56 protein-coding genes and 1 pseudogene (2 of these 57 cut by a window edge) are annotated in these 56854 nt (G+C 71.5%); 18 read left to right on the forward strand and 39 right to left on the reverse strand.

Going from position 1 to position 56854, the window contains the following annotated elements; translation table 11 throughout:
• Nucleotides 1-902: the 5' portion of a phosphoglucomutase (alpha-D-glucose-1,6-bisphosphate-dependent) gene (gene pgm / locus VMI11_09430; protein HTY72629.1), read on the reverse strand. Its footprint begins 721 nt before the window's first position; only the first 902 of its 1623 coding nucleotides appear in the window; its start codon is at nucleotides 900-902; its stop codon lies off the left edge, out of view.
• A 60-nt stretch (nucleotides 903-962) separates the two neighbouring features.
• Nucleotides 963-1649 carry a DUF4389 domain-containing protein gene (locus tag VMI11_09435; protein HTY72630.1) on the reverse strand — a complete coding sequence of 229 codons (687 nt, stop codon included), beginning with the start codon at nucleotides 1647-1649 and terminating at the stop codon, nucleotides 963-965.
• A 259-nt stretch (nucleotides 1650-1908) separates the two neighbouring features.
• Here VMI11_09435 and VMI11_09440 point away from each other — a divergent pair, with 259 nt between their 5' ends.
• Nucleotides 1909-3105 (forward strand): type III PLP-dependent enzyme, encoded by a 1197-nt coding sequence (locus VMI11_09440; GenBank protein HTY72631.1) that lies wholly within the window; start codon nucleotides 1909-1911, stop codon nucleotides 3103-3105.
• Nucleotides 3105-3728: a Crp/Fnr family transcriptional regulator gene (locus VMI11_09445; protein HTY72632.1), complete on the forward strand. Its 624-nt coding sequence runs from the start codon at nucleotides 3105-3107 to the stop codon at nucleotides 3726-3728. Before VMI11_09440 ends, VMI11_09445 begins: the two co-directional genes overlap by 1 nt.
• Here VMI11_09445 and VMI11_09450 read toward each other — a convergent pair.
• The 13 genes and pseudogenes from VMI11_09450 to VMI11_09510 form a co-directional block, all read right to left on the reverse strand.
• Complete coding sequence (locus VMI11_09450) at nucleotides 3710-4354, reverse strand: methyltransferase domain-containing protein (protein ID HTY72633.1); 645 nt, start codon at nucleotides 4352-4354, stop codon at nucleotides 3710-3712. The genes VMI11_09445 and VMI11_09450 overlap by 19 nt on opposite strands.
• 5 nt (nucleotides 4355-4359) lie before the next feature.
• Nucleotides 4360-7056, reverse strand: a complete 2697-nt coding sequence (mgtA, locus tag VMI11_09455) for a magnesium-translocating P-type ATPase (GenBank protein HTY72634.1) — start codon at nucleotides 7054-7056, stop codon at nucleotides 4360-4362.
• A 73-nt stretch (nucleotides 7057-7129) separates the two neighbouring features.
• Nucleotides 7130-7420, reverse strand: coding sequence for a DUF2218 domain-containing protein (locus VMI11_09460; GenBank protein HTY72635.1), 291 nt, complete (start codon nucleotides 7418-7420; stop codon nucleotides 7130-7132).
• 23 nt (nucleotides 7421-7443) lie between these two features.
• Nucleotides 7444-8529, reverse strand: coding sequence for a methionine synthase (locus VMI11_09465; protein ID HTY72636.1), 1086 nt, complete (start codon nucleotides 8527-8529; stop codon nucleotides 7444-7446).
• Between the two features lie 76 nt (nucleotides 8530-8605).
• Nucleotides 8606-9052 (reverse strand): heme-binding protein, encoded by a 447-nt coding sequence (locus VMI11_09470; protein ID HTY72637.1) that lies wholly within the window; start codon nucleotides 9050-9052, stop codon nucleotides 8606-8608.
• Nucleotides 9049-9849, reverse strand: a complete 801-nt coding sequence (locus VMI11_09475) for an alpha/beta hydrolase (protein ID HTY72638.1) — start codon at nucleotides 9847-9849, stop codon at nucleotides 9049-9051. Before VMI11_09475 ends, VMI11_09470 begins: the two co-directional genes overlap by 4 nt.
• Before the next feature lie 94 nt (nucleotides 9850-9943).
• Nucleotides 9944-10306, reverse strand: a pseudogene (locus tag VMI11_09480) (VOC family protein).
• Nucleotides 10303-11088: a fumarylacetoacetate hydrolase family protein gene (locus VMI11_09485; GenBank protein ID HTY72639.1), complete on the reverse strand. Its 786-nt coding sequence runs from the start codon at nucleotides 11086-11088 to the stop codon at nucleotides 10303-10305. Before VMI11_09485 ends, VMI11_09480 begins: the two are co-directional and overlap by 4 nt.
• Complete coding sequence (locus tag VMI11_09490; protein ID HTY72640.1) at nucleotides 11085-12563, reverse strand: NAD-dependent succinate-semialdehyde dehydrogenase; 1479 nt, start codon at nucleotides 12561-12563, stop codon at nucleotides 11085-11087. Before VMI11_09490 ends, VMI11_09485 begins: the two co-directional genes overlap by 4 nt.
• Nucleotides 12560-13471, reverse strand: a complete 912-nt coding sequence (locus VMI11_09495) for a VOC family protein (GenBank protein HTY72641.1) — start codon at nucleotides 13469-13471, stop codon at nucleotides 12560-12562. Before VMI11_09495 ends, VMI11_09490 begins: the two co-directional genes overlap by 4 nt.
• Before the next feature lie 112 nt (nucleotides 13472-13583).
• A complete protein-coding gene (locus VMI11_09500) occupies nucleotides 13584-14516 on the reverse strand; it encodes a LysR family transcriptional regulator (GenBank protein HTY72642.1) in 933 nt (310 codons plus the stop codon).
• Between the two features lie 91 nt (nucleotides 14517-14607).
• Entirely contained in the window at nucleotides 14608-16218 is a 1611-nt protein-coding gene (locus tag VMI11_09505; protein ID HTY72643.1) for a sugar ABC transporter ATP-binding protein, read from the reverse strand.
• Nucleotides 16219-16249: 31 nt separating this feature from the next.
• Nucleotides 16250-17221 (reverse strand): substrate-binding domain-containing protein, encoded by a 972-nt coding sequence (locus tag VMI11_09510; protein HTY72644.1) that lies wholly within the window; start codon nucleotides 17219-17221, stop codon nucleotides 16250-16252.
• On the opposite strand from VMI11_09510, the gene VMI11_09515 reads away from it, so the two are divergent.
• Nucleotides 17184-17543 carry a hypothetical protein gene (locus tag VMI11_09515; protein ID HTY72645.1) on the forward strand — a complete coding sequence of 120 codons (360 nt, stop codon included), beginning with the start codon at nucleotides 17184-17186 and terminating at the stop codon, nucleotides 17541-17543. The genes VMI11_09510 and VMI11_09515 overlap by 38 nt on opposite strands.
• Nucleotides 17544-17588: 45 nt before the next feature.
• Here the strand turns inward: VMI11_09515 and VMI11_09520 are convergent, their stop codons facing one another.
• Entirely contained in the window at nucleotides 17589-18587 is a 999-nt protein-coding gene (locus VMI11_09520) for an ABC transporter permease (GenBank protein ID HTY72646.1), read from the reverse strand.
• 35 nt (nucleotides 18588-18622) lie between these two features.
• Nucleotides 18623-19210 carry a carboxymuconolactone decarboxylase family protein gene (locus VMI11_09525; protein HTY72647.1) on the reverse strand — a complete coding sequence of 196 codons (588 nt, stop codon included), beginning with the start codon at nucleotides 19208-19210 and terminating at the stop codon, nucleotides 18623-18625.
• Between the two features lie 174 nt (nucleotides 19211-19384).
• On the opposite strand from VMI11_09525, the gene VMI11_09530 reads away from it, so the two are divergent.
• Entirely contained in the window at nucleotides 19385-19798 is a 414-nt protein-coding gene (locus VMI11_09530) for a cupin domain-containing protein (protein HTY72648.1), read from the forward strand.
• 44 nt (nucleotides 19799-19842) lie between these two features.
• Here the strand turns inward: VMI11_09530 and VMI11_09535 are convergent, their stop codons facing one another.
• From VMI11_09535 to VMI11_09555, 5 genes are read right to left on the reverse strand one after another with little or no spacing between them, the layout of a single operon-like run.
• A complete protein-coding gene (locus VMI11_09535; GenBank protein ID HTY72649.1) occupies nucleotides 19843-20895 on the reverse strand; it encodes an Ldh family oxidoreductase in 1053 nt (350 codons plus the stop codon).
• 19 nt (nucleotides 20896-20914) lie between these two features.
• Nucleotides 20915-22615 (reverse strand): thiamine pyrophosphate-dependent enzyme, encoded by a 1701-nt coding sequence (locus VMI11_09540; protein HTY72650.1) that lies wholly within the window; start codon nucleotides 22613-22615, stop codon nucleotides 20915-20917.
• A gap of 4 nt (nucleotides 22616-22619) precedes the next feature.
• Nucleotides 22620-23486, reverse strand: coding sequence for an amidohydrolase family protein (locus tag VMI11_09545; protein ID HTY72651.1), 867 nt, complete (start codon nucleotides 23484-23486; stop codon nucleotides 22620-22622).
• Between the two features lie 3 nt (nucleotides 23487-23489).
• Nucleotides 23490-24701 (reverse strand): L-2-hydroxyglutarate oxidase, encoded by a 1212-nt coding sequence (gene lhgO / locus VMI11_09550; protein ID HTY72652.1) that lies wholly within the window; start codon nucleotides 24699-24701, stop codon nucleotides 23490-23492.
• Nucleotides 24698-26170 carry an aldehyde dehydrogenase family protein gene (locus VMI11_09555; protein HTY72653.1) on the reverse strand — a complete coding sequence of 491 codons (1473 nt, stop codon included), beginning with the start codon at nucleotides 26168-26170 and terminating at the stop codon, nucleotides 24698-24700. Before VMI11_09555 ends, lhgO begins: the two co-directional genes overlap by 4 nt.
• A 203-nt stretch (nucleotides 26171-26373) precedes the next feature.
• Here VMI11_09555 and VMI11_09560 point away from each other — a divergent pair, with 203 nt between their 5' ends.
• From VMI11_09560 to VMI11_09570, 3 genes are all read left to right on the forward strand, one after another.
• Entirely contained in the window at nucleotides 26374-26682 is a 309-nt protein-coding gene (locus VMI11_09560) for a putative quinol monooxygenase (GenBank protein HTY72654.1), read from the forward strand.
• A gap of 107 nt (nucleotides 26683-26789) precedes the next feature.
• Nucleotides 26790-27887 (forward strand): cobalamin-independent methionine synthase II family protein, encoded by a 1098-nt coding sequence (locus VMI11_09565; protein ID HTY72655.1) that lies wholly within the window; start codon nucleotides 26790-26792, stop codon nucleotides 27885-27887.
• A 63-nt stretch (nucleotides 27888-27950) separates the two neighbouring features.
• Nucleotides 27951-28913, forward strand: coding sequence for a LysR family transcriptional regulator (locus VMI11_09570; GenBank protein HTY72656.1), 963 nt, complete (start codon nucleotides 27951-27953; stop codon nucleotides 28911-28913).
• On the opposite strand, the gene VMI11_09575 is transcribed toward VMI11_09570, so the two are convergent.
• From VMI11_09575 to VMI11_09605, 7 genes are read right to left on the reverse strand one after another with little or no spacing between them, the layout of a single operon-like run.
• Nucleotides 28897-30120 (reverse strand): VWA domain-containing protein, encoded by a 1224-nt coding sequence (locus VMI11_09575; protein ID HTY72657.1) that lies wholly within the window; start codon nucleotides 30118-30120, stop codon nucleotides 28897-28899. The genes VMI11_09570 and VMI11_09575 overlap by 17 nt on opposite strands.
• A complete protein-coding gene (locus VMI11_09580) occupies nucleotides 30117-31013 on the reverse strand; it encodes a MoxR family ATPase (GenBank protein HTY72658.1) in 897 nt (298 codons plus the stop codon). Before VMI11_09580 ends, VMI11_09575 begins: the two co-directional genes overlap by 4 nt.
• A 13-nt stretch (nucleotides 31014-31026) precedes the next feature.
• The gene (locus VMI11_09585) at nucleotides 31027-31611 is read right to left on the reverse strand and encodes a nucleotidyltransferase family protein (protein HTY72659.1); all 585 of its coding nucleotides are present in this window, start codon (nucleotides 31609-31611) and stop codon (nucleotides 31027-31029) included.
• 2 nt (nucleotides 31612-31613) lie between these two features.
• Nucleotides 31614-32522, reverse strand: a complete 909-nt coding sequence (locus VMI11_09590; GenBank protein HTY72660.1) for an XdhC family protein — start codon at nucleotides 32520-32522, stop codon at nucleotides 31614-31616.
• A complete protein-coding gene (locus VMI11_09595; protein HTY72661.1) occupies nucleotides 32519-34909 on the reverse strand; it encodes an aerobic carbon-monoxide dehydrogenase large subunit in 2391 nt (796 codons plus the stop codon). Before VMI11_09595 ends, VMI11_09590 begins: the two co-directional genes overlap by 4 nt.
• A complete protein-coding gene (locus tag VMI11_09600; GenBank protein HTY72662.1) occupies nucleotides 34906-35397 on the reverse strand; it encodes a (2Fe-2S)-binding protein in 492 nt (163 codons plus the stop codon). The genes VMI11_09595 and VMI11_09600 overlap by 4 nt, the downstream gene beginning before the upstream one ends.
• Nucleotides 35398-35399: 2 nt before the next feature.
• The gene (locus VMI11_09605) at nucleotides 35400-36278 is read right to left on the reverse strand and encodes a xanthine dehydrogenase family protein subunit M (protein HTY72663.1); all 879 of its coding nucleotides are present in this window, start codon (nucleotides 36276-36278) and stop codon (nucleotides 35400-35402) included.
• Nucleotides 36279-36485: 207 nt separating this feature from the next.
• Between VMI11_09605 and VMI11_09610 the strand changes: the two genes are divergently transcribed.
• The 6 genes from VMI11_09610 (at nucleotide 36486) to VMI11_09635 (ending at nucleotide 42669) form a co-directional block, all read left to right on the forward strand.
• Nucleotides 36486-37058, forward strand: coding sequence for a cytochrome c oxidase assembly protein (locus VMI11_09610; GenBank protein ID HTY72664.1), 573 nt, complete (start codon nucleotides 36486-36488; stop codon nucleotides 37056-37058).
• Nucleotides 37055-38068: a GTP 3',8-cyclase MoaA gene (gene moaA, locus VMI11_09615; GenBank protein ID HTY72665.1), complete on the forward strand. Its 1014-nt coding sequence runs from the start codon at nucleotides 37055-37057 to the stop codon at nucleotides 38066-38068. Before VMI11_09610 ends, moaA begins: the two co-directional genes overlap by 4 nt.
• 139 nt (nucleotides 38069-38207) lie before the next feature.
• Complete coding sequence (locus tag VMI11_09620) at nucleotides 38208-38786, forward strand: 2-oxoacid:acceptor oxidoreductase family protein (GenBank protein HTY72666.1); 579 nt, start codon at nucleotides 38208-38210, stop codon at nucleotides 38784-38786.
• A complete protein-coding gene (gene porA / locus VMI11_09625) occupies nucleotides 38779-40029 on the forward strand; it encodes a pyruvate ferredoxin oxidoreductase (GenBank protein HTY72667.1) in 1251 nt (416 codons plus the stop codon). Before VMI11_09620 ends, porA begins: the two co-directional genes overlap by 8 nt.
• 10 nt (nucleotides 40030-40039) lie before the next feature.
• Nucleotides 40040-41044 (forward strand): thiamine pyrophosphate-dependent enzyme, encoded by a 1005-nt coding sequence (locus tag VMI11_09630; GenBank protein HTY72668.1) that lies wholly within the window; start codon nucleotides 40040-40042, stop codon nucleotides 41042-41044.
• Nucleotides 41044-42669 (forward strand): NAD(P)-binding protein, encoded by a 1626-nt coding sequence (locus tag VMI11_09635; protein HTY72669.1) that lies wholly within the window; start codon nucleotides 41044-41046, stop codon nucleotides 42667-42669. Before VMI11_09630 ends, VMI11_09635 begins: the two co-directional genes overlap by 1 nt.
• Before the next feature lie 18 nt (nucleotides 42670-42687).
• Here VMI11_09635 and VMI11_09640 read toward each other — a convergent pair whose 3' ends face one another.
• On the reverse strand, nucleotides 42688-44043 hold the full coding sequence (locus tag VMI11_09640; protein ID HTY72670.1) for an amidase family protein: 1356 nt from the start codon (nucleotides 44041-44043) through the stop codon (nucleotides 42688-42690).
• 102 nt (nucleotides 44044-44145) lie between these two features.
• On the opposite strand from VMI11_09640, the gene VMI11_09645 reads away from it, so the two are divergent.
• The 4 genes from VMI11_09645 to VMI11_09660 are packed head-to-tail and all read left to right on the forward strand — an operon-like array spanning nucleotide 44146 to nucleotide 47751.
• On the forward strand, nucleotides 44146-45168 hold the full coding sequence (locus VMI11_09645; GenBank protein ID HTY72671.1) for a phosphotransferase family protein: 1023 nt from the start codon (nucleotides 44146-44148) through the stop codon (nucleotides 45166-45168).
• Nucleotides 45169-45182: 14 nt separating this feature from the next.
• Nucleotides 45183-46409, forward strand: coding sequence for an acyl-CoA dehydrogenase family protein (locus VMI11_09650; protein ID HTY72672.1), 1227 nt, complete (start codon nucleotides 45183-45185; stop codon nucleotides 46407-46409).
• Nucleotides 46406-46993 (forward strand): TetR/AcrR family transcriptional regulator, encoded by a 588-nt coding sequence (locus VMI11_09655; protein ID HTY72673.1) that lies wholly within the window; start codon nucleotides 46406-46408, stop codon nucleotides 46991-46993. The genes VMI11_09650 and VMI11_09655 overlap by 4 nt, the downstream gene beginning before the upstream one ends.
• The gene (locus tag VMI11_09660; GenBank protein ID HTY72674.1) at nucleotides 46990-47751 is read left to right on the forward strand and encodes an SDR family oxidoreductase; all 762 of its coding nucleotides are present in this window, start codon (nucleotides 46990-46992) and stop codon (nucleotides 47749-47751) included. Before VMI11_09655 ends, VMI11_09660 begins: the two co-directional genes overlap by 4 nt.
• Before the next feature lie 100 nt (nucleotides 47752-47851).
• Here VMI11_09660 and VMI11_09665 read toward each other — a convergent pair whose 3' ends face one another.
• Nucleotides 47852-48262: a hypothetical protein gene (locus VMI11_09665; protein ID HTY72675.1), complete on the reverse strand. Its 411-nt coding sequence runs from the start codon at nucleotides 48260-48262 to the stop codon at nucleotides 47852-47854.
• A 62-nt stretch (nucleotides 48263-48324) separates the two neighbouring features.
• The gene (locus VMI11_09670; protein HTY72676.1) at nucleotides 48325-48609 is read right to left on the reverse strand and encodes a hypothetical protein; all 285 of its coding nucleotides are present in this window, start codon (nucleotides 48607-48609) and stop codon (nucleotides 48325-48327) included.
• A gap of 71 nt (nucleotides 48610-48680) precedes the next feature.
• Between VMI11_09670 and VMI11_09675 the strand changes: the two genes are divergently transcribed.
• Nucleotides 48681-49337, forward strand: a complete 657-nt coding sequence (locus VMI11_09675) for a TetR/AcrR family transcriptional regulator (GenBank protein HTY72677.1) — start codon at nucleotides 48681-48683, stop codon at nucleotides 49335-49337.
• Here the strand turns inward: VMI11_09675 and VMI11_09680 are convergent.
• The 7 genes from VMI11_09680 to VMI11_09710 form a co-directional block, all read right to left on the reverse strand.
• On the reverse strand, nucleotides 49282-50343 hold the full coding sequence (locus VMI11_09680) for a hydrogenase maturation protease (protein HTY72678.1): 1062 nt from the start codon (nucleotides 50341-50343) through the stop codon (nucleotides 49282-49284). The two genes, VMI11_09675 and VMI11_09680, sit on opposite strands and share 56 nt — an antisense overlap.
• Entirely contained in the window at nucleotides 50340-51650 is a 1311-nt protein-coding gene (locus VMI11_09685) for a Ni/Fe hydrogenase subunit alpha (protein HTY72679.1), read from the reverse strand. The genes VMI11_09680 and VMI11_09685 overlap by 4 nt, the downstream gene beginning before the upstream one ends.
• Nucleotides 51634-52428, reverse strand: coding sequence for an oxidoreductase (locus tag VMI11_09690; protein HTY72680.1), 795 nt, complete (start codon nucleotides 52426-52428; stop codon nucleotides 51634-51636). The genes VMI11_09685 and VMI11_09690 overlap by 17 nt, the downstream gene beginning before the upstream one ends.
• Nucleotides 52428-53273, reverse strand: coding sequence for an FAD/NAD(P)-binding protein (locus tag VMI11_09695; GenBank protein HTY72681.1), 846 nt, complete (start codon nucleotides 53271-53273; stop codon nucleotides 52428-52430). The genes VMI11_09690 and VMI11_09695 overlap by 1 nt, the downstream gene beginning before the upstream one ends.
• Complete coding sequence (locus tag VMI11_09700) at nucleotides 53263-53730, reverse strand: cyclic nucleotide-binding domain-containing protein (protein ID HTY72682.1); 468 nt, start codon at nucleotides 53728-53730, stop codon at nucleotides 53263-53265. Before VMI11_09700 ends, VMI11_09695 begins: the two co-directional genes overlap by 11 nt.
• Before the next feature lie 2 nt (nucleotides 53731-53732).
• Nucleotides 53733-54836, reverse strand: a complete 1104-nt coding sequence (locus VMI11_09705; GenBank protein ID HTY72683.1) for a 4Fe-4S dicluster domain-containing protein — start codon at nucleotides 54834-54836, stop codon at nucleotides 53733-53735.
• Between the two features lie 177 nt (nucleotides 54837-55013).
• Nucleotides 55014-56854 carry the end of a putative inorganic carbon transporter subunit DabA gene (locus VMI11_09710; protein HTY72684.1) on the reverse strand. 2107 nt of this gene lie beyond the right edge of the window, so the window shows 1841 of its 3948 coding nt (coding positions 2108-3948); its start codon lies off the right edge, out of view; the stop codon is at nucleotides 55014-55016.

Raw genomic sequence — 56854 nt, forward strand, 5'->3', positions numbered from 1 at the left:
GCGTCGGTGTCGTTGCCCGTCGCGATGTCGTAGTCGGCCTGCTTGGCGATCAGGCTCGCCATGGCCGACGGCGACGAGCAGTCCATCCGGATCTTGCCGTCCCAGTCGAGGGTCATGAAGCGGAAGGTGGGGTCCACCTCCGGGTTGACGACGGTGAGGTCGAGGTCGTAACGCTCGCCGATCGCCCCCCAGTACGCGACGCTCGCGCCACCGAGGGGGTCGGCTCCGATGCGTACGCCCGCCTCGCGGATCGCGTCCAGGTCGACGACGGCGCCCAGCGAGCCGACGTAGGCGTCGAGGAAGTCGTAGGTCTTGGGCGCGACGCGGGCGAGGGAGACCCGGCGGACCCCGTGGAGCCCGGCACGCAGCAGAGAGTTGGCGCGGTCCTGGATCCACCCGGTGATCTCCGTGCCCGCCGGGCCGCCGTCCGGTGGGTTGTACTTGAACCCGCCGTCGGGCGGGGGATTGTGCGACGGCGTCACGCACACGCCGTCCGCCCGAGCACCCGCGGCGTTGGCCTCGAGGATCGCCCGGGACACCGACGGGGTCGGCGTGTAGCCGCCTCGGGCGTCGACGAGGACCTCGACGTCGTTGGCGAGGAACACCTCCTGGGCACTCACCGTCGCCGGCTCGGACAAGGCGTGGGTGTCCGCGCCCAGGAACAGTGGCCCGGTGATGCCCTGCGTCGCGCGGTAGTCGCAGATGGCCTGGCTCGTCGCGAGGATGTGGTCCTCGTTGAAACTCGCGGTGAAAGCGGAGCCGCGGTGCCCGGAGGTGCCGAAGGCGACCCGTTGCCCCGGGTCGTCCGGGTCAGGGTGGACGGTGAAGTAGGCGGTGACCAGCTTCGCGACGTCGACCAGGTCGGCCGCCGTCGCAGGATGCCCGGCGCGGGGGTGGCTCATGAGGCCGATCCTGGCACTGTCCGGCCCGAGCGGCATCGCCCTCGAGGCAGGCCGCTCGCATCAGCCGAGGGGTGGCTCGTGCCCGCCCGTGTCCAGCCGGAACGGCGGGTAGGTGTCGGTCATCAGAGCGGCGTACGCCGCCACGCGCAGGACCCAGCGGTCCAGGCCGATGATCAGGTCGAACAGCGAGCTCGGGTAGCGGCCGGTCACCGCCAGCACGACGGCCGCGACCACGGCGAGCAACCCGACCAGGCCACCCCCGAGGCTGACCCAGCTGTGCTGGAGCGCCAGCCAGGACCCGCCGACGAAGATCCCCACGATGATGTAGTGGGGCAGCCCGATGAGCCACTTGACGAGGACCAGGCCATGGGAGAGCCGCTCTGGGTACTCCACGTCGAGGCGCGCCGGGTAGTCGGGCACCTCGCCGAGGGAGAACGGCGGGTAGCGGTCGGTCCCGAAACCGCCCTCCGAGTAGTAGGCCACCCGCCAGGTCCAGCGCAGCACGCCCAGGTTGTAGTCGAACAGCGGGCGCGGGTAGCGCCCGGTCACGACGATCGCCACCAGCGCGGCCAGTGCGGCGACGACGAAACCCAGCCACAGGAAGGCGAGCACCACCAGGTGGGGGATCACGAGGACCCACTTGACGAGCCACAGCCAGCGCGACAGGGGCACCTGCAGCGTGGCGTCGACACGGACGGCGTACGGCCTCGGGGCAGGGAGGGCACCCGGTGTCGCGGCAGTCGACATCGTCGGCCTCCTCTCACTCTCAGGTGGTGACCGACCGGAGGTTGGCCGTGCCGAGAAGGACGATCGCCAACCCCTCCACGGTGGCCGGTCGTGGCCGGTCCGGGCCAGGGCCCAAGGGCCCGGCGGGGACCTGCCGTGCGAGCTGGTCAGGTTCGCCCGTTGGGGCGGACCTGACGCCACGAAGGACCATGTCCGGGGGGAGCCTCGTCCTGACCGCGCGAACAGGAGCAGACTCGGGCTGCCGCCCCGGGAGGACTGCATGACCCTCACTCAGCGTCAGCGCGACCACATCGACGCACATCCCGACCGCAGCCCGTACGTCGTGCTCGACCTCGACGTCGTCGCTCACAAGTACGTCGAGCTCGTGGAGTCGCTCCCCGGCGTCGCCGTGTACTACGCGGTCAAGGCCAACCCGGCACCGGACGTGCTGAGCCTGCTGAACCGGATGGGTTCGTCCTTCGACGTGGCCTCCATCGGCGAGGTGCGCCAGTGCCTCGACGTGGGTGTGCAGCCGCAGCAGATGAGCTTCGGGAACACGGTCAAGAAGGCGAGCGCCGTGCGCGAGGCCGTCGAGCTCGGAGTCACCACCTTCGCCTTCGACAGCGACAGCGAGCTGGACAAGCTCATCGAGCTCGCGCCGGGGTCCATAGCCTTCTGCCGAGTCCTGTGCGACGGGCTCGGTGCCGCGTGGCCGCTGTCCCGCAAGTTCGGCTGCACCCCAGGGCTGGCCGTCGGGATGCTGCGGCGGGCGGCGAGGAGCGGCCTGCGGCCGGGGATCTCCTTCCATGTCGGGTCCCAGCAGTTCGACCCGGCGGCCTGGGACCGCGCCCTCGCCCTCGTGGCGGACCTGCGCGCGGAGCTGCGGGCAGACGGCATCGAGCTCGAGCTGGTCAACCTGGGGGGTGGGCTCCCGGGTTCGTACGTCGAGCGGGTCCCGCCCACGGCCGAGTACGGCCGTGCCATCACCGACGCGGTGCGCCGACGGCTCGGACCGGCGCTGCCGCCACAGCTGCTCGTCGAGCCCGGCCGCTACCTGGTCGGGGACGCCGGCGCCCTCGCGTGTGAAGTCGTGACGGTCGGCCGGAAGTCGGCGAGCGACGAGCACCGGTGGGTCTACCTCGACGTGGGCGCCTTCTCCGGACTCGCCGAGACGCTCGGTGAGGCCATCCGCTACCCGATCGAGGTCTACGGCGGCGCGCCCGGGCGAGCGAGTGGTCCGGTGGTCCTCGCCGGCCCGACCTGCGACAGCGCCGACATCCTCTACGAGACCGTCGACTACGAGCTGCCGCTCGACCTGCGACCCGGCGAGCGGATCGTGATCCGGTCCGTCGGCGCGTACACGACGAGCTACAGCACGGTCGGGTTCAACGGCTTCCCGCCGCTGGAGCTCGAGGTCCTGCCGGCCACCGTCGACCTGTCCGTCGTGCGCCTCTCGCCCGAACGGGCGAGCGCCTGATGAGCTCGGCCATGCCGGGGATCGTCGCCCAGGTCGTCACCGAGTTGGCCGCGGGCGGGACCCGCCGGCGCTACCCCGAGGGCTCCTTGATCTTCGCCCAGGGTGACAGCAGCACCGACGCCCTGCTGGTCCGGTCGGGGTCGGTGCGGGTCGTCGTGGAGGAACGCCACCACGTCGTGGACCTGCACGAGGGCGACGTCCTCGGAGAGTTCGCCGCCATCGACGGCGGCCCCCGGTCGGCTTCCGCCTACGCCCTCACCGACGTGGACCTGGTCGCGATCAGCGCACTCGACCTCGCGGCCGGGCTGGGCTCGCAGGGGGTGGACCTCCCGGAGCTGACCGCGCACACCGCCGAGCTGAGGCGACGGACCGACGCGAGGACGCTGGCCGCGGGAGGCGTACCCGTCTCCGGCGTCGCGCGCCGGCTGGCCGAACGGGCAGGCCACAGCGGCGAGCTCGAGCCGCTTGACCCGGGCGAGCTGGCCACGTCGCTCGGCTGCGGGCGCGAGGTGGTGTCGAGGGCCTTGGAGCACCTGGCGGACGGTGGCGCCATCGCGCTGGATCGTGGCCGGATCGTCGTCCTGGACCTTCCCGCGCTGCGCGGCTACGGCGCCGGCGCCTGACGGGCACGCAGCGCCAGCCAGGTGAAGGGCTGCAACGCGCCGTCCGGGGCACGGTGAGTCTCTCGCCGCTCGGCGAGCACGTCGAACGGGCCGCCCAGCGCTACGAGCAACGCCGGTGCGTCGTAGCGGGCGACCGGCCGGCCTGAACACTGCGTCGGCCCGTCCGCCGCGAAGGTGCCGATCACGACGACTCCGTCCGCAGCCAGGCCGCGGGAGAGAAGCTGCCGGTAACGGTGACGGTCCTGCTCCTCGACGAGGAAGTGGAAGACGGCGCGATCGTGCCAGAGGCCGTAGCGACGATCAGGCGTCCACGTCCTGAGGTCGGCGCGCAGCAGCTGGAGACCAGGGGGAACGGGAGCTGCGAGCCGGGCGCGCACGGAGTCGAGCGCCTCCTGCGACACGTCGAGAACGGTGACGTCGGACCAGCCGGCGCCGAGAAGACGGTCGACCAGCCGGCTGGCTCCTCCCCCGACGTCGATCGTCGGTGTCGACGGGTCCAGCCCCGTGAGCGAGATCAGGTCCACGGACATCCAGGGGTTGGCCTCGAACCAGCTGACCGACTCGACGCCGCCGTCCCGGTGACGCCCGTCCCAGTGCGCCGCGGAAGGGAAGTCCTCGTTGCTCATCGCGGTCATCCTGCCGCGGTGCGCGTGCGCCCGTGAGGTCGTCGGGGGGGCCTGGGCTGCGCGGTGCTGAAGCGCGCCGCCCGGCGAGCGCGGTGCGGCAGCGGGCTGTACGGCCGCGGCAGGCGGGGCTCGGTCGGAACCCGGAAGAACAGCGTCTTGGCGACCTCGACAAGGACCAGATAGGCGATCACCAGGCCGACGAGCACGGCGAAGAAGCCCCCGGGCAGCGGCGCGAAGCCCAGCGTCGGTCCGAGCGGCGATGCGGGCAGCGCAGCGCCGACGAGAACCACGCTGATCGCGGCCAGTGTGAGGGGCAGGCTGGGACGGCTGCGGAAGAACGGGACACGCCTGGTGCGGATCGCAAAGATGATCAGCGTCTGGGTGGCGAGGGACTCCACGAACCAGCCGGAACGAAACTGCGCCGCACCGGAGTGGAAGACCCCCAGCATGATCGCGAACGTGATCAGGTCGAAGACGGAGCTCAGCGGTCCGAAGCAGATCATGAAACGGCGGATGAACCCGATGTCCCAGTGCGAGGGCTTGCGCAGCTGCTCCTCGTCGACGTGGTCGGTCGGGATGGCGAGCTGGCTGGTGTCGTAGAGCAGGTTGTTGAGCAGGATCTGGGAGGGGAGCATCGGAAGGAAGGTCAGGAACAGTGACGCGGCCGCTGCAGAGAACATGTTCCCGAAGTTGCTCGACGTGCCCATCAGGACGTACTTGATGGTGTTCGCGAACACTCTGCGCCCCTCGGCGACGCCATCGGCCAGGACGTCGAGGTCCTTCGCCAGCAAGATGACGTCGGCCGCGTCCTTGGCGACGTCCGTGGCGGAGTCGACCGAGATCCCGACGTCCGCCGCGTGCAGCGCGAGCGCGTCGTTGACGCCGTCGCCGAGGAACGCGACGCCGCCCCCCTTGAGGCGCTGGACGCGCACGATGCGGGCCTTGTGCTCGGGGTTGACCCGCGCGAACACCGTGGCGTCGGGGACGGCGGCGGCCAAAGCGGTGTCGTCGAGCGCGTCGATGTCCCGGCCGGTCAGCACCTTCCCGTCGGTGAGGCCCAGGTCATGGCACACCTTGGCCGCGACCTCGGGATTGTCTCCGGTCACCACCTTGACGGTGATGCCCAGACCGGCCAGCCGATCCAGCGCCTGGGCCGCGTCGACCTTGGGCGGGTCGAGGAAGACGAGCAGGCCGAGGAGGGTGAGGTCGGACTCGTCGGACGCGGCCAGCGGACCCTCCCGGCCCATCGGCCGGGAGGCGACCGCCACCACCCGGTTGCCAGCGGCGAACTCCCGCGCCAGGACATCGTGCGCCTCAGGCGCGACGTCGCGGCAGCGGTCGATGACCGACTCGGGCGCACCCTTGGTCACGAGCACCAGACGCCCGTCGAGGCGAACCAGAACCGAGACCATGCGGCGCTCGTGGTCGAAGGGAAGGACCGCCAGCCGCTCGACACGGACGGCTCCCTCGCGCAAGGTCACTGCGGCTGGGGACTGCCACAGCGCCTGGTCGAGCGGGTTGCCGCCGACTGCGGCACCGGCGGTGAGGTTCTCGGTGCAGAGCAGCCCCCAGCGCAGCAAGGTATCGGCGTCCATCGAGTCTGTGGGGACGGCTCGCATGAACTCGATACGGCCCTCGGTCAGAGTGCCGGTCTTGTCGGTGAACAGGATGTCGATGTCGCCGAGGTCCTCGATGCAGACCAGGCGCTTGACGAGCACCTTGCGCTTGCTCATCTGACGCGACCCGGCCGCCAGGCTGGTGGAGACGACCGCGGGAAGCAGCTGCGGAGTGATCCCCACGGCGATGGCGAGGGAGAAGAGCAGGGCGTCGATGATCGGTTTCCCCAGGAGCACGTTGAACACGAAGATCGTGGTGGTCAGCACGCCGGCGACGTACACGAGCATCATCGAGAAGCGGCGCAGGCCGAGCTGGAACTCGGTGTCGAGAGGATGGGTGCTCAGGCCGGCAGCGATGACGCCGAACTCCGTCACCGCGCCCGTGGCCACCACGACCCCCCGGCCGCGGCCGGAGTGGACGACGGTTCCCATCAGGGCGCAGCAGCTGAGCTCCGCGAGACTGCTGCCCTCGGGGACGGGGAGCGTCGTCTTGTCGACCGGCAGCGACTCCCCAGTCAGCACCGACTCCTCGCACTCGAGGTCCGAGACCTCGACCAGCCGTATGTCGGCCGGGACGATCTCGCCGAGGGTGAGCTCGACGAGGTCCCCGGGGACCAGCTCGGTGACGTCGACGGAGACTGCGCGGCCGCCGCGGGTCACCACGGCCTGATGGCGGATCTGGCTGTGCAGGGCCTCGGCCGCCTTCTCCGCGCGGTACTCGTTGACAAACCCCAGGCCGACGGACGCGGCGACGATGATCGCGATGATCTTCGCGTCCGTCCCCTCGCCGACGAGGGCCGACACGAGCGCGGCCGCCAACAGCAGGCCGAGCAGCGGGGACCTCAGCTGGCGCCACAGGACCGAGACCCAGTTGACCCGGTGTGAGGCCACGGCGTTGAGCCCGTAGCGACCCTGCCGACGCACGACCTCCTCGGCCTCGAGCCCCTCAGCGGGGACGTCGAGCTCGCGCAGCACTCGCTCGGGGTCCATCGCGGCCGCGGCCGTGATGGTCAGCCGCCCGCCCGCCGCTGACGCCTCGAGGCGTACCGTCGGTCCTCCAGACCCGACCACGCGGCGCGCCGCCATGGGACACCTCCCGCCAGTGCGGCATCGCCTCGCCGGCGAGCCCCACTCCCGCCACGGTAGAGCCAGAGGGGGTTCAGGCCTGCGGGGGCTCCCAGGTCACGCTCAGCTCGTTGCGTCGGCCGAAACGTTCGAGGTGGCGGCCGGCGACGTCGCACACCACGGCCAGGTCGTCCTCGGTGGGGGCGTCCGCGGTCAGCACCAGCTCTCCGGGCTGGGACTCGAGGACGACCACCCCCTTGGTGAGCGTGATGCGTCCGCGTCCGTCGGCATAGCTCGCCTCGGACCGGTGACCGAGGTGATCGCAGAGCTGCTTGGCGTATCGCTCGGGAGTCTCGGTGGCCACACGTGCGGTGGCGGTGGGCATGGGGCGCGCCTCCTCGGTGCTGCTCAGATCTCGTTGCCCCAGTAGTAGCGGGCCAGGGTCTCCACGAGCCGCAGCTTCGCCTTCTGCTGCTCCGCGCTGAGTCTTCCATCGGATGCCGCCTGCGCGAACCCGGCATTGGTCGAGATGGCGACGTCGTCGGTGCCGCGCACCTCGACCGCCGCGTCACACAGCGGGAGAAGCTCCTCCACCGACTCCTCGGCCGGGTCGGTCACATCGACGACGCCGAGGCTCACGACGAGGCCCGGCTTCACCTCGTGCAGGGGCAGGCGCGCCTGCGGGTCGCGGGGGAAGTCGACGCAGATCCGTCGGAACCGGGTCCCGTCGAGCAGCCGGTGCAGTGACGCGAGATCCCACCCCTTGTCCGTCGTCGGCAGGGGTCCGCTGTCGGTGAGGTCCAGCCCGAGCCGGAAGTCATCCGGTACGTCGAGCCCGTCGAAGACGGCGTCGTCGACCCTCGCCATCAATTCGAGCGCAGCATCGACGTCGAGGCCCGCGGCGCGCAGCTGGTGACGTCCGGCCACCGTCAGCAGGGGTGCGTAGAGCGGGTTGGCCAGCGGGACGTACACGACGCCCTGCGCGGCGAGCGCCGCCGCCTCCTGGCGGATGATCCCGGCGAGGGCCGGGCCGACCTGCTCCGCCGCAGCCAGCGACGAGCTGTCGGCCGTGCCGCCGGCGACGGCGAGGTATCCCGGCGAGGGCAGCGTGACGAACACCGGGCGCTGGGTGGTCGCCAGGACCAGCGACGCCTCGTGCTCGGCGAGTCGTCCCTTCGCGACAGGGGTCCCGGCGACGGACCGGCGCCGGCCCGACGGGATGCCCGCGAGCTGGGCCAACGGGTTCTCCGCCTCCGGGGTGCCGAACCCGTCGACCCCGTCGTGCACCACCGACTCGACGTACGCCCGACGGAGCTGCCCGTCGCCCACGGCGGAGAGTCCGAGCCGGCGCTGCACGTGGACGATCGCGGTCACCGCGTCGCGCTCGGCCTCGGCGAGGGCGCGCGGGTCGGCCCCGGCCCGGGCCGCCAGCAGCTCCGCCGGGCGCACGAGGCTCCCGTGGTGGTCGATGTGGTAACCGAAGTCGTCGGCCATGGTGGGCTCCGGGTGTCGAGGCGCTGGTTGTGGGCGTGGGGACTGCGAACCGGCCGCTGATTGCGCGGACGAGTGGCTAGTGGCGCGGGGGTCCGCCCCACTCGGGGAACTCCGTGGCGAAGCCGGCCGCGCGGACGACGTCCTCGCAGATCTGCTGGTCCTCGGCGGGGCTGCCCCCGGACACCCCGATGCCACCCAGGAAGACCCCGTCGCGTTTCAGGGTGTAGCCGCCGGGCGTCGCCACGACCGGCTGGTGTCCCATCCGCGCGACCTGGCTGAAGAACACGGGATCGGACTCCGACCAGCCACGAAGCATCGCGCTGGGCCGCTGCATCACCGCAGCGGTGTAGGCCTTCGCGAGCGCGATGCTCGGGGTCAGCGGCCGAGCGCCGTCCATCCGGTCGAGCGTGACCAGGTAGCCGCCCGCATCGACGACGGCCACGGAGATCACCTTGCCGATCGCCGCGGCGGCGGCGTTGGCGGCGTCAACCAGCCCACGGGCCTCGGCCAGCTCGACCCTCACGCCGTCACCTCGGCGTAGACGCTCCCCAGGAACCGCACCAGCGCCGCGTTGAACAGGTCCGGTCGCTCGAAGTACATGGAGTGCGGGCCCTCCGGCACGACGTCGACCGCCACCCCGGGCAGCAGCTCGCCGGCCTTGCGTACCGTCGTCGCGCTGAGCACGGCGTCGAGCTCGCCCGCGAGCAGCAGGATCGGGAACCCGGCCGCGGCCAGGTCGTCGGGCCGGGGTCCGTCACTGGTCAGGTTCGTCAGGTCGGCCATCTTCGCGGTGTTGAACGTGCCCATCTGCTGGAACAGGAACGCCTTGTCCGGCCGCTCCCGCTGGAAGGCGGGGCTGAGCAAGCGGTCGAGCACCGGCATCGTCTCCGCGGCCGCGCGGTCGGCCTTGACCAGGGCAGCGAGCTCCGGGTGGTCGACGCCACCGAGGGAGTGGGCGAGGACCACGCCCGCCACGCGGGCCGGCGTACGCAACGCCGCCTTCAGCGCCGCCGCGGCACCGATCGACTGCCCGACGAGCACCGCCCGGGTCACCCCCTGGGCGGCCACCTCGTCGAGAACCGCGGTGATGTCGTCGACGAAGAGGCGGGCATCGAGCGGACCTCCGGTCGTCGAGGAGGATGACCGCCCGAAGCCCCGCAGGTCGACGGTCACGGTGGTGTACGTCTGGCGCAGCGCCGACACCTGCTGCCACCACGCCATGTGGTGACCGCCGGAGCCGTGCACGAACAGCACGGCGGGGCCACTGCCGTGGACCTCGTAGTAGACGCGCGCTCCGTCGCGCGCCTCGACGAATGGCACGTCAGACCCCCGTGGCCGCGGGCTCGGAGGGCTCGTACCCGACGGGTGTCCCGGCGGCCGCCCACGCAGGAGGCCAGGTCACCGGGGTGTACTCCCGCCGGTTGTGATAAACGAGCTCGATCATCGTGTGGTCGGGGTCGTGGATGTAGCAGAACTTGGAGTGGTTCTCCGGACGTTCGATCGGTCGGGTGTGCCGGATCCCGAGCTCGGCGAGATGAGCGAGGAACCCGTCCCAGTCCTCCACCTCGATGGCGAAGTGGTACGGCGCCATGCGGTCCATCTCGTCGACGGGGGTGAAGTGGAGGTCGAAGTTCCCCCGGGTCATCAGGACGACCTTGGTGTTGCTCTTCGGGGTGACCGACTTCATCCCGAAGACCTTCGAGTACCACTCCTTGGTCCGCTCGGGGTCCGTGGTCGGGAAGTTGACGTGGTGGATGTACGCCGGCCGGTTGCTCACGTCTGGTCCTCCTCGACGACGGGGTTGCTGAGCGTGCCTAGGCCCGAGATCGACACCTCGACGGTGTCCCCGGGGACGAACGGTGGCGTCTCGTCGGTCCCCATCCACAAGACGTCGCCCGGGGACAGGGTGATGTAGCGGGAGACCTCGCTGATGTACTGGAACGGATCGAAGATCATGTCGCCGGTGGCGAAGCTGGCCCTCTCCTCGCCGTTGACCCGGACCGTGGTGGTGGACGCCATCGGGTCCACGTCCGTGACGAGGAAGGGCCCCATCGGCTTGAAGGAGTCGCAGTTCTTCGCCCGCCACAAGGTGCGGTCGCTGCGCTGCCACCACCGCGCGCTCACGTCGTTGCCGATCGTCCAGCCGACGACCCCGGCGCGTGCGTCGTCGACACTGCAGTGCCGCAACGGGCGCCCCACCACAGCCACGAGCTCGCCCTCCGCCTCGAGCGGGTACGGGTAGTCCGCCGGTCGCACGATGGGGCTGCCCGAGGCGACGAGGGCGCTGTTGGCGCGGTAGCCGACCTCCGGGCGCTCCGGTGCGACCACGCTGGTATGGCCGTGCTCCAGCGCCCGCTCGACGTGCGCACGGTAGTTCAGGCCGGCGCAGAAGAAGGTGCGTGGTTCGACCGGCGGGAGCAGCTCCACGTCCGAGAGCGGCAGCGGGTCGCCGCTCTCGTAGTGGGAAGAGAACGGCGACCCCACGACAGGCTGGGCCTTCTCCCCGTCGACGATCGCGAACCGCGGACCCTCGACGTCGCGGTAACGGCACCAGATCACGGCGCCAGCTTGTGCGAGACGCGCTTGGTGACGAGGTAGCCCGACAGTCCCTCGGGACCACCCTCGCGGCCGTACCCGCTCTCCTTGACGCCTCCCGAGGGAGCCTGCGGCACCGACCCTCCGCAGTGGTTGATGGAGAGGATGCCGGCATCGAGGCCGCGTACCAGCCGCTCGGCGGTGGCCGCCGAGTCGGTGAAGCCGTACGCGGCCAGGCCATACGGCAGCCCGTTCGCCTCGTCGAGCACCTGGTCGAGGTCGTCGAAGGTGAGCAGCGGGGCGATCGGGCCGAACGGCTCCTCATGGAGCATCTCCGCCTCGGGCGGCACGTCGACCAGCGTGGTGACCGGATAGAAGAACCCGTCGCCCTCGAGGCGGCGGCCGCCGGTCAGCACCCGGGCGCCGCGGCTCACGGCGTCGGTGACGAGGCGGTCCACCGCATCGCGCCGGCGGGCGCTCGCGAGCGGCCCCATCTGAACGCCCGGCGCCAGCCCCGGCCCGACCACCACCTGCTCGGCCGCGGCCACGAACGCCTCGGTGAACGGCTGCGCCACGTCGCGGTGGACGTAGAAACGGCTCGGCGAGGTGCACACCTGCCCGGCGTTGACGACCTTCGCGCGCACGCACGCGCGCGCCGCGGCGACCGGGTCGGTGTCGGCGCACACGATGACGGGGGCGTGCCCACCGAGCTCCATGACCGCAGGCTTCATGCGTTCCGCCGCGAGCCCAGCGATGTGCTTGCCCACCGGCACGGACCCGGTGAACGCGACGAAGCGGATCCTGGGGTCGGCGATCAGCGCCCGGGACACCTCGTCCGGGACACCGAAGAGGACGTTCAGCACACCCGCGGGCAGCCCGGCGTCGTGGAAGGCCGAGGCCAGCGCGCACGCGGTGCCCGGGACCTCCTCCGAGGGCTTGATGACGATCGTGCAACCGGCGGAGAGCGCGGCGGCGATCTTGCGCATCGGGCCGCCCGCCGGGAAGTTCCAGGGGACCAGCGCGGCGACCGGCCCCACCGGGAATCGACGTACCGTCAGCACCTCGCCGGGGCCGCTCGGGATGATCCGGCCGTACGCGCGACGCCCTTCCTCGACGTCCCACTCGAGCAGCGTCGCTGCGCGGTGCACCTCCGCGGTCGCCTCCGGCAGCGGCTTGCCCTGCTCGAGGCTCATCACGGAGCCGATGGCCTCGGCCCGGGAATGCAGGAGGCCGGCCGCCCGGCGCAGGGTGGCGGAGCGTTCCTCGACCGAGGTCTGGGCCCATGTCGTGAACGCCCGGTGCGCGGCGGCGACGGCCCGCTCGACGTCCCGTGCCTCCGCCACGGGCACCTTGCCGATGACCCGTTCGCTCGCGGGGTCCACGACGTCGAACGTGCGCCCGGGGGCGCCGTCGCACCAGGCGCCGTCGACGTACAGGCCCAAGGGGTGATAGCCGACCACGGGCTCGGCCGCGGCCGGTGTCGTGCTGGGTGCGCTCACTCGCCGGCCTCCTGTCCGCGGTTGCCCTGGAGCTGCCACAAGTGGTGCGGGGGCGCCTGCTCGTGCACGTTCGGGCCGTACGTGTCGTCGACGCGGTCCATGTCCGCGGCGAGCTCGACACGCCCTCCGCAGGGCGCTTGCACGAACCGGAACACGTTCGAGCCGACGGTGTGCCTGCCCAGCCGGCGCGACTCGCGCCAGCCCTGCTCGACCATGTGGTTCACGCCGACGACGACCTCGTCGAATCCCTCGACCTCGTAGGCGGTGTGGTTCACGCCCGCCTTGTCCGGCCGGTGGCACAACAGGAAGGTGTGCTGGTCCTGGTCGCCGTCGGCGCGCATGAACACGCCCATGTCCCGCACGTCGTCGGTGACCTTGAAGCCCAGGCGGTCGACGTAGAAGGCGACGGCAGCCTCACGACCCGCCTTGGGGATGTTCAGCGCGACATGGCAGAGCCGCAGCGGGTGCACAGGGCCGAGGGGCTGGCGCGAGGTGTTCCACCGGGTGACCCACCCGGTGCGGTTGTAGCCCGGGACGTCGACGTCCATCGGAGCCGGAGCGGCCACCGTCAACCCGACCCCATAACCGGTCTCGTCCACCGCGTGCGCCGAGTCCCCCCGTACGTCCACGGGCCGGTCCGCGCCGATGCGGGCCAGGAGGTCCTCGAGGGCCTGCTCGGTGTCGACGCCCCAGACGACCTCGCGCAGGCTGTTCGTGCCCTCGACGGAGGGCGGCAGCTCGGGGTCGTCGGCGGGGCGCAGCTCCACGACCTGCCCCGCGCGGGTGACGAGCGCCGCCCCGGGGCCATCGGCGTCGAGCGGCGTCAGCCCGAGGTCACGGAAGAAGCGCAAGCACTCCGGGACGTCGTCGACACCGTAGACGGCCCGCTCCACGCGTACGACTGACACCCTGGCCCGGCTCCCTCATCTGCGGTCCCCGCGAGCCTACGGAGGCGTCTCGGGACACTCAACGCGCCGGGACCGCTTGCGGTGCAGTCATTCCTTGCAGGAAGCGGACGGCTCACCCGGAGGCGGCGGCGGGCAGCTCGTCCCGGTGCTCGATGGGGTGCTTGCGGAACCAGTCGGCGATGAAGTCGAGGAAGACGCGAACCCTGGTCAGGGTGTACTTCCCGGGCGCGTAGATGACGTAGAGCGAGCGGTGCGGGACCTCCACGGCGTCCAGGACCGGCACGAGATGCTCCGAGCGCAGCTCGCCGAGGGCGGGGCCGACGGGGAGCATGGTCACGCCTCGGCCCGCGACCGCGGCCTTCTGGAGCGTGAGGTAGCTGTTCGAGACGTAGGCGGTGCGCGCGATCTTCAGGTGCACGTCCCGCCCGTCCTCCCTCAGCTGCCAGATCGGGTAGTTCGAGTGCACGAGGCAGTCGTGGTCGGCCAGGTCCGCGGACGTCCTCGGGACCCCGGCGCGGTCCAGGTAGCCGGGTGAGGCACAGACCAGGAACTCCAGGTCCGCCACCTTCTTGATCATCAGGCCGGAGTCGCGGACCTGCTTGGTGTGGAACGCGACGTCGTAGCCGCGGGCGAGGAACTCGTGCGGCCGGTCCGACATCCCGCCCACCTCGAAGCGCACGAGGATCTTCGGGTAGGCGACGGAGAAGGCCGCGATCGCGTCTCCGACGTCGAGGTTCCCGATCCACTTGGGGCACACGACCGAGAGCGCTCCCTCGGGCTTGTCCCGCATCCCGAGCAGCGCGGCGTCCTCCTGGTCGATCTCGTCGAGGATGCGGGCCGCGAACTCCGCGTACTGCGCCCCGGCCTCGGTGAGGGTCACGTTGCGGGCGGTGCGATTGACCAGCCGGATGCCCACCTGGCGCTCGAGCTCGGCGACGTGCCGGGAGACCAGCGACCCGGAGATGCCCAGGCTGCGGGCGGCCTGGATGAAGCTGTTCGAGTGGGCCACCTCGACGAAGCTGCGCATCACCGTGATGCGGTCCATGTCCCTCCTGCGCCGACCCGCACCCCGGGAGGGTCCCGGGCCGCCGGCCGTGGGCAGCAGGATAGGCGCGCTCGCGGGGGGCGAGGAGGTTTCAGCGGGCAACGTCGCCCGCGGAGGGGTCGTCCGGCGAGGATCCGGCGCGCGTCCCGGTGCCGGGCTCGAGGCCGAACGTGGCGTGCACGATGGCGTCCTGGTCGAGGTCGCCGGTGAGCTCTGCGCTGACCCGTCCGTCGCGGAACACCAGCACGCGGTCGCAGAGCACCGCGAGGTCAGCGGCGTCGACCGAGGCGACGACGATGGCGCATCCGCCCGCGGCCGCCTCGCGCAACGCGTCGATGATGTCGTGCCGGGCGCCGACGTCCACCGCCTGGGTCGGCTCGTGCAGGACCAGCAGCCGCGGCGACCCCGCCAGCCACTTGCCCAGCAGCACCTTCTGCTGGTTGCCGCCGCTCAGCGTTCCCACCAGGGCCTTGGGATCGGCCGGCTTGATGTCCAGCCGCGTGATCATCCGCTGGGCCTCGTCGGCCTGCCAGGCGGAGCCGATGCGCAGTCGGCTGCCTCGGCTGCGGACCCGCGGCAGGGTGAGGTTCTCGGCGACCGAGAGCTCGAGGGCCACCCCCTCCTCGACCCGGCGTTCCGGCACCAGTGCGACCCCGGCGTCGACGAACTCCTCGGTCGACCCGCGTCGCCGGTCGAGGGCCACCACGCGCCCGTCCACGCTGAGCCGACCGGCGAGGGCGCGCCGCGCGCCGCCGAGCGCGTGGGCCACCTCCTCGAAACCCGAGCCGAGCAGACCGGTCAGCCCGACGATCTCCCCCTGCCGAACCTGCAGGTCGAGGCCGCTCACCTGCCCGACGGCCAGGTGGTCGACCGTGGCGACGACCTCGGAGCCCGCATGGCTGTCGACGCGCCGATGGGTCACGAGGTGCCGGCCCAGCATCATGCGGGTGAGAGCCGTCTCGTCGACCTCTCGGGTGGGCACCCCGGACTCGACGACCTGGCCGTCGCGGAGCACGGTGACCCGGTCGGTCGACGCCACGACCTCCTCGAGCTGGTGGGAGATGAGCAGGACCGACGCGCCGCCGGCGAGGACCGACTCCACGATGGCGAAGAACCGCTCTCGGGCCGTCCGTCCGAGGGCGCGGGTCGACTCGTCGAAGATGATCATCCCGCCACCAGGGCGGTGGTCCTGCAGTGCCCGGGCGATCGCGACGGCCGCCCGGTCCTCCGCCGACAGCGACCCCACGGGCGCCTTGATGTCGAGCCGGCGCCCGAGGCGGGCCAGGACCGCCTCGACGGCCTCCTGCTCCTCGCGCCGGTTGATCCGGCGCGAGAAGCGGGCCGCGCGATAGCGCCCGAGCCGTACGTTCTCCCACACGGTCCGGTCGTCCACCAGCCCAAGGTTCTGGTGGACGACCGACACCCCCGCGGCCCGCGCGTCGAGCGGCTGGACCGGCAGTCTCAGTGCCTGACCGTCGACCTCGACCAGCGCGCCGGGGTCCGGCGTGTAGATGCCGGTCAGGATCTTCACGAGGGTCGACTTGCCGCATCCGTTCTGACCGACCAGTCCGTGGATCTCCCCCGGCGCGACCCGGAGATGGACGTCCCGCAGCACCCGAGCCGGACCGAAGGTCTTGGACAGGTGCGCCACGTGCAGGCGCTGCTCCGAGACCTCCGGCTCGACCTGCTGCGGGACGCTCACCGCGGACTCCGTGCCCTGACCCGACGCGTCGTCAGCTGACGCCCCAGAGAGTGGCGAAGGCGCTCTTGAACGAGGCGTCGCCGAACCACTCGCCGGACAGCTGGGCCGCTGGGGTGACCGAGATCGAGCCGATGTTGCTCTCGTCGAACAACCGGGACGGGATGGTCTCGGTGGTCGGACCGGTCTTGGTGGCCATCCGAAGCGCCTGGTCGGTCAGAGCCCAGCCCTCGTAGGCCTCGTCGGCGACGATCACGCACTTCACCACGGAGTTGGCCTTGAGCAGACCGAGACCGTTGGTGGTACCGGCACCCACCGCCAGAGACATGGTCGACGACTTGCCGGACTGCTGGATGCCCTGGATGGTCGGCTGCAGGCTGTCCTCGAACTCGGTGTAGTAGTACGTGGCGTCCGGGTTGGCGAGGATGTTGGAGCTGGTCGCCGACGCGAGGAGCGCGTTGGTCGTCGCCGTGATCGTCTTCACGGTGATCTTGCAGCCCGGGCAGTACGTCTTGTAGATCGACAGCGAGTCGGCGACGAACTTCATCGACGAGGGGTTGTCCGCCTCCTGGGCGATGATCGCGTTGGCCGCACCCTTCGAGTCGGCGATCATCCACCACGCGACCTGGCTCGGGAAGTCGGTCACACCGGGGACGTAGCTCACCGCGTTGCTGTTCGTGAAGCCGGCGGTCGGGTACTGGTCGCCCACGACGATCGGGATGCCCTTGGACTTGGCCGAGTCCAACGCGTTCTGCGCCATGCCGTAGGGGATCGCGTCGAGGACGATCGCCGCGGCGTTGGACGTGATGGCCTGCTGGACGCAGGCAGCCACGCCGCTCGGGTTCGCCTTGCCGTTACAGACCTGGAGCTTGAGCCCGGCCTTCTCCACGGCGCCCTTCATCGTGGCGGCCGCGACGGCGAACGTCGGGATCTGCTGGAGGAGCGGGATGTAGAAGATGGTGCGGCCCTTGAGGCTGGCGACGTTCGAGACCGGTGTCGTCGGCACGGGGTACTTGAGGGTCTTCGCCGACAGCTGGGCGACCTGCGCCTGCGCCTTGGCGACGCCGGCGGCCGCGCCGCCACCCGCGGACGCGGCGCTCGAGGCGCCGCTCGAGGCCGACGTACCCATCGAGGTGCTCGGGGCGGACGAGCTGGAGCTCGACCCCGAGCTGGAGGAGCTGCTGCAGGCGGCGAGCCCTAGCGCCGCGGCGGCGAGCAGGGCTACGCCGGAGAGGAGACTCGTGCGGCGCCGAGCGCCGGACCTGACCCGTCGATCGGTTGGTGCCATCGGGGACGGCGCTGTGGCCATGGAACGTGACCTCCTGTGAGCTGACATGGCTGACGTACGGCAGAGGACTTGGCGTGAAGCCGCGCTAGGTGGCGCGCTTGTGCAGAACGGTGGAGATCGTGACGGCGGCGATGAGGACGCCGCCGTAGAAGACCGGGGACACCCAGGCCTCGAGACCGAGGAGCTGCAGGCCGAGGATGCCGGTCTCCAGGAAGTAGATGCCGAGGAAGGTCCCGATCGGGTTGAAGCGACCGGGCTCGATGATGGCCGTGCTCAGGAAGACCGCGGCGAAGGTGGGGAGCAAGAAGCTGTCCGATGTGGTCGCGTTGTAGCCGCCGAGCGCGGCGACGGCGATGACCGCGCCCACGCCGCAGAGCAGGCTCGACACCACGAAGGAGCCGAACCGGATCCGGTCGACGCGCACGCCGGAGAGGCGGCTCACCTCGCGGCTGGCCCCGACGAAGCGCATGTGACGCCCCAGCGGGGTGTACGCGAGGACGTAGGCGAAGCCCGCGACCAGGATGACGCCGTAGTAGAAGGAGACGGGCAGCCCGCCCACGTCGTACAGGGCGATCTTGCCGAACCCGGTCGGCAGACCGCTGATCGTGTTGAGCGAGGAGATCCAGAGCGAGATGCCGAGCAGGAAGGTGCTCATGCCGAGCGTGACCACGATGGTGTTGACGCCGACCTTCACGACGAGGAAGGCGTTCACGAAGCCGACGGCGAGGGCCGAGGCGATCGCGGCGACCGACGCGGCCCAGACGTTCCAGTGGTGGTTGACCACGAGGACGGGCAGCACGGTCGCCGCCAGGCCGAAGACCGCGGGGACCGACAGGTCGACGAACTCCCCGACGCAGATGGTGCAGAGCAGCGCCATGGTCATGAAGACGAGTGGCTGCTGAGAGCTGAGGATGGTCTGCAGGCTCGCCTTGGTGAGGAAGAGCTTCGGTTCCACGACGCCGTAGAAGGCGATCATCAGGAGCCAGACGCCGATGACGGCGTAGCGACCGGCGAAGTGACGAAGTCCTTCGGACCTGGCGTGCGCGGTGGCGACGGGCTGCGGCTCCCGCCCCGCCTCGGGCATGGTCGACACCTGGTCGTCTCCTCGCGTGGTCGCCATCAGCCTGCCTCACGCTCCGAGTCGGGCACGACCTTCTGGTAGCCGCGGACGTCCGGGAACGGCGGTTCGCGGTCCGGCTGCAGGTCGACCTGGAAGGTGTTGAGGAGCATGCCGAGCATGCTGAAGTTGCCCAGGCACCCGATGGTGTCCACCAGCCCTTGCTCTCCGAACAGGTCCAGGGCCTCGCGGAAGGTCTCGTCGTCGACGAAGTGGTCACGCAGAACCCGGGTCGCGAACGCGTAGAACACCTGGTCCTCTCGGTTCGCGAACGTCGCCGGGCGGTTCGCGGCGATGTCCAGGACCGCTTGCTCCTCCACGCCCGCCGCGATCGCGCGTGCGACGTGTGCGTTCCAGGAGTACTGCGCGTCCCAGGCGCGAGCGGCCAGGAGAAGGCTCAGCTCCCGCAGCCGCTCCGGCAACGCGGACTCGAACCGGCAGTAGGCACCCAGCGCCTCGACGCGCTCGCAGAGCTCGGGGCTGCGCAGCCACACGAGGAACGGGCCGCGGGTTCCGCCGCGCCGGCTGGTGATGCGGGCGCTGATCTCCGCCTGACGTTCCGTCAGGTCGGTGAGAGCAGGGAGTCGCACAGTCCGGGGCCTTCCAGGTCGGTCACAAGTCGTGCGCTCGTAACCTTGAGGACACGCGGCGGCGATGTCCACGGTTTCGCGGTAACGACTGGCCCCCAGGACCGAAGCCATATCTTGCGCCGATTGCGCGCCCGCTCCGGGGAGAGGGGAACGGCCGCGACGTACGGTGTCCGCATGTCCGTCGTGAAGGCCGCCGATACTCGCCTGCTCGATCGCGGAGGGGGGGTGCAGACCCTCCCGCTCGTGACCCGGACGAGCGTGAGCGAGGACATCAAGGTGACGACCGGCATCAGCACGTACCCGCCCGGGACGGGCGCTCCGCTGCACACCCACAACTGCGACGAGCACGTGATCCTGCTGGAGGGAAGAGGCGAGGTCGAGGCGGCGGGCGTGGTGACGCCGCTGGTGCCCTACGACTCCACGTACGTCCTGGCCGGCATCGAGCACGCCTTCCGCAACACCGGTGACTCACCGATGGTGATCCTGTGGGTCTATCCCTCGGCGGTGGTGACGCGCACGTTCGTGGCCACCGGCGAGACCGTCGAGCACCTGTCCGCCGCGGACCTCATGGTCAGCGACAGCACCTGACCCCGCTCAGGCGTCTGGGCAACGCGCCTTCGCCCGTGCCCGGCTCACTCGATGGGGTCGGGTACGTCGATCCCGAGCGACGTCGCCGCGTCGGTGAGCTCCTTCCACACCTTGGGGCCGAGCGGCACGCCGGATGCCCGGCGCTGCTCCTCGGACCGGTCCCCACGCTCGCCGGGGACGAGGATCTCCCTCGTCTCGTCCTCGCGTGGCAGGCCCTTGATCGCGGCCACGGTGTCACCGACGATGGCCTGGAAGTCTCCCAGCGGCTGGAACGCGGACACATCGATCGCGAGGAGCGCACCGTTTTGCCGGTGCCGTCGGCCGGCCGGATCGTCGCTGTGGTAACGGCTCACGATGGGGTTGGCGACCAACCCGCTCGCGAGGAGCTCGAAGAGCAGGCTCATGCCCGACCCCTTCGCGCCTCCCACCGGCAGCGGGATCGCCGCCTCCGTCGGGTCGGTCGTCGGCCGGCCGTCCTTGGTCAGCGCGACCCCGGGCGCCAGCTCGGTGCCGCTCGCCTTGAGCTGGGCCAGCCGGCCGAGAGCGATGACCGCCGTCGCCATGTCCAGCAGCACCGGTCGCCCGGGTGAGGGCACCGCGATGGAGAGGGGGCTGGTCGCGACGCCGACCGCGCGGCTGCCGTGATAGGCCATCGTCGGCCCGCCCGCCACCAGGCCGAGACCGGCCATCCCGGCGTCGGCGATGTGCGTGGTGTAGTAGCCGATCGCGCCGGTGTGGACCGTCCCACGCACCGCGGCCCACGCCACCCCAGTCTCCGCCGCGGCCGTGACGACCTCGGCCGCCGCGCGAGTCATCGCGACCGGACCCGGGGCGGTGTGCGCGTCGACGAGCACGATCGCCGAGCGGAGACGACTCACCTCGATCTCGGCGTCCGGGGCGGAGTCCCCCTTGTCGAAGAGCTCGAGGTAGCGCGGGACCCGGGAGACGCCGTGCGAGTCGATGCCCCGCAGATTGGCCCACACGAGAGTGTCGGCGATGGTCTCGGCATCTGTGGGCTTGCACCCACGGGCCACGAAGACCTCGGTCACGAGGGTGCGGAGGCTCTGCGCGCGGACGAGGACCTTGGGGGCAGGCATCGGTGGGTTCTCCCAGTGCTCAGCGGGTGAGGTGGACTGACACGACGGCGGGCTGGCCGGCACGCGCGACCTCGACCGCCTCCTTGAGGGCCGAGGGCAGCTCGTGTGCGGTGTCGACGCGAACACCGTGAGCGCCGCAGGCGCGCGCGATCGCCGCCGGGTCCGGCTGGCCGTCGAGGGAGACGCCGAAGAACCTCCCCGTCGAGACGGCCGCGCCGTCGGGATATGACCGGACATGGTTGTGCCGCATGGACAGGTAGCTGCCGTTGGTGAAGACGACCACGAGAAGCGGCAGACCGAGCACGCGGGAGGCCATGAGCGCCTGGACGAACGGGTTGTACAGCAGTGAGCCGTCGCCGACGGTGAGGACGACCAGCCGCTCCCCGACGGCGAGCTTGACGCCGAGCGCCCATCCGCTGCCCTGGCCGAGTCCGCCCTGGACGTAGTAGTACCGTCCCGGCTGGTCCGCCATGAGGTGCTGGACGAGCAGGCGACTGTGCGTGATCGTCTCGTCGACGACCACCGCGTCCTCCGGCAGCGTCTCGCGCAGCGCAACCGCGAGCGCTACGGGGTCCACCGGCCCGTCGGGCCGACCGGCCGCCCGCTCCTCGGCTGCTCGGCGGTCACGTTCACGAGCCTCGTGGACTGCCACGGCAGCGGTACGGCGCTCCTCGACCACCCCGCTGTCGGGCACACCGATCTCCCGCAACCTCCTGGTGAGCGCGCCCAGCGTGAGCGCCGTGTCCCCGCGCACGTAGGCGTCGGCGTCGAGCACCTGGTAGGCGACGTGGGGTCGCTGGGGTACGTCGTCGACGACGAGCGTGCGGATCCCGTCGGGAACCGCGGACGGCGGGTACCAGGGAGCACGGCAGCTGAGGAGCACCACGAGGTCGGCGTCGGCGGCAGCGTCGGCCGCGTCCCCCCCACCGTGCAGGGGGTGACGGCGCGAGAAGTTCGCGCACACGGCGGACTGCGGCTCGACCACCGGTGCGCCAACCGTCTCGGCGAAGGCGAGCAGCGCCGCCCACTGGGCGGTCGTACGTCCGCCCGACTCGGTGACCACGACGGGCCGGCGGGCGGCGGCCAGCATCCGAACAGCGACGTCGAGGTCGGCCTCACTCGCGACAGTGGCCCCCACCGGGGGGACCCGACGGCCACCGCGTGGAGCCCACGGGGCGAGCAGCACCTCGACCGGAACGTTGACATAGACCGGGCCGGCGGGTGGTGCCGCGGCCAGCTCCGCCGCGCGTGTGACCATGCCGCGCACGACGGCGACGTCGGCGGCGGTGTTCGACCACTTCGTGAACGGGGCCGCCACTCCCTGGGGACCGCCGACCACGGAGAGGTTGCGATACCACTGCGACCCGGGGTCCGGTCCGGCTGCATCGCCATACCCGGTGGACTCACCGGAGCACACCACCATCGGCACTCCGGCGAGCAGCGCGCCGTGGATCGCGTTCGCCCCCTGCAACAGGCCGGCCGCGGCGTGCAGGAGGACCACCTGCGCGCGTCCGGTGACCAGGCCGTACCCGGTGGCCATGCCGACGGCGAGCGTCTCGTGCGTCAGGTCCAGGTACCGCGGACCGGGGATCGCGTCGCGCTCGGCGCGGGCCAGCGCCTCCCACACCGGCGCCCACTCAGAACCCGCCGAGGAGAAGACGTAGTCCGCGCCGAGGTCACGGCACGCCTGCAGGAGCGCCTCGCCGCCGTCCAGGCTCACCGGCTCACGCCTTGACCGGGATCGGCCAGTCGATGCACTCGCAGATCCCCCTTCCCATGATCCACTCGAGCTCCTCGGGAGTGAACGTGAAGTGCTTGGTGAACTGCTCGATGGTGTCGGTGTAGGTCAACCCGTGGCCCAGCAGTCGAGTGATGTCGGTGCCCCAGAAGCAGCGCCGTGCGCCCATCTTGTCGACCATCTCGCGGACGTACTTCTCGATGTTCAGGTTCGGGAAGGGCTGCGTCGAGTAGCCGGGGATCGCGGAGACCTTCACGTAGATGTTCGGGTGTCCGGCGAGGTCAGCGGTCTCGCTCACCCAGTAGCCGATCGCGTCGTCGACGCAGCGAGCCATGATCCCCATGTGGTCGATGATGATCCGCAACCCGGGGTGACGGTCGGCGATGGCGCCGAGCTCGGCCTTCCAGATCGGGGCATGGACCATGGTCGGGATGCCCAGCTCCTCCGCGACGGGCCAGTACCAGTCGTTGGTCCCGTCGATCATCCAGTTCCGGTCGATCGGGCGGTGGAAGGTCAGCCGGACGCCCTTGACGTGCGGGTTCTGGGCGAAGTCGTACAGCATCGCGGTGCCCTCGTCCGGCTTGTTCTGCGGGACCCGCGCCATCACGCCGAAGCGGTCCGGGTGGGCCTCACACGCCTCGAGGGCGTAGTCGATGCGGTCTCCCTCCCAGGACGGCGGGAGGATCAGCGCGCGGTCGACGCCTGCCTCGTCCATGAGCCGCAGGCACTCCTCGTAGCTGAACGCCTCCTCGCGGTGCCCGTTGAGGCGGATCCGCTCACGGGCGCCAGGGACCCAGGGACGGTCGGGAGTCTCCTCGCGCCAGATGTGCACCTGGGAGTCGACGATGAACACACTTCACCTTCCAATCGGGGTGGAACACATCTGGTCGACGACGTGCCGCGCGATCGCGAGGCATGCCGTCGCCGCGGGGGAGGGGGCGTTGCGGACCGCGAGGACGCCGTCCGTCCCGCTGAGGCGGAAGTCATCGACGAGGCTGCCGTCCGGGTCGACGGCCTGGGCACGTACGCCCGCCGGCGCACGGACGACGTGCTCCGCGCGAAGCCACGGCAGATACGTCCGCGCCTCTGCCAGGAAGGCTCGACGCGACAGGGAGCCGCGCAGCTCGCGGACACCCGTCCGCCAGTGCTGGCGCGCCAGCTTTCGCACACCCGGTGTGCGAAGCAGCTCGCGGATCTCGGCAGCGGATACGTCTCGCCGGCGGTACCCCTCGCGTGACAGCGCGAGCACCGCGTTCGGGCCGATGTCGACCTCGCCGTCGACGCGAGGCGTGACGTGCACGCCGAGGAACGGATAGGCCGGGTCGGGCACCGGGTAGATGAGATGGCGGACGCGACCGCGCACGTCCGGACGCAGGCGGAGGTACTCCCCGCGGAACGGCACGATCCGCGGGTCGGCCGGGTCGCCCGCCAGGGCGGCGACCCGGTCGCTCTGCAGGCCGGCGCAGATCACCAGCTGCCGCACCGTCCTGCTCGCGCCGGCCGCCTCGACGAGAACTCCGTCGGAGGTCCGGGTGATCGCCATCACCTCGGCCTCGGTGAGGACCTCGCCGCCGGCCGCCCGAACGTCCTCGGCGAGGGCACGAGCCACGGCGGGGTAGTCGACGATCGCGGTGGTCGGGGAGTACAGCGCGGCACGCCCCACGACCCCTGGCTCGCGCTCCGCGATCTGACGCTCCGAGAGCCACTCGAGACCCGGCACGCCGTTCGCCTCGCCGCGCCGTCGCAGCTCACGCAGTCGTGCGACCTCGGCCTCGTCGCGGGCCACGATCAGCTTCCCGATCTCGTCGTAGGCGATGCCTCGAGTCGCGCAGTAAGCCTTGAGCTCCGTGGCCCCCTCTCGGCACAGCCGCGCCTTGAGGCTCCCCGGCTCGTAGTAAACCCCCGCGTGGACGACGCCGGAGTTGTGGCCGGTCTGATGACGGCCGACATCCGGCTCCTTCTCCAGGACCACGACCCGCGAACCCGGACGTGACTCGACGAGCCGAGCCGCGATCCCCAGCCCGACGATGCCCGCGCCGACCACACCGACGTCGGCCCCCCCGGTCACCACTCGTGCCTCACCGCCGCCGTCTTCAGGCGGGTGTAGAAGCGCAGCCCGCTCGTGCCCTGCTCCTTGAACGGCGACCCCGAGTCGCGGAACCCGCCGAAGGGGTGGTGGACGTCCCAGCCGGCCGTAGGCAGGTTGACCGCAACCTGCCCCACGTCGACCCGCTCGACGAACGACGCCGATGCGGTGAGGCTTGTCGTGAACACGGCGGCCGCGAGGCCGTACGCCGAGTCGTTGACCAGGGCCACTGCCTCGTCCAGACCGTGGCAGGTAGCGACGGCGAGCACTGGGCCGAAGACCTCCTCGCGCCAGAGCCGCATGTCGGGCGTCACCCCGTCGACCACGGTCGGCTCGACGAAACAGCCATGAGCCAGGAGCTCGTCAGTGGGGGTCCGGCCGCCGTGGACGACGCGCGCGCCGGCGTCGCGGGCGGTCACGACATGCTCCAGCGCGGTCCTCTGCTGAGCCTTGCTGACCACCGGACCCATCGTCGTGCGCGGGTCTCGGCCCGGCCCGACGACGATGCGCGAGACCCGGTCGAGGAGCAGTTCCATGAACGCGTCGGCGACCGAGGCGTCGACGACCAAGCGGCTCGTCGCGGTGCAGCGCTGCCCACTCTGCGCGAACGCGGCCGACGTGACGACGCTCGCCGCCAGCTCGAGGTCGGCGTCGGCGAGGACCACGGAGGCGTTCTTGCCGCCGGTCTCCGACTGCAGCCGTACGCCGGTGCCGGCGAGCCGGCCCTCGAGCAGCCGCCCGACCGGCGTCGATCCGGTGAAGGTCACCGCGGCCACCCGGGGATCGAGGAGCAGGGCGTCGGACAGGACACGGCTGCTGCCGGTGACGGTCCCCAGGACGCCGGGGGGCAGGCCCGCGTCGCGCAGCACCTGCGCAAGGCGCAGCGTGATGAGTGGCGACTCCTCCGACGGCTTGATCACGACGGCGTTGCCCGCCGCCAACGCGGGTGCGAGCTTGCGCGCCGGCGTCAGCAGCGGGTCGTTCCACGGCGTGATCGCCAGGACGACGCCAACCGGCTCAACGCGGACCTCCGTACGCGTGCCGGGGCGCGCGTCCGCCAGCAGCTCGCCCTGGGGCAGGCGCGCGAGCGATGCGTAGAAGTCGAAGAAGTCGGCCGTCTTCGCGACCTCGACCCCGGCCTCTGCGAGGGTCTTGCCCATCTCGCTCACGATCAGCCCGGCGAGGTCCTGCTGGTCGCGTCGCAGCAGGTGCGCCGCACGCTGCAGGACAGTGGCTCGGTCGAGCGGACCGGTCGCTCGCCAGACCTCGAGCCCGGCCGCGGCCGCCTGGTACGCCGCACCGACGTCCTCGGGGGTCATCGAAGGGACTCGGCCGACGACGATCCGCAGATCCGCGGGGTCCCTGACCTCCAGCGGGTCGCCCCCGGAGCCCTGCACCCACGCGTCAGCGAGCAAGTTGCCGAACACCGGCGCTTCAGCGGAGGTCGACACTCGGCTCCTCCTTCGCGCGTCCGGGCTCCGACGATTCGTCGCCGACCGGGCCGATGCTAGGTGGGAGGTCGGCCCCCGACATCCGCGAAAGCCGCAACCTTTGGTGTACGTCCGACCGCGCCGACGACGCGCCGCCCGGGCACCCACGAAGGGCGTGAGCGACCACACTGTGGTGCCTGCCATAGCAAGGCGAGGAGGTCGCGGTGGCGTTCACGGTGGTCGCGCAGTACCGGGTGGTGCCGGAGGAGGTCCAGACGGTCCACGAAGCGCTGCGGCAGATGCTCGAACCGACGAGGGCGGAGCCGGGCTGCCGGTCCTACCAGGTCTACGTCGACCCCTCCGACGAGCTGCGCGTGGTGCTCGTCGAGACCTACGCCGACGAGGCGGCGTTCCAGGCGCACCTGGCATCCCCTCACTTCGAACGCTGGCTGCGCGGCACGGTCCTGCCCCGGCTCACCGAGCGCACGCGTTGGGACCTGATCCCGCTCGATACCTCGGACGGCGAAGCCTAAGGATTCGAAGCCCGTCATCCGCGCACCGTCGACGTGGGGCGTCGGCGCACTACGGTCACGCACGTCCGTCCGGCTGTGGTCGGACCTGACCGACCTTGGGGGTTGGCGTGCCGCTTCGAACCGAGCACGTCGGCAGCCTGCTCCGACCGGCGTCCCTCATCGAGGCCCGGCACCGCTTCGCCGACGGCGCCATCGGACGGGAGGAGCTGACCGCCGCCGAGGACAGCGCGATCGTCGAGGCTCTGCGTGCCCAGGAGCAGACGGGGATCGACGTCGTCACGGACGGGGAGTTTCGCCGCGAGGAGTTCCGAGCCGGGTTCGCGGCCGCCGTGTCCGGCCTCGAGGAGGAGGAGTTCGACCTGCCGTGGCGGGGCCCCGAGGGGCGGGTCATGCTGCGTTCGCGGCGTTGGCGCGTCGTCGGGAACGTCACCCGCGTCGAGGACATCGCGCTGGGCGAGGCCGGCTTCCTCGCGGAGCACACCGGGCGGCCGTACAAGATCACCCTGCCGTCGCCGGCCTTCCTGGCCGACCGCTTCGTCATCGAGGGCGGGCCCTATGCCACGACCGCCGACCTGGCCCAAGCCTTCCAGGCGATCATGGCCGATGAGATCAGCCGGCTGGTGTCTGCCGGGGTCTCCTACGTGCAGATCGACAACCCGGGCTACGGGGTGTTCCTGGACGCGGATGCCCGCGCTCGCATGGCCGCGGGGGGACGCGATCCGCAGGCCGCCTTCCGCGCCATGCTCGCCGCCGACACGGCGCTGCTCTCCTCCATCCCACGCGACGAGGCGACCACGGTCGCGCTGCACGTCTGCCGGGGGAACAACGCGAGCCACTGGATGAACGAGGGCGGCTACGACCCCGTCGCCGAGGAGTTGTTCGCCACCTTGCCCGTGGACCGGCTGCTCCTCGAGTTCGACGACGAGCGCTCAGGCGGATTCTCCTGCCTGGCCCACGTCCCCAAGGGCCGCGTCGCCGTCCTCGGGCTCATCAGCACGAAGGTCGCGGAGGTGGAGTCCCCCGAGCGGCTGATGCGGCGGCTGGACGACGCGGCCGCGTCCATCGATCCCGACCAGCTGGCGATCAGCCCGCAGTGCGGCTTCGCCACCCACGCCGAGGGCGCCAACCTCCTCTCTGTCGAGCAGCAGTACGCCAAGCTCGCCGTGGCGGCCGAGACGGCTCGGCGGTGGTTCGCCGACGGGTAGCCCGCTCGCGCGGCCGGGACGGGCGCCGCGGGCTACATTGGCTCGAAGAGCCAAGGGAGTTCGGTGACACCCAGCCAGTTGCGCGCGTACTCGGCGGTCGCCAGGCACGGCTCGGTCAAGGAGGCTGCGGCCGAGCTCGGCGTGACCGAGGCAGCCGTCTCGCTGCACGTCGGCCAGCTGCGCCGCGAGTTCTCCGACCCACTGTTCGCGCGTACCGCGTCGGGACTCGCGTTCACGCCGGGTGGCCTGCGACTCGCGAGCCGCGCCGCGGAGATGCTCGGGCTGCAGGACCAGACGATCCGCGAGGTCAACCAGGCCGGCATGGGCCGGCGCCTGCTCCGGGTCGCAGCCACGAGCCTGTTCGCCGAGCACTCCGCTCCCGGACTCATCGAGCTGTTCGTCCGACGCGCTGCCGACATCGACGTGGAGCTCAGCGTGCGCAGCCCCACCTCCTTCGCCGCCCTGCTCGGCTCGCGCGCCGTCGACGTCGCGATCGGACCCGAGGTGGTCGGACCCGCGAGCGGGCTGGTGTCGAGGCCGTTCCTGCACTACCAGGTGGTCGCCGTCGTCGGTGCCGGGCACCCGCTCGCGGGCGCGGGGGAGGAGGTTCCCTCGCCCGCGCTGCGCGACCAGGTGTGGCTGCTCGGCCCGTCCGCGGTCACCCCGGAGGGCGCCGTTCCCCGCCTGCTGCGCACGCTCAACGTGCCCGAGACGCGGCAGCGGATCTTCCAGAGCCACGCAGCGGCGCTCGAGGAGGCCAAACGCGGAACGGGGGTGGCGCTGGCTCTCTCCTTCGCGGTCTCGGGGGACGTCGCGAACGGGCGCCTCGTGCTCCTTCGCTGCCCGGAGCTGCCCGCCGAGGGCGTCTGGTCGACGACGACGCTGCCCGACCACTCGGTCGTCCCCGCCGCTTCCGAGCTGACGAGGTTCGTCTCCACCCCACGGGCCATCCAGGCCATGCTCGCCGGGACCGGGGTCAACGTCGGCCACTTCCGTCCGTCGATCCACGTCACGCTCTGGCAGTGACCGACCCGGTTGGGGGCGCTCGCCCATCCGAGACGACCGCGATGGCGTCGACCAGGGCTCTCAGGGTGTGGGCAGGGAGCAACCGGTCGCAGTACGGCAGGGCCGCGGCCATCGCACCGACGCGAGGCTCGAAGCCCTCGGCACCGGCGCGGGGGTTCAGCCAGAACACGCGGTACGCCCTTCGTCGCAGCCGCGCCATCACCCGGTCCAGCTGCTCGGGCGGGTCGCTGTCCCACCCGTCGGAGGCGATCACGACGACCGCTCCCCTGAGCAGGTCGCCGTGACGCGACCGCAGCAAGGTGGTCAGGTTGCTCGCGATGCGAGTGCCCCCGAACCGGTCGGTCACCACGGCGCCGGCTCTCTCGAGCGCCACGTCGACCGACCGGTGGGCCAGCACCGGGGTCAGCCGCGAGAGCTCGGTGGCAAAGGCGAACACCTCGGCGTCGCTCGCCTGGACGGCTGCTCGCATGAGGTGCAGGTAGGACGTCGCATAGGCCTCCATCGACCGGCTCACGTCGCAGACGAGCACGAGGCGCCGGGGTCGTCGACGGTGCGCCGAGCGCACCAGCACAGCCGGCTCCCACCCCGTCCGCCTGGCTCGCCCGAGCGTGCGGCGTAGGTCGACGTACGGTCCGCCGGTCCGTGGCTCGAGCCGACGGCTCCGCCTCGTCGGCCAGCGGGAGAAGGCTTGTTCCAGCCACTCGCCCAAGCGCGCCAGGTCGGCGGGGTCGAGGGCGTCGAAGGGTTGGTCGGCGATCGCCGAGAGCTCGCTGGGCAGCCGCTGCGGCAGCGCAACCCCCTCGTCCTCGGCCTCGACCGCCGTCTGGAGGGCCGGCAGCGTGGCCCACGGCAGGGCGCTGCCCTGCTCGGGGCCGCCGTCGGTCCCGCGCACCGGGGCGAGTCGTTCGTCGTCCGCCGCCGCGCTCGGCGCGCCACGGGCGCTCGACCCGGGCCGGCCGACGTCGAGCTCGACAGCCTCGAAGACCAGCCGATAGAGCTCGTCCCAGATCGGGATCTCGCAGGCCCGGTGCACCAGGCACAGCCGGCCGACCCAGTAGACGTCGAGCGGCTCCTCGAGAGGGGAGCGCTCCAGCGCCGCGGCGAACACCGCGGCGTCGCCCGTGGTCGCGCTCGCCCCGCGGCGGCGCAGGCGGTCGGTGAGCCCGATCGCGAACGAGGCCCGGTCGACGCCGGAGAGGACGCTCACCGGCCCGCGTTCTCCTCAGCGTTGAGGTCGTCCAGCGCGGCCGTGATCGCGGCTCGGTCGTCAGGGGTCTTGGCCAGCGTGCCCAGGGTGTCGACGACGTCCTCGCGCACGAGCTCGGAGACACCGAGTGCCGCCAGGGCCCCCAGCCAGTCGATGGTCTCTGCCATCCCCGGTGCCTTGTCGAGTTCCAGTGAGCGGACCCGCCCCACGAACTGCGCCGCGTCTCGGATCAGGGGTTCGGCGGCCCCGGGGACCGTGCGTCGGAGGATCTCCACCGCGCGTGCCGGTTCGGGGAACTCGATCCAGTGGTACAGACAGCGGCGGCGCAGCGCGTCGTGCAGCTCGCGGCTGCGGTTGGAGGTCAGGACGACGTACGGCGGGCGGGCGGCGGTGAACGTCCCCAGCTCCGGGACGGTCACCGCCGCCTCGCCGAGGAACTCGAACAGCAGGGCCTCGAACTCGTCGTCGGCCCGGTCGACCTCGTCGATCAGCAGGACCGGCGGCAGGGCGCCGGCGTCTCGGATGGCCTGCAGGATCGGCCGCTCCTGGAGGAACTCCTCGACGAACAGGTCCGAGCCGTGCGGAGTCTCCGCGCGTGCCTCGGCGATGCGGATGGCCAGCAGCTGACGCTGGTAGTTCCACTCGTACAGCGCCTCGGCGACGGTGAGGCCCTCATAGCACTGCAACCGGATGAAGCGCGTGCCCAGGGCGCTGGCGAGCGCCTTGGCGGCGGCCGTCTTGCCGACGCCTGGCTCACCCTCGAGCAGCAGCGGCCTGCCCAGTCGCAGGGCGAGGAAGATCGCGGTCGCCAGGCCGCGGTCGACGAGGTAGTCGACCGCGTCGAGGCGGCGTTGGACGTCGGCCGCGTCGACGGGCAGGGGTGCGGTGGCGATGGGGGCTCTCCCGTCACTGGGTGGACAGCAGTCTCGCGTAGTCGTCCCACGTGTCCACGTCGAGGGGCACGGGGGAGTCCACGTCCTGCTCGACGACGCGGTGTCGACCGGACTCGAGCAGCCGCCACACGCCCTTGTCGCCATGCAGCTCGGCGAGGTCGCCGAAGACCTCACGGGCCAGCCACAGGGGGTGGCCGCGGCCGTCGACGTAGCGGCACACACCCATCGGCGCCGAGGCGGCGAACACACGCTCCAGCAGCTCGAGCACGACGGAGGCCCGCACCCCTGGCTGGTCCCCGAGCAGCAGCACGAGCCCGTCGGCCCGGTCGTCCACCACGGGCAGCGCCGCGCGCACCGAGGACGCGCACCCGGTGCGGTGGTCGGGGTTGTCCACCACGACCAGGCCCGAGAGGTCGACGCCGCCCCGGACGAGCGGCGCGTCTCCGCCGAGCGCGACGACCAGCTGGTCGAACTCGCAGGCCCGAGCCGTGGCGAGAGTGGTCCCCAGCACGGTGCCCCCACGGTAGGGGAGCAGCTGCTTGGGGGCGCCGAGTCGGCTCGACGACCCGGCGGCGAGCACCAGCCCCGTGACGAACACGCTCAGGCCAGGCCGACCTGCGCGGCGTACCGGTCGCGGCAGGAGCGGCCGCAGAACCAGTGCTCGACGCCGCCGACCACCAGGCTGGGGGTGTCCGGGCCGATGAGCACCGTCATGCCGCAGATCGGGTCCGTGGTGGTCGTCGGCACGGCCTGCTCGTGGCCGGTGGGCGTCACGCCTCCGGCCCGCCTGGCCTGGACGACGGCGGCGAGGATCGACAACGCGATCTCCGCTGGGGTCCGAGCCCCGATGGGCACGCCCACGGGTGAGTGGACGAGCGCACGTTCCTCCTCGGCGAGGCCCATCGCGTCGAGGACCGCGCCGCCGCGCTTTCGGCTGGCGACCAGTCCCACGAACCCGACGCCCGCATCGAGCGCCGCGCGGACGGCCATGGCCTCGTCGTGGCCGTGAGTGGAGATGACGACGGCCACAGTTCCGCCGCGTGGCGACGCTCCCGCCGCCGCTCTCGCCACGTCGAACCCCAGGACCTCCGCCAAGGCGACCACGGCCTGCGCGATGGGTGTGTCCCCGACCACCTGCAGCACGTCGGCGGGCGGCCTCGGTTCGAGGAAGATCTCCAAGGCGCCTCCCGACAGGCACGGGTTCACCACGACGTGCGCCCCCGGGGTCCGCGGGAAGGCGCCGAGGTCGTCGGGGAGGACCCGCAGGAGGACTGGCTCCCCCGACCTGAGCGAGTCGACCGCGGCGACCCGGACCGACTCCTCCGCGCACTCCCCGCCGACGAAGCCCTCGATGGTGCCGTCCGACAACACGATCGCCCGGTCACCGGCCCGGGTGGCCGTGGGCGCCTGTGCCCGGACGACGGTCGCGAGGACGTACGGCGTGCGGCTGCGGACCAGCTCGCCGACCCGACGGGCCAGGCGTTCGTCGATCTGCTTCTCGAGGCTCACACCGGCGGCCGGGCCCTTCCCTGCATCGCCTCCCAGACGCGGGACGGCGTCAACGGCATGTCGGCGTGGCGGACGCCGAAGGGCTTCAACGCGTCGACCACGGCGTTGACGATGGCGGGCGGCGACCCGACCGTCGCCGATTCGCCGATTCCCTTGGCCCCGATCGGATGGTGCGGGGACGGGGTCACCGTGTGGTCGGTCTCCCAGTCCGGCACCTCGAGCGCCGTGGGGATCAGGTAGTCCATCAGCGAGGCGGACAGGCAGTTCCCGTCCTCGTCGAAGGCGATCCACTCCATCAACGCCATGCCCACGCCGTCGGTGAGGCCGCCGTGCACCTGACCCTCGATGATCATCGGATTGATCCGAGTACCGCAGTCGTCGACAGCGAGGAAGCGGCGCACGGTGACCTGCGCCGTTCCCGGATCGATGTCGACGACGCAGACGTACGCGCCGTAGGGGTAGGTGAGGTTCGAGGGGTTGTAGCAGATCTGTGCCTCGAGCCCGCCCTCCACACCGTCCGGGAGGTCGCCGGCACCGTGCGCCCGCATCGCGATCTCCTGGATCGTCACCGACTTGGACGGGTCGCCCTTCACCCGGAAGGAGCCCTTCTCCCACTCCAGGTCCGCCACCGAGACCTCCAGCATCCCCGAGGCGATGATCTGGGCCTTGTCCCGCACCTTGCGCGACACCAGGGCGGCGGCCGCACCGGAGACGGGCGTCGAGCGGCTGCCGTACGTCCCCAGGCCGAACGGCGTGTTGTCGGTGTCGCCGTGGACGACGTCGATGTCGGCCGGCGGGATCCCGAGCTCCTCGGCCACGATCTGGGCGAAGGTCGTCTCGTGGCCCTGGCCCTGGGTCTGCACCGACAGGCGCACGACCGCCTTGCCGGTCGGGTGGACCCGAAGCTCGCAGCCGTCGGCCATGCCGAGCCCGAGGATGTCCATGTTCTTGCGCGGACCGGCCCCGACGGCCTCGGTGAAGAACGCGACGCCGATGCCCATGATCTCCCCGCGAGCGCGCTTCTCGGCCTGCTCGCGGCGCAGCTCCTCGTAACCGATGTCGGCCATGGCGAGGCGCATCGTCGTCTCGTAGTCCCCGGAGTCGTAGACCCAGCCGGTCTTCGTCGTGTACGGGAACTGCTCCGGGCGGATGAGGTTCTTGAGCCGCAGCTCGGCAGGGTCCATCTGCAGCTCGTCGGCGAGACAGTCGACGAGCCGCTCCACGAAGTAGACCGCCTCGGTGATGCGGAAGGAGCAGGCGTAGGCCACTCCTCCGGGTGCCTTGTTCGTGTAGACGGCGGTCATCTTGCAGTAGGCGGCCTCGAGGTCGTAGCTGCCCGTGAAGACACCGAAGAACCCGGCCGGGTACTTCACCGGGGCCGCGGTCCCGTTGAAGGCCCCGTGGTCGGCCAGCACATGGGAGCGGATCGCGAGGATCCTGCCCTCGCGGGTCGCCGCGATCTCGCCGCGCATGATGTAGTCGCGCGCGAATCCCGTGCTGATGAGGTTCTCGTAGCGGTCCTCCATCCACTTCACGGGCTTCCCCGTGACGATCGAGGAGACGATGGCGCAGACGTAGCCCGGGTAGATCGGCACCTTGTTGCCGAAGCCGCCGCCGATGTCGGGGGAGATCACGCGGATCTTGTGCTCGGGCAGGCCGGCGACGAGCGCGTAGACCGTGCGGTGCGCGTGTGGCGCCTGCGACGTGGAGTACAGCGTGAGCTTCCCGTTGACCTTGTCGAAGTCGGCCACCGCACCGCAGGTCTCCATCGGCGCGGGGTGCACCCGCGGATAGACGATGTCCTGGGTCACGATGACCTCGGCCTTGGCGAAGACCGCATCCGTCGCCGCCGCGTCGCCGGTCTCCCAGTCGAAGCAGTGGTTGTCCGTCTTGCCCTCGCGGTCGTCGCGGATGACGGGGGCGTCCGGGTCGAGCGCGTGGCGCGCGTCGATGACCGGGGGCAGGGTGTCGTACTCGACGTCGATGAGCTCGAGCGCATCACGAGCGGAGTAGCGGTCCTCCGCGACGACGACGGCGACCTCCTGGCCCTGGAAGCGCACCTTGTCCGTGGCCAGCACGGCTTGGACGTCGTTGGACAGGGTCGGCATCCACGCCAACCCGAGCCCGGCCAGCGTCTCGCCGGTGATGACCGCCTTGACCTTCGGGTGCGCGGCCGCCGCCGTGGTGTCGATGCTCACGATCCGGGCGTGCGCGACCGGCGAGCGCAGGATCGCCATGTGCAGCATGCCCGGCAGCTGCACGTCGTCGCAGTAGTGACCCTTGCCGCGGATGAAGCGCGGGTCCTCCTTGCGCAGCATCCGGCCGTAGCCGACGGGGTGCTCGTCGTTGTTGACGAAGCCTTCGGGACGAGATTCGGTGACGGTCATGACGCGCTCCCCACCTGCTCCGCGGCCATGGCTTCCTTGGCGGCGGCCCACCTGATCGAGCGGATGATCGTCGAGTATCCGGTGCACCGGCAGATCTGGCCGGAGATGGCCTCGCGGATCTCCTCCTCCGACGGGTCGGGGTTGCGGTCGAGCAGGGCGCGCGCGGTCATCATCATCCCCGGCGTACAGAACCCGCACTGCAGACCATGGCACTCCATGAAGCCTTGCTGCACGGCATCGAGGCCGGCTGCCGTCTCCAGCCCCTCGACCGTGCGCACCTCGTGGCCGCTGGCCATGGCAGCGAGGACGGTGCACGACTTCACCGGCTCGCGGTCCAGCCAGACCACGCACGTGCCGCAGTTGCTCGTGTCGCAGCCCCAGTGGGTCCCGGTGAGACCGAGATGGTCGCGCAGGAAGTGCACGAGGAGCAGCCGCCCCTCGATGTCGGCGGTGACCGGTTCGCCGTTGACCGTCATCGAGACCTGCATGCTCAGACGTCCTCTCCGTTGATCCTGGCCACTGCCCGGCGCAGGGTGCGGCGGGTGAGCTCGTCGGCCAGGTGTCGCTTGTACTCCTCGCTGCCGCGCATGTCGGCCACCGGGCTGCAGCTTCGCGCCGCGATCGCGCCCGCCTGCTCGTACAGCTCCTCCGAGGGCTGCTGGCCCCGAAGCAGCTCGGAGATCCCCGGGATGGCCGTCGTGTTGGGCCCGACCGCCGCCAGCCCCACGCGTGCGTCGGTGATCTCGCCGCCGTCCATCCAGACGGCCGCGCCCGCGGACACCACCGCCCAGTCCCCGGCCCGGCGCTCGACCTTCTCGTAGGCGCTGGAACCGTTCGGCCGGATCGGGATGCGCACCTCGGTGAGGATCTCGTCGTCACCGACGGCGGTCTCGTACGGCCCGCGGTGGAAGTCCTCCATCGTCACGACCCGCACCCCGGAGCTGCCCACGATCACGCAGCTGGCGTCAAGGGTCGTGCACACGGCCGAAAGGTCCTCGGAGGGGTCGGCCTGGCACAACGAGCCGCCGATGGTGCCGCGGTTGCGGACCACGGGATCGGCGATCACCCGCTCCGCGTCGTGGAAGATCGGGAAGATACGGCCGAGCTCCGCCGACTCGAGCAGCTCGCGGTGCCGGGTCATCGCCCCGACCCTGACCTGGGTCGCCTCGACCGTGATCCCGCCGAGCTCGTCGTGCAGGTCGTTGATGTCGATCAGGTACTCGAAGTTGGCCAGCCTCAGCTTCATCATCGGCAAGAGGCTGTGGCCGCCGGCCACGAGACGGGCCGAGCTGCCGAGCCGTTCGAGGAGACCGATCGCCTCCTGGACACTGCTGGCTCGCTGGTACTCGAACGGCGCAGGCACCTGCATGACGACCTCACTTCGCCGCGAAGGACCGCAGACGTGCGCAGTATCCGTCCGCCCGTCGCTTCGGTGTCAACGGCACCTAAGCGAACGCTTAGGGTCGCTGGACATCGGCGTCGCTCCTACCGACGATGCGGATGTGCCAGCGTCGGTCGACACCGCGGATCACCAAGCCGGACAAGGGTTCCGATGGCTTGCTGCGTGATCGTGCTGATGCTCGCCCGACGGCTCGGGAACGCCGCAAGTGCGGTGCCTGGACGCCTCTCGAGCCGCACCTGCGTCGGCCCCCTTTCGGCGGCGAGGACCGGATGTGGGCGTCGACTGGGCAGCGGTCCCCACCCCCTGGGCGGGGGACACTGTCGCGCGCGTCGCTTTGGTGCTCGAGGTCGCGACCTCACGCCGCTGTTCCGGCTCAGCGAGGTCCAGCCGGTGTTCCACGAGTTCGTCCACGTGTGCTTGCTCGCCTGCGGGCTGATGTTCTGGGTCCCCGTGCTCGGCCAGGACCCCGCGACCAGGCGTCCGCGCTATCACCGCGGGCTGGCGATGGTCGCGATTGGTGTGCCGGTCTACGCGGCCATAGCGTGGGGGATGTGGGCCGAGGGGCAGTTCGTCAGCCCTGATCACTCCTTGTCCGACATCCACCTGGGAGCAGTGGCGATGGTCGTCGGTGGCGCCGCCCTGTCGCTCGCCGGCGCCGCCGTCGCGATGGTGCAGGAGCTCCACCACCGCCGGCTGGTCCGGTCGCGCGCGACCCGGCGCGCCACAAACGTGGTGGCGGCCGCATGAGCGCCACACGGGACGCCTTCGGGCGTCGGCTCGGCGACCTTCGGCTGTCGGTCACCGACCGGTGCAACCTGCGGTGCACGTACTGCATGCCGCGGGAGCTCTTCGGCGCCAACCACGAGTTCCTGCCTCGTCAGGAGATCCTCAGCTACGAGGAGTTCGCCCGGCTGGTGTCGGTGTTCGCCGGGCTCGGCGTAGGCAAGGTACGGCTCACCGGCGGCGAGCCACTTCTGCGCCGCGACGTCGAGACGCTCGTGACCGCCGTCGCCCGCACTCCCGGCATCACCGATGTGGCGATGACGACCAACGGCACCCTCCTCGCCGCCCGCGCCGCCTCGCTGCGCGACGCCGGGCTCGACCGGCTGACCGTGAGCCTCGACAGCGTCGACCCGGACACCTTCGCCTCGATGGCGGACACCCGCGTGGCGCTCCAGACCGTCCTCGACGGCATCGACGCCGCGGTTGCGGCCGGCTTCGCGCCGGTGAAGCTCAACGCCGTGGTGCGCCGGGGGGTCAACGACGCGGGGATCCTCGACCTGGTGCGCTACGCCCGGGACGGCCGGCACGTGCTGCGCCTCATCGAGTACATGGACGTCGGGGCGACCAACGGCTGGGTGCTCGACGACGTCGTGCCCGCCGAGGAGATCTTGCGCCGGATCGACGAGGTGTACCCCCTGCGGGCGCTGGCCCCTGCCCGCCCCGGAGAGGTGGCCAAGCGCTGGGCGTACGCCGACGGCGGCGGCGAGATCGGACTGATCACCTCGGTGAGCCGGCCCTTCTGCGGGGACTGCACCCGCGCGCGAATCACCTCGACCGGCGAGCTGTTCACCTGCCTGTTCGCCTCCCGTGGGACCGATCTGCGGGCCTTGCTGCGGGGCGGGGCGACCGATGAGGACCTTCGCCAGGCGATCCGGCGGGTCTGGGCCTCCCGCGACGACCGCTATTCCGAGCTGCGGCACCAGCTGACCCCCGCCCACCCGGCGCGCGCCGAGATGTCCTACCTCGGCGGCTGACCCGCCGCCTCGGCAAGCCCTGCCTCGCGGGTGCCGGTTGAGGACCAAGGTCCCGGTGTCGCGGGCAGTTGGCCCGCGGCAGCGGCTGGCCGGAGGGGCCAGCATGGAGGAGGCTTCATCGCGAGGAGGCGGGCTGCGCGTGTTCCAGATCCGGGTCCACGGCCGAGGCGGGCAGGGCGTGGTCACGACAGCCGAGCTGCTGTCGGTGGCCGCGTTCCTCGACGGTCACGAGGCACAGGCCTTCCCGAGCTTCGGCTCCGAGCGGATGGGCGCGCCCGTCATGGCGTTCTGCCGGATCGACCACGTGCCCATCAGGGTGCGCGAGCCGGTGGCCGAGCCCGACGCCGTGATCGTGTCCGACCCGACCCTGCTCCACCACGTCGCGGTCTTCGCCGGCCTGGATCCGGACGGGTACGTGCTCATCAACTCCACGCACGGATGGGAGGAGCTCGGCCTGGCCGACCTGCACGAGTCGCACCGGCCGGAGCGGCTGGTCACCGTCCCGGCCACCGAGATCGCGCGCAGGTACACCGGCCGCCCGCTTCCCAACGCCTGCCTGCTCGGCGCGTTCGTCGCGCTCACCGGGGTGGTGGCCATGGACTGCGTCGAACAAGCGATCCGCGAGCGGTTCTCGACGCGGGTCGCCGAGGGCAACATCGCCGCCGCGCTCGCGGCGTACGAGCGTGCCGGTGCTCGCGAGGAGGCCCTCGATGCGTAGGCAGATTGAAGGCTCCCGAGCCATCGCCGAGACCGTCGCCTGCTGCCGCCCCGGGGTCGTGGCCGCCTACCCCATCACGCCCCAGACGCACATCGTCGAGGCCCTCGGATCGGCGGTGAAGAGCGGTGCGCTCACCGGGTGCCGCTTCATCCCCGTCGAGTCCGAGTTCGCTGCGATGTCGGCGTCGATCGGGGCCTCGGCCGCCGGCTCGCGCGCCTATACCGCGACAGCCAGCCAGGGGCTGCTGTACATGACCGAGGCACTGTTCAACGCCTCCGGTCTCGGGCTGCCCATCGTCATGACCGTCGCCAATCGCGCGATCGGGGCCCCCATCAACATCTGGAACGACCAGAGCGACTCGATGAGCCAGCGCGACTGCGGCTGGGTGCAGCTGTACGCGGAGGACAACCAGGCCGCGGTCGATCTCCACGTGCTCGGGTTCCGGCTGGCGGAGGAGTTGTCCGTCCCCGTCATGGTGTGCATGGACGGGTTCGTTCTCACCCACGCCGTCGAGCCCATCGACGTCCCGGCCCAGGAGCAGGTCGACGCCTTCCTGCCGTCTTATCGGCCGCAACAGGTGCTGGACCCCGACGAACCGGTCACCATCGGCGCGATGGTGGGCCCCGAGGCGTTCACCGAGGTCCGCTACCTCGCCCACCACCACCAGCTGCGGGCGCTCGAGATCCTGCCGTCGCTCGCCCAGGAGCTTCATGCGGTTCTGGGGCGGACGGTCGCGCCGTTGACGGCGTACGGCGTCGACGGCGCCGAGACCGTCGTCGTCACGATCGGGTCGGCCACCGGGACCATGCGCGACGTCGCGGACGAGCTCGAGGCCCGCGGGGAGCAGATCGGCGTGCTCGCGCTCACCGCCTTCCGCCCGTTCCCGTACGCGGAGGTGCGCTCGGCTCTGGAGGGTGCCACGCACGTGATCGTCCTCGAGCGCGCCTTCGCCCCGGGGGCCGGCGGAATCGTGAGCTGCGATGTGGCATCGGCGCTCGAGGACCTGCCGGTCGACGTGAGCACCGTCGTCGCCGGCCTGGGCGGTCGGGCGGTGAGCAAGAGCTCGCTGCACCGGATGCTCGCCGACGCCGCGGACGGCCGGCTGGCGCGCCTGGCCTTCCTCGACCTGCAGACCGACCTGGTCGAGCAGGAACTGGCCCGCGTCGGGCACCCGCAACGGACGCGGTCTCCGACCCTCGACGTGCTGCGCGACGCAGGCGTCCCCGGCTCGCGGGTCCGGTGAGGAGGCCGTCATGCCCACGCAGGACGTGAAGTTCTATCAGGTGGGAAGCCGTGCCGTCGGGAACCGGCTGCTCGACGAGGAACAGCGCACCGAGCAGGCCAGTCCCCTGCGGCGCAACTCGCTGAACTCCGGCCACCGTGCCTGTCAAGGGTGCGGGGAGGCGCTCGGCGCGCGCTACGTCGTCGACGCGGCGTACCGCGCGACCGGGGGGCGCCTGGTGGTCGTGAACGCGACCGGCTGCCTGGAGGTGTTCTCCTCCCCCTACCCAGAGAGCTCCTGGCAGGTGCCGTGGCTGCACTCGGTGTTCGCCAACGCGCCCGCGGTCGCCGCGGGAGTCGCCGCCGCCCTGGAGGCCCAGGGACGGACCGACGTACGCGTTCTCGCGCAAGGTGGTGACGGTGGGACCGTCGACATCGGACTGGCCTGCCTGTCCGGCATGTTCGAGCGAAACGACGACGTGTTCTACGTCTGCTACGACAACGAGGCGTACATGAACACCGGCGTGCAGCGCTCCGGTGCGACGCCGGCGTACGCCCGCACGGCGACCACCGAGGCGGTCGGACCCGAGCCCGGCAACCCGATCGGGCAGGGCAAGGACGTCCCGAGGATCGCGATGGCGCACGACATCCCCTACGTCGCCACGGCGACGGTCGCGGAGCTGCACGACCTCGAGGCCAAGGTGGCCCGCGCGATGGCGATGCGTGGAGCGCGGTACCTGCACGTGCTCGTCCCGTGCCCCCTCGGGTGGGGGTCGGCGGCATCGGACACGGTGCGCCTGGCCAGGCTCGCGCAGCGCAGCGGACTGTTCCCGGTCTTCGAGGCCGAGCACGGCGAGGTCACGTCGGTGCTCCCCATCCGCGGTCAGGTACCCGTCGAGGACTACCTGCGTCCCCAGAAGCGATACGCCCACCTGTTCCGTGAGCCCGAACGCACCGACCTGATCGCGCGGATCCAGGGGGTCGCCGACCGCACCATCGCTCGCTACGGGCTGCTGCGAGACGGAGGGGAACGGTGATGGAGAAGCCCTTCGCGATCACCCTCGACGTGCGGTCCAGCCTGGCCAACCACACCGGCACCTGGCGCACCGAACGGCCGGTGTACGTCGACCGGGAGCCGCCGTGCAACGCGAACTGCCCGGCGGGCGAGGACATCCAGGGCTGGCTCTATGCCGCGGAGGACGGCAGCTACGAGGCGGCCTGGCGTCATCTGGTGGCCGTCAACCCCTTCCCCGCGGTGATGGGCCGGGTCTGCTACCACCCGTGCGAGACGGCGTGCAACCGCGCGCAGCTCGACACCGCGGTCGGCATCAACTCCGTCGAGCGCTTCCTCGGCGACGAGGCGATCGCCCGCGGCTGGGACCTGCCGAGCCCGCAGGCCGGGACCGGCAAACGCGTCCTCGTCGTGGGCGCGGGGCCGTGCGGGCTCTCCGTCGCCTACCACCTCCGGCAGGGCGGCCACGAGGTGGAGATCCACGACGCCGGCGACCAGGCGGGCGGGATGATGCGCTACGGCATCCCGACGTTCCGGCTTCCGCGGCACATCCTCGACCACGAGATCGACCGGCTGCTGGCCACGGGCATCACGTTGCGCCCGAGCACGACGGTGACCGACCTGCTCGCCACCTTGCGCGACGGCGGCTTCGACGCCGCCTTCCTCGCCGTCGGCGCTCAGCTCAGCCATCGGACCTACGTCCCCGCGGGACAGTCCGCGCGCATCCTCGACGCGCTCGACGTCCTGGCGCGCACGGAGGGTGGCGAGCGCCCGCAGCTCGGCCGCCGGGTCGCGGTGTACGGCGGAGGCAACACCGCCATGGACGTCGCCCGGACCGCCCGTCGTCTCGGCGCCGACGAGGCCGTGGTCGTCTACCGGCGCACGCGCGAGCGGATGCCCGCCGACGACGTCGAGGTGCGCGAGGCGCTGGAGGAGGGTGTGCAGATCCGTTGGTTGTCGACGGTGAAGCACGCCGACGGCGGCCGACTGACGCTGGAGCGCATGGAGCTCGACGACGAGGGCGTGCCTCAGCCGACCGGTGAGTTCGACGAGCTCGAGGCCGACTCCCTCGTCCTCGCGCTCGGCCAGGACGTCGACCACTCCCTCGTCGACTCGTTGCCCGGCGTTCAGGTCACCGACGGCGTCGTGCAGGTCGGTCCGGACATGATGACGGGCTACCCCGGGGTCTTCGCCGGCGGTGACATGGTCCCGTCGACCCGTTCGGTGACGGTCTCGATCGGGCACGGCCGTACGGCGGCCCGACACATCGACGCCTGGCTGCGGGGCGGCGCCGTCGAGCCGGCCGTCGAGCGCGAGCCGGCGGACTTCGAGCTGCTCAACACGTGGTACTACAGCGACGCCCCGCGCACCATGCGCCCGAGGCTGGACGCGGCTCGCCGGGTCTCCGACTTCGCCGAGGTGGTCGGGGGGCTGGACTCCGAGACAGCGCTGTTCGAGGCGCGACGGTGCCTGTCGTGCGGCAACTGCTTCGGCTGCGACAACTGCGTGGGGGTGTGCCCGGACAACGCGGTCCTCAAGGTCGACGCGGCGCACGGCTACGCGATCGACTACGACTACTGCAAGGGCTGCGGCATCTGCGTCGAGGAGTGTCCCTGCGGCGCGATCACCATGGAGCCCGAGATCACCTGACCCGCTCGGGAGCAGACCTCACATTCCGGCGATGGGCGGTAGCCCCGGGCGTCCTGCCGCCTCCTCGAGCTGAGCGGCCAGGCCGAGCAGCAGCCCCTCCCGACCGGGAGGGGCGACGAGCTGCACGGCGTACGGCGCACCGTCGGCTCGGGGCAGCGGCAGGGTGACCGCGGGATAGCCGGTCAGGTTCCAGGCCTGCGTGTACGGCGTCGTCGTCGCGCCCCACAGGTAGCTGCGCCAGTAGCCGGAGTCCCGCATCCCGCCCAGCCGGGCGGGAGCCCGGGCGACCGTCGGCGACACCAGGACGTCGAAGGTGCCGAACCACGCGTCCGCCGTGCGCGTCCAGGACGTACGCGCCTCGGCCGTGGGCCTCCCCCGGCGCCGCAGCCGTCGCCCCCGGCGCACCATGGCGAGGGTTCGCGGTTCCAGCCGAGTCTCGTCGAGACCCATGACCTCGACGTCCTCGGCGATCCCGGCCAGCCAGCACCGCCCCCAGTCGTTGGCCATGGTGAGCGGGTACGGCGGGTCGGCCGGGGTCGCCGCATGACCGGCCGCGGTCAGCAGCTCGACCGCGCGCCCGATCCCGGCCCGGGTGACGCCGTCGGGACGCGCGATCGGCACCGGTGCGCGCATCGACACCGCGACCCGCAGCGCCCGCGGCGGCACCGTGACCGATGTGACGGTCCGGCCGGCGAGGACGTCGGTCACCGCTGACACGTCGGCGACCGACGACGCGATGGCGCCGAACACCGAGCAGCCGTACCAGTGCTCCTGCGCCCCACCGGCCAGCGGCACGACAGCACGAGCCGGCTTGTAGCCGACAACGCCGCAGAAGGCGGCGGGGATCCGCAGCGACCCGCCGCCGTCGGACCCGAGCGCGACAGGGACCAGGCCCGCCGCGACCGCTGCCGCCCCGCCCCCGGTCGAGCCACCGGCGTTGCGAGAAAGGTCCCACGGGGTCGCCGTCCCACCGTGGGCGCGGCTTTCGGTGAAGCTCCAGATCGCCAGCTCGGGCAGCTTCGTCTTGCCCACCACCACGGCCCCCGCGTCGCGCAGGCGGCGCACCAGCTCGTCGTCCTTCTCGGCAGGAGCCGTTGTCGTCGCCCCGGAGCCGTATCTCGTGGGCAGCCCCTGGACGTCGACGTTGTCCTTGATCGCGACGGGTACTCCCGCCAGCGGGAGCCCGGCCAGGTCGCGGCGGGCGAGGTCACTCGCCTCTGCCCGCGCGGCATCGGCGCACACGATCTGGAACGCGCCGAGCCGCGGGTCGAGCGCCGCGATCCGGTCGAGGCACTCCTCGACGACCCGCGGCGCCGACGTCGGGTCGGCACGGACCTGTCCTGCGATGTCGGCGGCGGTGCGCGCAGGGGACATGGGTCAAGCCTGCTCCCAACTGCCGCGTCGCGGAACGCAGATGAGCACGCTGGTCTGCGGGGCCCCTTGTCCGACCGACCGGTCGGTCTCTAGAGTGCGGTCATGGCGGCACTGCCCGGGCTCGACCTCGACGTGCTCGGTGCCTGGATGGACACGGTTCACCCCGGGCTGCGAGCGGGACCGCTGCGGGGCGCCCTGCTGCCGGGGGGAAAGTCGAACCTGACCTACCGGGTCGACGACGGGCGCTCGACCTGGGCGGTCCGGCGCCCGCCGCTGGGCCACGTCCTGCCCACCGCGCACGACATGGCGCGCGAGTTCCGCGTGATCAGCGCGCTCGCCGCCACCGACGTCCCGGTGCCCCCACCGGTCGGCCTGTGCGAGGACGTCGAGATCCTCGGTGCGCCCTTCTATGTCATGCGATTCGTCGAGGGCGTGGTGCTGGACACCCCGGCGGCGATCGAGTCGGTGCCCGTCGATGCCGCCACCACCCTCAGCGAGCAGCTCGTCGACACCCTCGCCGCCCTCCACGCCGTCGACCCCGAACAGGTCGGCCTGGCGGACTTCGGGCGACCGGACGGCTTCCTGGCCCGGCAGGTCGCCCGCTGGCACAAGCAGTGGCAGGCCTCGCAGACGCGCGTACAGCCGCTCGAGCCCGAGGTCGTCGACCTGCTCACCCAGCGCCTTCCGGAGTCGGCGCCCGGCACGGTCGTGCACGGCGACTACCGGCTCAGCAACGTCATCGTCACCCCCGCCCTCGACGGCATCGCGGCGATCCTCGACTGGGAGATGGCGACGCTCGGCGACCCCCTGACCGACGTCGGTCTGCTCTACGTCTACCGCCGCGTCGCCGACGGCAGCAACACGATCCTGCCCCGGATGACGGTGGACCGGGGCTTCCCCGCCGCCGACGAGCTGGCCCGACGCTACGGGCGGGCCTCGGGCCGGGACCTGTCCACGCTCCCCTGGTACGTGGGCTTCGGCTACTTCAAGCTCGCCGTCATCGCCGAGGGCATCGCGGCTCGCTTCCAGCAGGGCAAGACGGTCGGCGAGGGGTTCGACCGCATCGGGGAGGCCGTACCCGGCCTGCTCGAGCACGCGCGCGGCGCTCTCGCCGCCCTGGACTGAGCCGGGAACCAGCAATGGACTTCACCCACAGCGAGCGCTCACGGCAGCTCCAGGCGGCGATGCACGCCTTCCTCGCCGAGCGGGTCTACCCCGCGGAGGAGGAGTTCGAGCGCGAGGCAGCCGCGCTGCGGGCCGCCGGCACACCGTTTCGCACGCCGGCGGTGATGGCTGACCTCAAGGCCGAGGCCCGCTCACGAGGGCTCTGGAACCTGTTCCTGCCGGACGCGGAGCACGGCGCCGGACTGTCCGTGCTCGACTACGCCCCGGTCGCGGAGCTGTCGGGACGCTCGCCGAGCATCGCTCCCGAGGCCATGAACTGCGCGGCTCCGGACACCGGGAACATGGAGCTGCTGGCGCTGTTCGGGACGGCGGAGCAGAGGGCCCAGTGGCTGGAGCCGCTGCTGGCGGGTGAGATCCGTTCCTGCTTCTCGATGACCGAGCCGGATGTCGCCAGCAGCGATGCCACGAACATCGCCACCCGCATCCGCGAGGACGGCGGGGAGTGGGTGGTCACCGGTCGCAAGTGGTGGTCCACCGGTGCCATGCGTCCGGAGTGCCGCATCGCGATCGTCATGGGGGTCACCGACCCCGACGCCGGACGGGGCTCCCGCCACTCGATGATCCTCGTTCCGCTGGACACGCCCGGCGTCGAGGTCAGCGGTTCCACCACCGTGTTCGGCTATGACGACGGGCCGCACGGCGGACACGCCGTCATCGACTTCCGCAACGTGCGCGTCCCCGCGACGAGCCTGCTCGGCGAGCGCGGCCAGGGCTTCGCCATGGCGCAGGCGCGGCTCGGCCCGGGTCGGGTCCATCACTGCATGCGCAGCCTGGGCATGGCCGAACGCGCGCTCGAGGCGATGTGCGAGCGTGCCCTGTCTCGCAGTGCCTTCGGCGGCCCCATCGCCGCGCAGGGCGTCGTACGGGAGTGGATCGCGGAGTCGAGGCTGGCCCTCGACCAAGCCCGGCTGCTGGTGTTGAAGACCGCGTTCCTCATCGACACCGTCGGCGTGCGGGCGGCTGCGACCGAGATCGCCGCGATCAAGGTCGCGGCACCGCGCGCGGCGTCGTACGTGCTCGACCGCGCCATCCAGGTGCACGGCGGAGCGGGCGTCTCCGGGGACCTTGCCCAGGCATGGGCGGCGCTGCGCACGCTGCACCTCGCCGACGGCCCCGACGAGGTGCACCTACGGTCGGTGGCCAGGGAGGAGCTGCGGCGGCACACCGCGAGCGCCGGATGACCGTCTCGGAAACGGGCGTTCGCGACCGCGTGCTCGAGGCAGGAGTGCAGCTGTTCGCGGCCCAGGGCTATGACGCCACCAGCGTGGCGCAGATCGTCGCGATGGCGGGCGTGGCCAAGGGCGGCTTCTATCACCACTTCACGAGCAAGGAGCAGCTGCTCTACGCGGTCTACGGAGACCTGATCGAGCGTCAGCTGCTGGGGATGGACCGCATCCTCGCGGCGGGCAGGGGTCCGGCGGAGACGTTGCGGGCCCTGATCCTCGACCTCGTCGAGACGACTGCCGAGCGCGCGCCGCAGGCACTCGTGTTCATGCGCGAGCGTCATCGTCTCGGTGACGAACGCACCGAGCAGTTCCGCGTCGCCAGACGGCGCTACCACGACGCCGTCGTCCGCCTGGTCCACGACGCCCAGGCCGACGGCAGGTTCTCCGCGGTCGCGTCGCCGGAGACCGTGACCCTCACCATCTTCGGTGTGATCAACGAGCTGCCAGTGTGGTACCGGCCGCGCGGCCGCAAGCAGCCACGACAGCTGGGCTCCGAGATCGCCGACTTCGTCCTGGCCGCATTGGAGCGCACGTCATGAGCATCCTCGACCTCTTCCGCCTCGACGACCGCGTCTCCATCGTCACTGGAGCATCCGCGGGTCTGGGGGTCTCCTTCGCCCGCGCCCTGGCCGAGGCCGGATCGGACGTCGTCGTGGCGGCACGGCGTACCGACCGCCTGGTCGCGACCCGCGACCTCGTCGAGGCGACCGGACGCCGCTGCCTGGTCCTGCCTCTGGACGTCTCGCAGCCCGTGCAGTGCACGGCGGTCGTGGACGCCGCGGTGGCCGAGTTCGGCCGCGTCGACGTCCTCGTCAACAACGCCGGCATCGGCACCGCCGTCCCCGCGAGCCGCGAGACGCCGGAGGAGTTCCGCACCGTCATCGAGACCAACCTCAACGGCAGCTACTGGATGGCCCAGGCATGCGGTCGCGTGATGCGCCCGGGCAGCAGCATCATCAACATCAGCAGCGTGCTGGGGCTGAGGACGGGTGGACTGCCGCAGGCCGCCTACTCGGCGAGCAAGGCTGGCCTCATCGGTCTGACCCGTGACCTGGCGGCGCAGTGGACGGGACGCAAGGGGATCCGGGTGAACGCGCTCGCACCGGGCTTCTTCGCCTCCGAGATGACCGAGCTGTACCCGCCCGGATACCTCGACGCGATGCTGCCCCACATCCCCGTCGGCCGGCTCGGTCTCCACGAGGAGCTGGCGGCGGCCGTCGTGTTCCTCGCCAGCGACGCCGGCGGCTACGTGACCGGCCAGACCTTGGCCGTCGACGGCGGGATCACCATCGCCTGACCGACCGCCTGCCGCCCCCACGACGGAGGCCGAGGTGAGACGACGAACGGAGCGAATCCCGCTGTCGTGAGCAGGCTCGGTCAGTCCCCCTCGACGAGCGTCAGCAGGTGCTGGAGACCGCCGAGGCGAGCGCCTTGGCCGAGGTCGCGGTGGCGCCCACCGCGGTGGCGACGGCGGCCAGGCTCGTCACGCTGGGCGCGGCCTGGGCGGCCGAGACGCTGGTCTGCAGCGAGGTCAGCGATGACGACAGCGCCGAGATCTCGCTGGCGTACTGCTGCTTGGCGTCGGCCTCGAGGGTCTGCAAGTCCCGCTGAATCGTGGTCAGGTCGCTCTTGACGGTCGCGAGCGCGCCCTGGCCGATCGAGACGTTCTTCAGCGCCTGGACCGACGTCTGCAGGTTGTCCAGGTCGTTGCAGACCGCGGGCTTGCCGCTGCCGCTGCCGCACCCCGTGACCATCGTGGCGAGCACCAGGTAGCCGGCCAACGTCGCACGCAGCGCGAGAGGTCTCATGGTCAGATCCTCGCAGCCGGCCGCCCGCCCGACGGACCCAGGTCAGCCTCACCCGGGCGCCGTCACGCGTTCGAGTGGTCGAGCTCGAAGGTCTCGTACGGGATGGGCGGACCGCCGACCATGGCCTGCTCCATCACACCCGCGTCGGCGAAGGCCTTCATGATCACTGGGGTGAACTCCTCGATCGCGGTGCGGCTCTCCCAAACGTCGACAATCTGAATACGCCCGTCGGGCAGCTGCGCGGCAGCGTGGATCAGCCGTCCGGCCGGGCGCTCGCCTCCCAGGGCCACCAGGACGGAGTCGTACGCCGCTCGGCTCGGGGCTTCGGAGACCTGCACGAATGCCATCGTCTCTCCTCATCTTAGTTTGTCGCTAGAGTCCGTCACTAGTGGGTGACACGAGTAATGTGACCGTCACTATGACTCCTGTCAAGAGCTCGCGAGCTGGCGCGTCGCGCAAGGAGCAGGCACGCACGACGGCCCTGCGGATCGTCCGAGCCGCCCATACGCTCTTCATCGAGCGGGGATACACCGGCACGCGGATGGCCGATGTCGCCGACGCGGCAGGGGTAGCCGTCCAGACCGTGTACTTCCGGTTTCACACCAAGGCGGAGCTGCTCCATGCCTGCTACGAGCTGGCCGTGCTCGGCGAGGACGACCCGCGTCCCCCGATGGAACAGGCCTGGTTCGCGATGTTCGTGTCGGCACGATCCGGCCCGGCCGCCATCCGCGCCTTCGCGGAGGGCAACACCGGGATCGCCACGAGGGTCGGCCAGCTCGACGACATCGTGCGCAGCGCCGTGCACGAGCCGGAGGCCGTCGAGGTACGCCGGCGCAGCGAACAACTGCGGCGCGACGGTTACCGGCAGATGCTCCAGTCGCTCCACGATCGCTTCGGGCTGCGCGACGGGCTGGACGTGCAGCGGGGGACCGACCTCCTCCTCGCCTTCGGAGGGACCGCGCTATGGCGCCCTCTCGTCGTCGAGTACGGCTGGACGACCGAGGACTTCGTCGGATTGCTCACGGACGTCCTGTGCGACCAGCTCCTGCCACCCCGGCGCCGCCGGGCCCGCTGATCCGCGAGCCTGCCGCGCGCAGCCCGGCGGCCCACCCCGGGGCTCTGCCCAGGCCCGGCGGGTCGACCCCGCTCAGCTCGTGGCCGCTTCTGGCGAGGAGCCAGGACACGAGGCTGTTGGAGTTCCACATCTCCCCGTAGCCACGTTCGTCGCGCCCCCACGTCAGGGTCGGGAACGAGGCGGCGAGGTCGAGCAGCGCGCGTACGCGCGATGAGTCCGTGGACAGCCGCATCGGGGGACCGACACGCGCGTCGAGATCGGGGATGACCCCGTCGCGCCAGAGCCGAACCTCGTAGCGAAACCAGCGCGATCGCCCCCAGGACCTGAGCCCCACGGGCCCCGAGCAGACGACACCGCGGTCGCCACGGGGCCCTGACCAAGCGGGTGCCATCTCGACGGTGTACGGAACACCGTCCGCTGTCACCTCGAGCGCCGAATGGAAGAGCTGGCCGGGCCGGCGATGGTCGCGCCACGACTGGAGGAGCTCGAAGAGACGGCCACTCGCGCGGACCAGGCCGATCCGGTCGCCGGCCCCGAGCGGGATCCAGGACAGCGCGACCGACCAGCCGCGCGTGCAGAGCACGGCGACCACCTCGTCGGCTGCGCGCCCGACGGCGGCGGCCACGGCCTCGGACAGCTCGGACCCGACCGCGACGCTCGCCGCCTCGACGCCGACCACGGTGAGCCGAGCGGGCAGGCGGCCCAGGCCCCGGGCCAGCTCGATCGACTCGCGGACGCCGAACCCGTGGGTGCCTCCGGCACGGGGCGGGGACCGCTCGGCGGCCTGGTCCACGACGACAGATCCCGGCGGTCGGCCGGAGCGGATCGCGTCGACGACGACGACGTCGTCCCAGCCCTGCCAGGCGTCCACGAGCCGAGTGGGGACGGGGACGGCCATGAGCTCCAGGTCAGGCGTCGCGCGGCGGCGCAGCTCCTCGACCACCGCCAAGCCGACGCCGTCGTCCCCCCGGTACGGATTGCCGACTCCCACCACGAGCGCCCTCACGAGCGGTCCACCGTCACGTCGAGGAAGTGCGTCGCGCAGGAGATGCACGGGTCGTAGTTGCGGATCGCCTGCTCGCAGCGGCGGGTGAGCTCCTCGTCGTCGAGAGCGAGATTGGCCTGGGTGAAGCTCAGGAGGTCCGCCTCGATGCTCGCCTGGTTCTGCGACGTTGGCGGGACGATGCGGGCGTCGAGGATCGAGCCGTCGGCGTCGATCTCGTACCGGTGGAAGAGCACCCCGCGAGGCGCCTCTGTCGCGCCGTAGCCGACGCCGGCCCGCGGCGCCACCTCCACCGACGGTGCCGAGGCACCGGTCCAGCCGTCGATGATGGCCAGCGCCTCCTCGCAGGCGTAGACGGTCTCCACTGCGCGCACGACGATGGAGCGGAACGGGTTGCGGCAGGGGGCGCCGAGCCCCGCCTCACTGGCTGCCTCCGCCGCACGTGGTGAGAGCCGGTCGGCGTTGAGCGCGTACCGCGCGAGGGGGCCCACGGCGTAACGTGCGCCGGACCCGGCGAGGTGCGAGTGCAGCGCGGTCGATCGTGCGACGTGCTCCTCGACGACGTGTCGGTCCAGCTCGGCGGCGTCGAAGGCCAACCCGCCCGTGGTCGTCACGCGACCACGCTCCAGCGGATAACCTTCGCCGGGCGCGCGCAGCGCGAGGTACTCGTGCGGCTGCTCGAAGACGGGGAACGCGAAAGTTCCCACGAGGCGGACTGTCTCCAGCGCGTCATCGAGCGCCTGTGCGAGCGCCGGACGGAGGTCGTCGAGCTCCTCACGGTGGGGCAGGCGATAGAAGCCGCCGACACGGACGTTCACCGGATGGACGGAGCGACCGCCCACCAGGGTCATGAGCGCGTTGCCCGCCTTCTTCAGCCGCAACCCTCGCTCGACGACCTCGCGGTGGTCGCGCGCGAGGTCGATCGCGCTGTCGTAGCCGAGGAAGTCGGGGGCGTGCAGGAGATAGACGTGCAGCGAATGGCTCTCGATCCACTCGCCGCAGTAGAGCAACCGCCGCATGCGCCGGATCTCGTCGGGAACCTCGACACCGCACGCCGCCTCGATGGCCTGGCAGGCACTCATCTGGTAGGCCACCGGGCAGATTCCGCAGATGCGCGCGGTGATGTCCGGCGCCTCCACGAACGAGCGTCCACGCAGCAGCGCCTCGAAGAACCTGGGCGGCTCGTAGATCCTCAGTTCGACCTCGGTGACCCGCCCGTCGACCACCCGGACGTGCATCGCCCCCTCGCCCTCGACGCGTGCCAGCGCGTCGACGCGCAGCAGGTGGTCACCGTCATGCGCGTGAGTCATGCGTGTCGGCCTCCTCCCGGAAGGCGGGCGCCTCGGCGGTGAACGTACGCAGGATCCGGACCACATCCGGCTCGCCCATCCCGTTCTCGAGCAGCCGCCCGACGAGCGACCCGACATTGACGCCCGGGGCAGGCCCGAAGCACCCGTAGCAGCCTCGAGCGCAGGACGGGCACAACGCGCCGCAGCCGGACTGGGTCACCGGTCCGAGGCACGCCTGTCCGTGCGCGACGACGACGCAGACGTTGCCGCGACGCTTGCAGTCCGCGCAGACCGTCTCGGCCGGGATGCGCGGCGTACGTCCGTCCAGGTACGCCACGACCACCTCGAGAAGCTGTCGCCGGTCGACCGGGCACCCGTGCAGCTCGAAGTCCACCGGCACGTGGGCGGAGATCGGCGTGGACCGGGCCAAGGTGTCGATGTACTCGGGGCGGGCGTAGACGAGCGAGGTGAACTCGCCGACGTCGGCGAAGTTGCGTAGCGCCTGGATGCCCCCGCTGGTGGCGCAGGCGCCGATCGAGACGAGTCGGCGCGAGGCCCGTCGGATCTCCTGGACGCGTTCCAGGTCTGCGGGGGTCGTGATGGACCCTTCGACCAGCGACAGGTCGTAGGGTCCGTCGACGTGGGCGCTGGAGGCCTCGGTGAAGTGTGCGATCTCGACGGCGTCGGCGAGCAGGAGCAGCTCGTCCTCGCAGTTCAGCAGGGTCAGCTGGCAGCCGTCGCAGGACGCGAACTTCCACACGGCCAGCCGTGGGCGAGCCGTCGCACCTCGAATCGTCATCACAGCCCCCGCATCGTCATGAGGGTGCGCGCGCGGTCGTAGCCGAGAACCGGGCCGTCGACGCACACGAACACCTCGCGAAGCTGGCAGTGACCGCAGAGCCCCACACCGCAGCGCATGTTGCGCTCCATGGACACCCGGATCTGCGACGGCACGACGCCCCGACGTACGAGCGCGTCTGCCGTGAGACGCATCATGACCTCCGGGCCGCACACGAGCACCAGAGTCGCGGCCGGGTCGAGGTCGGGCAGCACGTCGGTCACCAGGCCGACGTTGCCACGCCACGACGGCTCTCCGGCATCGACGGTCACCACGACGTCGAGATCGTCGCGAGCGGCCCACTCCTCCAGCTGAGGTCGGTAGAGCAGGTCGGTAGGTGTTCGGCTGCCGACGACGACGACGACACGACCGTAGCGCTCGCGGTGCCGCAGCACTGCGAGGACGACCGGGCGCACGGGGGCAAGGCCGATCCCGCCGGCCACCACGAGGACGTCTCCGTCGGTACCGCTCTCCTCCTCCCAGCCCCGACCGTACGGGCCCCGCGCGAAGACCGGATCGCCCACCGCGCAGCGCGTCAACGCGGCGGTCGCGTCCCCCACCGCCCGAACCGTGTGCATGAGACGCGCTGGCTCGTCAGGGTCGCCGCTGATGGAGATGGGTACCTCGCCGAAGCCCGGGCGGCCCACCATGGCGAACTGGCCCGGCCGGAACGCCATGGGGATGCCATCCACCGGTGCCAGCCCGAGCGTGACCGTGTCATGGGTCTCGGCTTGGACGTCCAGCACGGTGAACCGCCGCGGGAGCATCGGCTCCGGCGGGGCGGGGCGAGTCCGCTCAGCGAGCACTCGGGGCCCCGTAGAGGTCGAGCAGGCGGACACGCGCCGACATCATCCGGTCGTGCATGGCACGCGCGAGTCTCTGCAGCATCAGGTACCCGACCCGCGGGTCCTGGTCGCACTTCTCGCGCAGGCAGCCTGCGTCGAGAGCCACCGCGCTCGTGGACGACAGCGCCCGGGCGTCCATCGAGTGCCGGTACGGCGGGAACAGCCACGACAGGCCGACCACGCTGCCCGGGCCCTGCGTCTCCACGATGAGCCGCCGCTCGCCGGGTCCCTGGATCTCGATCGCGACCGAGCCACCGCGCAGTAGGAAGAAGGTCTCGGCCGGGTCGTCCGCGCGGAACAGGTACTCGTCGGCGTCGAAGTGCCGGTTCAGCGCGCAGCCGGCGAGATGACGCACGGTCTCCTCGTCGAGGTCCACGAAGAACGGGTGCCCCGCGATCAGCTGCTCGACGCTTCTCATGCTCAGCCGTCCTCTCCGCTCGCGCGGCGCAGCGCGGCGAGCTCCTGCGTGACGTCGATGCCGACCGGGCACCAGGTGACGCAGCGGCCACAGCCGACGCAGCCGCTGGTCCCGAACTGGTCCTGCCAGGAGGCGAACTTGTGGGTCAGCCACTGGCGGTAACGCGACGCGGTCGATGCCCGCACCGGCTGACCGTGCATGAGCGAGTGCCCGCTGGTGAAGCACGAGTCCCACACACGGTCCCTCGAGACGGACTCGGCCAGGCCCGTCGGTTCGACGGTCGTGACGCAGAAGCACGTCGGGCAGACCATCGTGCAGTTCCCGCAGGACAGGCACCGCGAGGCGACGTCGTCCCAGTGCGGGTCGTCGGCGCTCGCATAGATCAGGTCGCGGATGTCGGTCGTGTCGACGGCGCGCCCCATCGACGCAGCCGCCCGGGCCGCGACGGCCTCGGACGCGGCCAGGTCCTCCTCAGCCGCGATGCGGCTGGGGAGATCCGCCAGCAGCGAGGCGCCGGCATCGGTCCCCGCCTCGGCGACGAAGCGATGCCCCTCGTCATCGAGGATCTCGGTCAGCGCGACGTCATACCCGCTGTCGGGCCGCGGGCCGGACCCCATCGACACGCAGAAGCAGGTTCCGCCGGGAACAGCGCACGTGACGGCGACGACGAACGTGCGGCTGCGGCGCTCGGCGTAGTCGGGATCGGCGTACTGCCGGCCGGTCAGGACGGTGTCGAGGACGGCGAGCGCCCGCAGGTCGCACGAGCGCACTCCGATGAGCGCGCGCGGGACCCGGTCCAGCGGCTCCGCGGTGGGTTCACCGTCGTCGGCCGCACGCCAGAGAGTCCGCTGCGATGGGAAGAGATAGGCCTTCCACGTGCTCACCGTCGCCGCCTGGTCGAAGAGGCGCGACTCCGCCGTCCGCTCGGCGCGGTAGCGCCCGGGGGACTGCTCGTCCCGGACCCCTCGCGGCAGGTCGTCGACGCCCGAGATCGGCGCCAGGACCACCACGCCGTCCCGAAGCGTCGGCCCGATCAGGGTGAAGCCGCGTCCGGCCAGAGTGTCCAAGAGCGCACCCAGTCCGGCGACGTCCACAACGGCGGCCATGGCGCTCCTACGAGGTCGACAGGCACACGATCGGATCCGGCGCGGGACCGACAGACCCATGGTGTCGCGCCGCGCGCCACCCGGACAGGGTCACTGGTCCCCCACGTGCACGCGTCCCCGGGGGGGTCAGATCCCCCCGGGGCCCCTCGAGAGGCAGAACCGACCCGCCGCTCGAGATCAGAGGTCCTCCCGCGCGAGCGGCACGAGTGCTCGACGGGTCGGTGAGTGCTCCTCCCAGAGGCGCCAGTCGAGGCGACGGGTCAGCCGCCAGGCGCTGGCGTCGAACGGATCGATGGCCGCGACCGCGACCCAACCGTTGGCCACCAGGCGGGCCAGCAGGTCGTGGGAGCCGACGATCTCGCCGACCCGGCGAGGGGTGGCCCAGACGACGATCAGCTCACGCAGGGGCTCGTGCCGGCGCTCGCTCGTCGGGTGGCCCGGCGCGCCATCGAACAGCGCCTGCCACGGCAGGCCGAGCCGGAGATCACCATGAGCCCCGGTGAGCACGCCCACCTCCCCGACGACGTTGTGCGTCGACTTGTCCCCCGCGCCCAGGACGCCGGGGTCGACGGTCGACGCGTAGTACTGCGCGTTGATCCACTGGGTGACAACGGCCGGCGCCGTGAGGATCGAGGCGAGGATCGATCCGTCGGGGTCGAGCGCCGGGTCGTAGGAGTGCAGGAACACCCGGCCGTCCAGGTCGAGGCCCCGCGTGAGGGACCGCGGACCGATGACGAAGGCTGCGTTGCCGGCCAGGCCCCACTCCGGCGCCGGCTCCGCCCAGTCGAGCGCCCGGGCGCGGACGTGCCTGGTGAGCGCGGCCGGCGCGGATCCCGGGCGAGGCGCGCCGGGCAGGGACCCGGCACGCTCCGCACGCACGGCCCGCCCGGCGGCGCCGAGGGCCTCGCGCAGCGTCGCGACCCGTTCGGAGTACGCGGGAAACGGCGCGAACGCCGGGTCGAGCTCGACCTCGTCGGTCGTCGTGTCGTGGGCAGCCGCAACGGCCACGGTCGAGTCCGGCAGCCGGATGCCGTCGGCCGCAAGGGTCTCGCGCACCGTTGGGTCGTTGAGCACCTCGGCCAGGACTCGGGCGTTGACGTGACCACCGTTGCCGCCGCAGGCGCCGCAGTCGTAGGCGGTCGCAAAGGCGTTGTTCTCGACTGTGGCGGCATGCCCGCAGATCACCAGCAAGGGCGCGAAGTCCTCGACCAGACCGATGGTGCGCAGTGCTCCGGCGGCGAGCGCGACCCGTTGTCCATGGGTCATCCCGACCGGCAGCCCGGTATGCACCCGCCCGTGGCCGTCGGATCGTGTCGTGTCTGCAGGGATACCCCAGCGGTCGGGCAGAGTCCACCGCTTCGACAGGCGATGCCACAGGCGTGGGGCCGCGGTCTGGACGACCGCCGCGACGCCGGCGAGCCAGCCGGTGGCCTCGGCGACGAGCAGCGGCGTCAGCGGTGCTGCTCCGATCCCCAGGGCGGCACCACGGACGGGCGGGCGGAGGCCGTCCGGCCGCGGTTGCGCGACGACGGCGAAGCTGGGCTCGAGGAGAGCCGGGCACTGGTCGAACTCGGCGCCATCGCCGGTGACATGGCGCAGCGCGGCGCCGAAGAACCCGGCGAAGCCGTACGTCGCGAACGGCCCCTGCGCCTCGAGAGCGCGACGTAAACGCTCCGAGCGGACGTCGATGCAGAAGACAGCCTGAGCCAGCGGGACAGGCCGCTTCTCCTCCAGTGAGCGACACGCAGATGCCAGTGTCTCACCACCAGCGCGAAGGTCGTCGAGAAGCGGTCGGCGGAAGCCCGCCTCGAGGGCTCGCTGCCAGGTCTCGCAGCGCGAGAGCTCCGCCGGATCCACCGGCTCGTCGTCGGCCCGGGCCCTCAGGGTGTTTGTCGCGTCGCCGACGAGGAGCAGCTCGAGTACGACCCGCACAACAGCGAGCTCCAGCACTGGCGTCGGGTCAGCGAAGACGCGCGCGCGCCACTGGGCGTGAGCCGTCCAGCCCGGAAGGCCGCTCA

The sequence above is a fragment of the Actinomycetes bacterium genome (assembly GCA_035506535.1).
GTDB lineage: Bacteria > Actinomycetota > Actinomycetes > DATJPE01 > DATJPE01 > DATJPE01.

Coding starts and splice junctions, on each gene's coding strand:
- VMI11_09435 (HTY72630.1), bottom strand. CDS start 1,649: ATGTCGACTGCCGCGACACCGGGTGCCCTCCCTGCCCCGAGGCCGTAC.
- VMI11_09440 (HTY72631.1), top strand. CDS start 1,909: ATGACCCTCACTCAGCGTCAGCGCGACCACATCGACGCACATCCCGAC.
- VMI11_09445 (HTY72632.1), top strand. CDS start 3,105: ATGAGCTCGGCCATGCCGGGGATCGTCGCCCAGGTCGTCACCGAGTTG.
- VMI11_09450 (HTY72633.1), bottom strand. CDS start 4,354: ATGAGCAACGAGGACTTCCCTTCCGCGGCGCACTGGGACGGGCGTCAC.
- mgtA (HTY72634.1), bottom strand. CDS start 7,056: ATGGCGGCGCGCCGCGTGGTCGGGTCTGGAGGACCGACGGTACGCCTC.
- VMI11_09460 (HTY72635.1), bottom strand. CDS start 7,420: ATGCCCACCGCCACCGCACGTGTGGCCACCGAGACTCCCGAGCGATAC.
- VMI11_09465 (HTY72636.1), bottom strand. CDS start 8,529: ATGGCCGACGACTTCGGTTACCACATCGACCACCACGGGAGCCTCGTG.
- VMI11_09500 (HTY72642.1), bottom strand. CDS start 14,516: ATGGACCGCATCACGGTGATGCGCAGCTTCGTCGAGGTGGCCCACTCG.
- VMI11_09520 (HTY72646.1), bottom strand. CDS start 18,587: ATGCCCGAGGCGGGGCGGGAGCCGCAGCCCGTCGCCACCGCGCACGCC.
- VMI11_09530 (HTY72648.1), top strand. CDS start 19,385: ATGTCCGTCGTGAAGGCCGCCGATACTCGCCTGCTCGATCGCGGAGGG.
- VMI11_09535 (HTY72649.1), bottom strand. CDS start 20,895: ATGCCTGCCCCCAAGGTCCTCGTCCGCGCGCAGAGCCTCCGCACCCTC.
- VMI11_09595 (HTY72661.1), bottom strand. CDS start 34,909: ATGACCGTCACCGAATCTCGTCCCGAAGGCTTCGTCAACAACGACGAG.
- VMI11_09600 (HTY72662.1), bottom strand. CDS start 35,397: ATGCAGGTCTCGATGACGGTCAACGGCGAACCGGTCACCGCCGACATC.
- VMI11_09605 (HTY72663.1), bottom strand. CDS start 36,278: ATGCAGGTGCCTGCGCCGTTCGAGTACCAGCGAGCCAGCAGTGTCCAG.
- VMI11_09610 (HTY72664.1), top strand. CDS start 36,486: ATGCTCGCCCGACGGCTCGGGAACGCCGCAAGTGCGGTGCCTGGACGC.
- moaA (HTY72665.1), top strand. CDS start 37,055: ATGAGCGCCACACGGGACGCCTTCGGGCGTCGGCTCGGCGACCTTCGG.
- porA (HTY72667.1), top strand. CDS start 38,779: ATGCGTAGGCAGATTGAAGGCTCCCGAGCCATCGCCGAGACCGTCGCC.
- VMI11_09630 (HTY72668.1), top strand. CDS start 40,040: ATGCCCACGCAGGACGTGAAGTTCTATCAGGTGGGAAGCCGTGCCGTC.
- VMI11_09635 (HTY72669.1), top strand. CDS start 41,044: ATGGAGAAGCCCTTCGCGATCACCCTCGACGTGCGGTCCAGCCTGGCC.
- VMI11_09640 (HTY72670.1), bottom strand. CDS start 44,043: ATGTCCCCTGCGCGCACCGCCGCCGACATCGCAGGACAGGTCCGTGCC.
- VMI11_09645 (HTY72671.1), top strand. CDS start 44,146: ATGGCGGCACTGCCCGGGCTCGACCTCGACGTGCTCGGTGCCTGGATG.
- VMI11_09650 (HTY72672.1), top strand. CDS start 45,183: ATGGACTTCACCCACAGCGAGCGCTCACGGCAGCTCCAGGCGGCGATG.
- VMI11_09655 (HTY72673.1), top strand. CDS start 46,406: ATGACCGTCTCGGAAACGGGCGTTCGCGACCGCGTGCTCGAGGCAGGA.
- VMI11_09660 (HTY72674.1), top strand. CDS start 46,990: ATGAGCATCCTCGACCTCTTCCGCCTCGACGACCGCGTCTCCATCGTC.
- VMI11_09665 (HTY72675.1), bottom strand. CDS start 48,262: ATGAGACCTCTCGCGCTGCGTGCGACGTTGGCCGGCTACCTGGTGCTC.
- VMI11_09670 (HTY72676.1), bottom strand. CDS start 48,609: ATGGCATTCGTGCAGGTCTCCGAAGCCCCGAGCCGAGCGGCGTACGAC.
- VMI11_09675 (HTY72677.1), top strand. CDS start 48,681: ATGACTCCTGTCAAGAGCTCGCGAGCTGGCGCGTCGCGCAAGGAGCAG.
- VMI11_09685 (HTY72679.1), bottom strand. CDS start 51,650: ATGACTCACGCGCATGACGGTGACCACCTGCTGCGCGTCGACGCGCTG.
- VMI11_09690 (HTY72680.1), bottom strand. CDS start 52,428: ATGACGATTCGAGGTGCGACGGCTCGCCCACGGCTGGCCGTGTGGAAG.
- VMI11_09700 (HTY72682.1), bottom strand. CDS start 53,730: ATGAGAAGCGTCGAGCAGCTGATCGCGGGGCACCCGTTCTTCGTGGAC.
- VMI11_09705 (HTY72683.1), bottom strand. CDS start 54,836: ATGGCCGCCGTTGTGGACGTCGCCGGACTGGGTGCGCTCTTGGACACT.